54 protein-coding genes (2 of these 54 running past the window's edge) are annotated in these 57,671 nt (G+C 46.3%); all 54 read left to right on the forward strand.

From position 1 onward, the window contains the following. On the forward strand, positions 1-133 hold the end of the coding sequence (gene fliQ, locus BW952_RS08200; RefSeq protein ID WP_045850026.1) for a flagellar biosynthesis protein FliQ. It extends 137 nt beyond the left edge of the window; only the last 133 of its 270 coding nucleotides appear in the window; the start codon falls outside the window, past its left edge; its stop codon occupies positions 131-133. Positions 134-139: 6 nt separating this feature from the next. Beyond that, a complete protein-coding gene (gene fliR / locus BW952_RS08205; RefSeq protein ID WP_045850025.1) occupies positions 140-916 on the forward strand; it encodes a flagellar biosynthetic protein FliR in 777 nt (258 codons plus the stop codon). 4 nt (positions 917-920) lie between these two features. Next, positions 921-2,000: a flagellar biosynthesis protein FlhB gene (gene flhB / locus BW952_RS08210; protein WP_045850024.1), complete on the forward strand. Its 1,080-nt coding sequence runs from the start codon at positions 921-923 to the stop codon at positions 1,998-2,000. Between the two features lie 23 nt (positions 2,001-2,023). Further along, a complete protein-coding gene (flhA, locus tag BW952_RS08215) occupies positions 2,024-4,060 on the forward strand; it encodes a flagellar biosynthesis protein FlhA (RefSeq protein WP_045850023.1) in 2,037 nt (678 codons plus the stop codon). Next, positions 4,057-5,166, forward strand: coding sequence for a flagellar biosynthesis GTPase FlhF (gene flhF, locus BW952_RS08220; protein WP_045850022.1), 1,110 nt, complete (start codon positions 4,057-4,059; stop codon positions 5,164-5,166). The genes flhA and flhF overlap by 4 nt, the downstream gene beginning before the upstream one ends. Beyond that, positions 5,163-6,050, forward strand: coding sequence for a MinD/ParA family protein (locus BW952_RS08225; protein ID WP_045850021.1), 888 nt, complete (start codon positions 5,163-5,165; stop codon positions 6,048-6,050). The genes flhF and BW952_RS08225 overlap by 4 nt, the downstream gene beginning before the upstream one ends. After that, positions 6,050-7,138 carry a protein-glutamate methylesterase/protein-glutamine glutaminase gene (locus BW952_RS08230; protein ID WP_045850020.1) on the forward strand — a complete coding sequence of 363 codons (1,089 nt, stop codon included), beginning with the start codon at positions 6,050-6,052 and terminating at the stop codon, positions 7,136-7,138. The genes BW952_RS08225 and BW952_RS08230 overlap by 1 nt, the downstream gene beginning before the upstream one ends. Positions 7,139-7,144: 6 nt before the next feature. Continuing rightward, positions 7,145-9,169 carry a chemotaxis protein CheA gene (locus BW952_RS08235; RefSeq protein WP_045850019.1) on the forward strand — a complete coding sequence of 675 codons (2,025 nt, stop codon included), beginning with the start codon at positions 7,145-7,147 and terminating at the stop codon, positions 9,167-9,169. A 13-nt stretch (positions 9,170-9,182) separates the two neighbouring features. Beyond that, positions 9,183-9,617, forward strand: a complete 435-nt coding sequence (locus tag BW952_RS08240; RefSeq protein WP_045850018.1) for a chemotaxis protein CheW — start codon at positions 9,183-9,185, stop codon at positions 9,615-9,617. A gap of 12 nt (positions 9,618-9,629) precedes the next feature. Then, positions 9,630-10,271: a chemotaxis protein CheC gene (locus tag BW952_RS08245; protein ID WP_045850017.1), complete on the forward strand. Its 642-nt coding sequence runs from the start codon at positions 9,630-9,632 to the stop codon at positions 10,269-10,271. After that, positions 10,264-10,761, forward strand: a complete 498-nt coding sequence (locus BW952_RS08250) for a chemotaxis protein CheD (RefSeq protein ID WP_045850016.1) — start codon at positions 10,264-10,266, stop codon at positions 10,759-10,761. Before BW952_RS08245 ends, BW952_RS08250 begins: the two co-directional genes overlap by 8 nt. A gap of 126 nt (positions 10,762-10,887) precedes the next feature. Next, positions 10,888-11,649: a FliA/WhiG family RNA polymerase sigma factor gene (locus BW952_RS08255; protein WP_045850015.1), complete on the forward strand. Its 762-nt coding sequence runs from the start codon at positions 10,888-10,890 to the stop codon at positions 11,647-11,649. A 39-nt stretch (positions 11,650-11,688) separates the two neighbouring features. Beyond that, positions 11,689-11,982 carry a hypothetical protein gene (locus tag BW952_RS08260; RefSeq protein WP_045850014.1) on the forward strand — a complete coding sequence of 98 codons (294 nt, stop codon included), beginning with the start codon at positions 11,689-11,691 and terminating at the stop codon, positions 11,980-11,982. A gap of 9 nt (positions 11,983-11,991) precedes the next feature. Further along, entirely contained in the window at positions 11,992-12,474 is a 483-nt protein-coding gene (locus tag BW952_RS08265; RefSeq protein ID WP_045850013.1) for a DUF6115 domain-containing protein, read from the forward strand. Positions 12,475-12,625: 151 nt separating this feature from the next. Next, the gene (gene rpsB / locus BW952_RS08270; protein ID WP_045850012.1) at positions 12,626-13,378 is read left to right on the forward strand and encodes a 30S ribosomal protein S2; all 753 of its coding nucleotides are present in this window, start codon (positions 12,626-12,628) and stop codon (positions 13,376-13,378) included. Positions 13,379-13,484: 106 nt separating this feature from the next. Further along, positions 13,485-14,366: a translation elongation factor Ts gene (gene tsf / locus BW952_RS08275; RefSeq protein ID WP_045850011.1), complete on the forward strand. Its 882-nt coding sequence runs from the start codon at positions 13,485-13,487 to the stop codon at positions 14,364-14,366. 91 nt (positions 14,367-14,457) lie between these two features. After that, the gene (gene pyrH, locus BW952_RS08280) at positions 14,458-15,180 is read left to right on the forward strand and encodes a UMP kinase (protein ID WP_045850010.1); all 723 of its coding nucleotides are present in this window, start codon (positions 14,458-14,460) and stop codon (positions 15,178-15,180) included. Positions 15,181-15,197: 17 nt separating this feature from the next. Next, the gene (gene frr, locus BW952_RS08285) at positions 15,198-15,740 is read left to right on the forward strand and encodes a ribosome recycling factor (protein WP_414735786.1); all 543 of its coding nucleotides are present in this window, start codon (positions 15,198-15,200) and stop codon (positions 15,738-15,740) included. A gap of 118 nt (positions 15,741-15,858) precedes the next feature. Next, the gene (locus tag BW952_RS08290) at positions 15,859-16,623 is read left to right on the forward strand and encodes an undecaprenyl pyrophosphate synthase (RefSeq protein WP_045850008.1); all 765 of its coding nucleotides are present in this window, start codon (positions 15,859-15,861) and stop codon (positions 16,621-16,623) included. A gap of 22 nt (positions 16,624-16,645) precedes the next feature. Further along, on the forward strand, positions 16,646-17,434 hold the full coding sequence (locus BW952_RS08295; protein WP_045850007.1) for a phosphatidate cytidylyltransferase: 789 nt from the start codon (positions 16,646-16,648) through the stop codon (positions 17,432-17,434). Positions 17,435-17,446: 12 nt separating this feature from the next. Further along, positions 17,447-18,592 carry a 1-deoxy-D-xylulose-5-phosphate reductoisomerase gene (locus tag BW952_RS08300; protein WP_045850006.1) on the forward strand — a complete coding sequence of 382 codons (1,146 nt, stop codon included), beginning with the start codon at positions 17,447-17,449 and terminating at the stop codon, positions 18,590-18,592. Between the two features lie 17 nt (positions 18,593-18,609). Beyond that, positions 18,610-19,869 (forward strand): RIP metalloprotease RseP, encoded by a 1,260-nt coding sequence (rseP, locus tag BW952_RS08305; RefSeq protein WP_045850005.1) that lies wholly within the window; start codon positions 18,610-18,612, stop codon positions 19,867-19,869. A gap of 32 nt (positions 19,870-19,901) precedes the next feature. Beyond that, positions 19,902-21,608 (forward strand): proline--tRNA ligase, encoded by a 1,707-nt coding sequence (locus tag BW952_RS08310; RefSeq protein WP_045850004.1) that lies wholly within the window; start codon positions 19,902-19,904, stop codon positions 21,606-21,608. Positions 21,609-21,667: 59 nt separating this feature from the next. Next, positions 21,668-25,981: a PolC-type DNA polymerase III gene (locus tag BW952_RS08315; protein ID WP_045850003.1), complete on the forward strand. Its 4,314-nt coding sequence runs from the start codon at positions 21,668-21,670 to the stop codon at positions 25,979-25,981. A 147-nt stretch (positions 25,982-26,128) separates the two neighbouring features. Continuing rightward, entirely contained in the window at positions 26,129-26,602 is a 474-nt protein-coding gene (gene rimP / locus BW952_RS08320) for a ribosome maturation factor RimP (protein ID WP_045850002.1), read from the forward strand. A 42-nt stretch (positions 26,603-26,644) separates the two neighbouring features. Next, positions 26,645-27,781, forward strand: a complete 1,137-nt coding sequence (nusA, locus tag BW952_RS08325; protein ID WP_045850001.1) for a transcription termination factor NusA — start codon at positions 26,645-26,647, stop codon at positions 27,779-27,781. 14 nt (positions 27,782-27,795) lie between these two features. Continuing rightward, a complete protein-coding gene (gene rnpM / locus BW952_RS08330) occupies positions 27,796-28,071 on the forward strand; it encodes an RNase P modulator RnpM (protein ID WP_045850000.1) in 276 nt (91 codons plus the stop codon). Between the two features lies 1 nt (position 28,072). Further along, entirely contained in the window at positions 28,073-28,381 is a 309-nt protein-coding gene (locus BW952_RS08335; protein WP_045849999.1) for a YlxQ family RNA-binding protein, read from the forward strand. Positions 28,382-28,419: 38 nt separating this feature from the next. Beyond that, positions 28,420-30,414, forward strand: coding sequence for a translation initiation factor IF-2 (gene infB / locus BW952_RS08340; RefSeq protein ID WP_045849998.1), 1,995 nt, complete (start codon positions 28,420-28,422; stop codon positions 30,412-30,414). Between the two features lie 24 nt (positions 30,415-30,438). Beyond that, positions 30,439-30,789: a 30S ribosome-binding factor RbfA gene (rbfA, locus tag BW952_RS08345; RefSeq protein ID WP_045849997.1), complete on the forward strand. Its 351-nt coding sequence runs from the start codon at positions 30,439-30,441 to the stop codon at positions 30,787-30,789. A 90-nt stretch (positions 30,790-30,879) separates the two neighbouring features. Continuing rightward, positions 30,880-31,773, forward strand: coding sequence for a tRNA pseudouridine(55) synthase TruB (gene truB / locus BW952_RS08350; RefSeq protein WP_045849996.1), 894 nt, complete (start codon positions 30,880-30,882; stop codon positions 31,771-31,773). A 21-nt stretch (positions 31,774-31,794) separates the two neighbouring features. Beyond that, positions 31,795-32,757 carry a bifunctional riboflavin kinase/FAD synthetase gene (gene ribF / locus BW952_RS08355; RefSeq protein ID WP_045849995.1) on the forward strand — a complete coding sequence of 321 codons (963 nt, stop codon included), beginning with the start codon at positions 31,795-31,797 and terminating at the stop codon, positions 32,755-32,757. Between the two features lie 111 nt (positions 32,758-32,868). After that, positions 32,869-33,138 (forward strand): 30S ribosomal protein S15, encoded by a 270-nt coding sequence (gene rpsO, locus BW952_RS08360; protein ID WP_018392393.1) that lies wholly within the window; start codon positions 32,869-32,871, stop codon positions 33,136-33,138. Positions 33,139-33,227: 89 nt separating this feature from the next. Further along, entirely contained in the window at positions 33,228-35,348 is a 2,121-nt protein-coding gene (gene pnp, locus BW952_RS08365; protein ID WP_045849994.1) for a polyribonucleotide nucleotidyltransferase, read from the forward strand. Between the two features lie 195 nt (positions 35,349-35,543). After that, positions 35,544-36,788, forward strand: a complete 1,245-nt coding sequence (locus BW952_RS08370) for a M16 family metallopeptidase (RefSeq protein WP_045850071.1) — start codon at positions 35,544-35,546, stop codon at positions 36,786-36,788. Between the two features lie 115 nt (positions 36,789-36,903). Further along, positions 36,904-37,776 (forward strand): dipicolinate synthase subunit DpsA, encoded by an 873-nt coding sequence (gene dpsA / locus BW952_RS08375; RefSeq protein WP_045849993.1) that lies wholly within the window; start codon positions 36,904-36,906, stop codon positions 37,774-37,776. A gap of 15 nt (positions 37,777-37,791) precedes the next feature. Continuing rightward, positions 37,792-38,385 carry a dipicolinate synthase subunit B gene (locus tag BW952_RS08380; protein ID WP_045850070.1) on the forward strand — a complete coding sequence of 198 codons (594 nt, stop codon included), beginning with the start codon at positions 37,792-37,794 and terminating at the stop codon, positions 38,383-38,385. Between the two features lie 169 nt (positions 38,386-38,554). After that, positions 38,555-39,607, forward strand: coding sequence for an aspartate-semialdehyde dehydrogenase (gene asd / locus BW952_RS08385; protein WP_045849992.1), 1,053 nt, complete (start codon positions 38,555-38,557; stop codon positions 39,605-39,607). 39 nt (positions 39,608-39,646) lie between these two features. Then, entirely contained in the window at positions 39,647-40,855 is a 1,209-nt protein-coding gene (dapG, locus tag BW952_RS08390; protein WP_045849991.1) for an aspartate kinase, read from the forward strand. Between the two features lie 45 nt (positions 40,856-40,900). Further along, the gene (gene dapA / locus BW952_RS08395; RefSeq protein ID WP_045849990.1) at positions 40,901-41,767 is read left to right on the forward strand and encodes a 4-hydroxy-tetrahydrodipicolinate synthase; all 867 of its coding nucleotides are present in this window, start codon (positions 40,901-40,903) and stop codon (positions 41,765-41,767) included. A 142-nt stretch (positions 41,768-41,909) separates the two neighbouring features. Continuing rightward, positions 41,910-43,577, forward strand: a complete 1,668-nt coding sequence (locus BW952_RS08400; protein ID WP_045849989.1) for a ribonuclease J — start codon at positions 41,910-41,912, stop codon at positions 43,575-43,577. A gap of 103 nt (positions 43,578-43,680) precedes the next feature. Continuing rightward, positions 43,681-45,957, forward strand: coding sequence for an FtsK/SpoIIIE family DNA translocase (locus BW952_RS08405; protein ID WP_045849988.1), 2,277 nt, complete (start codon positions 43,681-43,683; stop codon positions 45,955-45,957). A gap of 353 nt (positions 45,958-46,310) precedes the next feature. After that, positions 46,311-47,036 (forward strand): GntR family transcriptional regulator, encoded by a 726-nt coding sequence (locus tag BW952_RS08410; protein ID WP_045849987.1) that lies wholly within the window; start codon positions 46,311-46,313, stop codon positions 47,034-47,036. 46 nt (positions 47,037-47,082) lie between these two features. After that, positions 47,083-48,174, forward strand: a complete 1,092-nt coding sequence (locus BW952_RS08415) for a BMP family lipoprotein (RefSeq protein ID WP_045849986.1) — start codon at positions 47,083-47,085, stop codon at positions 48,172-48,174. 160 nt (positions 48,175-48,334) lie between these two features. Then, positions 48,335-49,861, forward strand: a complete 1,527-nt coding sequence (locus BW952_RS08420; protein WP_045849985.1) for an ABC transporter ATP-binding protein — start codon at positions 48,335-48,337, stop codon at positions 49,859-49,861. Continuing rightward, positions 49,854-50,903: an ABC transporter permease gene (locus BW952_RS08425; protein WP_045849984.1), complete on the forward strand. Its 1,050-nt coding sequence runs from the start codon at positions 49,854-49,856 to the stop codon at positions 50,901-50,903. Before BW952_RS08420 ends, BW952_RS08425 begins: the two co-directional genes overlap by 8 nt. Beyond that, positions 50,904-51,863, forward strand: a complete 960-nt coding sequence (locus BW952_RS08430) for an ABC transporter permease (RefSeq protein WP_045849983.1) — start codon at positions 50,904-50,906, stop codon at positions 51,861-51,863. Positions 51,864-51,978: 115 nt separating this feature from the next. After that, positions 51,979-53,256: an EF-P 5-aminopentanol modification-associated protein YfmF gene (gene yfmF / locus BW952_RS08435; RefSeq protein ID WP_045849982.1), complete on the forward strand. Its 1,278-nt coding sequence runs from the start codon at positions 51,979-51,981 to the stop codon at positions 53,254-53,256. Next, on the forward strand, positions 53,256-54,551 hold the full coding sequence (gene yfmH, locus BW952_RS08440) for an EF-P 5-aminopentanol modification-associated protein YfmH (RefSeq protein ID WP_045849981.1): 1,296 nt from the start codon (positions 53,256-53,258) through the stop codon (positions 54,549-54,551). Before yfmF ends, yfmH begins: the two co-directional genes overlap by 1 nt. Before the next feature lies 1 nt (position 54,552). After that, positions 54,553-55,272: an elongation factor P 5-aminopentanone reductase gene (gene ymfI, locus BW952_RS08445; RefSeq protein WP_045849980.1), complete on the forward strand. Its 720-nt coding sequence runs from the start codon at positions 54,553-54,555 to the stop codon at positions 55,270-55,272. A gap of 58 nt (positions 55,273-55,330) precedes the next feature. Beyond that, positions 55,331-55,576 carry a DUF3243 domain-containing protein gene (locus BW952_RS08450; protein WP_045849979.1) on the forward strand — a complete coding sequence of 82 codons (246 nt, stop codon included), beginning with the start codon at positions 55,331-55,333 and terminating at the stop codon, positions 55,574-55,576. 136 nt (positions 55,577-55,712) lie between these two features. Next, a complete protein-coding gene (locus BW952_RS08455; RefSeq protein ID WP_045849978.1) occupies positions 55,713-56,504 on the forward strand; it encodes a DUF3388 domain-containing protein in 792 nt (263 codons plus the stop codon). Positions 56,505-56,522: 18 nt separating this feature from the next. Beyond that, a complete protein-coding gene (locus BW952_RS08460) occupies positions 56,523-57,407 on the forward strand; it encodes a helix-turn-helix domain-containing protein (RefSeq protein WP_045849977.1) in 885 nt (294 codons plus the stop codon). Between the two features lie 24 nt (positions 57,408-57,431). After that, a protein-coding gene (gene pgsA / locus BW952_RS08465; RefSeq protein WP_045849976.1) for a CDP-diacylglycerol--glycerol-3-phosphate 3-phosphatidyltransferase crosses the window boundary here: on the forward strand, positions 57,432-57,671 show its 5' portion. 339 nt of this gene lie beyond the right edge of the window; the window shows 240 of its 579 coding nt (coding positions 1-240); the start codon lies at positions 57,432-57,434; its stop codon lies beyond the right edge, outside the window.

Below are 57,671 nucleotides of genomic sequence, written 5' to 3' on the forward strand. Positions count from 1 at the left end.
GCAAACACTGGCGTTTGTGCCGAAAATCGTGGCTGTGTTAGTCGGGATGATTTTTTTCGGTCCATGGATGCTCGAGCGATTGATTTCGTACACACTTGATATTTTCACAAATTTAACGAGATTTGTCGGTTAAAAGAAGATGACGGAGCTTTTTCCCAATCTATCAATCTTTGCACTTATACTCGTTCGGGTTTCCGCTTTTTTTGTCACAATGCCGTTTTTCTCCTACCGGACGATTCCAGCACAGCATCGTATTGCTTTTTCTTTTGTTTTGGCCTGGACGATGTACTACACAGTGGACGCCGTTCCTTTGGAAATAAACGGAGAATACATTCTTCTTCTCTTGAAAGAAGCGATGACAGGCCTTCTGATCGGACTAGCGGCGTTTATTGTCCTGTCTGCTGTTCAGATTGCCGGTGGCTTTATCGATTTTCAAATGGGCTTTGCCATCGCAAATGTCATTGATCCGCAAACAGGTGCACAAAGTCCGCTGATGGGACAGTATTTATATATGTTTTCGCTGTTAATGCTGCTAGCCTTAAATGGCCACCACTTGATTTTAGATGGCATTTTTTACAGCTATGAGCTCATCCCAATTGACCAGCTTTACTTGAATTTCGGCAATGGCGAAGCAGCATATTATATGGCCAGAACATTTACGGCTGTTTTTTTAATCGCTTTTCAAATGTCGATGCCTGTTGTGGCTGTTCTTTTTTTAACAGATGTAATGCTTGGCATCGTGGCGCGCACCGTGCCGCAGCTGAATATTTTTGTCGTCGGCTTTCCACTTAAAATCGGTGTCGCGTTTATTGTTGTGTTCATCGTCATTGGTGTCATTTTTACACTGGTAAGAGATTTGTTCGGCATGATGCTCTACACCATGCGGGATTTAATGACCATTTTTGGAGGCGGGTAACGGCATGCTTCTTCAATTAAACCTGCAATTTTTTGCAGGAGAAAAAACAGAAAAAGCCACACCGAAAAAAAAGCAGGATTCACGTAAAAAAGGACAGGTAGCCAAAAGCCAGGATTTAAATACAGCAGTCAGCCTGCTCGTTTTGTTTGGGTTTCTGACGTTTTTCGCTACGTCCATGGGCACCAATATTTTTCATATGTTTCAGCATTCCATTCAATATTATATGCTGATGGACGTAACCGAGGCGAATTTAAAAACCATTGTATTTGAAGTGATGGAGCAATGCTTCTACATTCTCGCTCCCTTTATGCTCGCAGCTGTTGCGGCAGGGGTTATTGCCAATTACGCTCAGGTAGGCTGGCTTATTACAACAGAGCCGATTACGCCAAAGCTGGAAAAAATCGATCCAATCAAGGGATTTAAGCGGATTTTTTCCATGCGGGCGATTGTCGAGCTGTTGAAATCCATTTTGAAAATCGGCTTTGTGGGCACGGCGGCATTTATTGTGCTGTGGCTGAACATCGATGAAGTTTTGAAGATGGCTTTGAAGCCCATTGAAGATACATTGCCTCTCGTTGGGACGCTGACGGTGCAGATGGGCCTGGTTGCGGCGGCAGCCCTGCTCGTATTGGGCGTCCTCGATTACTTTTATCAGAAGTTTGATTTTGAAAAAAGCTTAAGAATGTCCAAGCAGGATATTAAAGATGAGCATAAAAATTCTGAAGGCGACCCGCTGATCAAATCAAGAATTCGCCAGACGCAGCGTGAAATGGCGATGAGGCGCATGATGCAGGAAGTGCCGAATGCCGATGTCGTTATTACCAACCCAACCCACTATGCGATTGCCTTAAAATATGATGAATCCAAACGAGATGCCCCGTACGTGGTGGCAAAAGGAACAGATTACATCGCGCAAAAAATAAAGCTTGTCGCAAAGGAACATGACATTATGACAGTGGAAAACCGTCCACTCGCCAGAGCCCTTCATGATCAAGCGGATATTGGCGACTCGGTTCCGGAAGAGTTTTTCAAAGCGATCGCGGAAATATTGGCGTACGTTTATCGAATTAAAAATAAAGTGTAACAATGTTGTTAGGAGAGAAAAAAATGAAAGCAAGAGACTTAGCTGTTTTACTTAGTGTGATCTTAATTGTCGCCATGCTTATTGTACCGCTCCCGACATGGCTGTTAAGTGTGCTTATCATCATGAATATTTCTCTTGCGCTTCTCGTTTTGCTCATCTCTATGAACATGAAGGAAGCATTGGAGTTTTCTGTTTTTCCATCGCTTCTGCTTCTGTTGACGCTATTTAGGCTCGGCCTGAATGTGTCGACAACGCGGTCCATTTTAAGCAATGGTGAAGCCGGGGGCGTTGTCGAGACGTTCGGGACATTTGTCGTCGGAGGCAATATTATCGTTGGGATGGTCGTTTTTGTCATCCTCGTCATTATTCAGTTCGTGGTCATTACAAAAGGAGCGGAGCGGGTATCAGAAGTCGCCGCCCGATTCACGCTTGATGCGATGCCCGGAAAACAAATGAGTATTGATGCCGATTTAAACGCCGGCATGATTTCTGAAGTGCAGGCGCGTGAACGGCGTGAAAAAGTCGGACGAGAAGCTGACTTTTACGGCGCGATGGACGGGGCAACCAAGTTTGTTAAAGGGGACGCGATTGCCGGGATCATTATGGTCATCATTAACCTGATTGTTGGAATCGTGATTGGCATGATGCAGCAGGACTTGTCATTTGGAGAGTCGGCTTCCCGCTTTTCTCTCTTGACAGTTGGAGATGGAATTGTCTCGCAAATTCCAGCGCTTCTCATCACAACGGCAACAGGGATTGTCGTTACCCGGGCAGCATCAAATGGAAATTTAGGAGAAGAAATTACCGGTCAGCTGCTCCGGTATCCCTCTATGCTGTACATTGCGGGAGGAACGATCCTTCTTCTCGGTCTTGCGACGCCCATTAACGATATTTTGACAATTCCGATTGCAGCGGGACTTGCCATTGGCGGATATATGATTTCACGTACGCCGAAAGAAGACATAGATGAATTAATTCCGTCAGAAGAAGAGACAGAAACAGAGGAATTAAAAAGCCCTGAATCGGTTGTGAATTTGTTGACGGTGGACCCGATTGAATTTGAATTTGGATACGGGCTCATCCCGCTTGCTGATACAAATCAAGGCGGGGATTTATTGGACCGAATTGTGATGATTCGCCGGCAGCTGGCACTTGAAATGGGACTGGTTATTCCGGTCGTCCGTATTCGGGACAATATTCAGCTTCAGCCAAATGAATATCGGATGAAAATTAAAGGAAGCGAAGTGGCAGGCGGTGAGCTGCTTTTGGATCACTACCTGGCGATGAGCCCTGGAGAAGAAGACGATATGGTCGAGGGCATCGATACGATCGAGCCGTCATTCGGGCTCCCGGCAAAATGGATTACAGAAGAAGCGAAAGAGCAAGCGGAAATATTCGGCTATACGGTCGTAGACCCACCGAGTGTCGTCTCCACCCATTTAACCGAAACCATTAAAAAGCATGCAAATGAACTGCTCGGCAGACAGGAAACCCAACAACTGATCGACCATTTAAAAGAGTCATATCCGATTTTAGTAGACGAAGTAACACCAAACCCACTGTCGGTCGGAGAGGTGCAAAAAGTACTGGCGAAATTGCTGAAGGAAAACCTGTCGATTCGAAACTTGCCAGTCATTTTTGAAACGCTTGCTGATTTTGGGAAAATGACATCCGATACAGATTTGCTGACAGAGTACGTCCGTCAGGCACTGGCACGTCAAATTACGATGCAATTCGCGGATGACAGCGGCTCATTAAATGTCATTACGCTTTCTGGCCGAATTGAGAAGATCATAGCAGACGGTGTACAACAAACGGAACATGGAAATTATTTGTCCATCGATCCGAATGATTCTCAGCGGATTTTAGAAGCGACTGCACAGCAGGTCGAGCAGGCTTCGTTTATGCAGCAGTCACCGGTTATTCTTTGTTCACCGGCCATTCGTATGTATGTCAGACAGCTGTTGGAACGCTATTTTCCGCAAATACCTGTTTTATCTTATAATGAGCTTGAACCAAGTGTTGAAGTACAAAGTACCGGGGTGGTGACCGTCGAATGAAAATGAAAAAATACCGGGCAGCATCGATGCCGGAAGTGATGAAAAAAGTGCGGGCGGAGCTGGGCGCACAAGCTGTAATCCTGCAATCGAAAACCGTTTATTCCGGCGGCATGCTCGGCTTGTTTAAAAAAAAGCAAATTGAAGTGGTCGCTGCTGTGGACCCAAACGCTGGCCAGGCAGAGCTGCCAGAACGCGAAACGGTGAGCAGCCGTCAAGCAGCGGTTACACCCGTCCCGGTTGACTGGAAAGATGACATGACTGAAATGAAAAAAATGATTCAAAAACTGCAGCTCGCAGCGTCGGCTCATCCTGTTTATCCGGAAGCGATGCAGCCGGTTATGAATCAGTTAAAACGCCAGGGAATCTGCAATGAATTGCTTGACCGGACCGCTGAACACCTGCTTGAGAAATGGAACAGCGAAAAAGGAGACGTAACGGAACGGAGCATGCGGGAATGGGCACGAGCATTTGTGAAAAGCTGCCTTTCATTTGCTGAAGCACCCCGGCCAGCCGCTTCGCTTTTTTATTTGCTTGGACCTACAGGGGTTGGCAAAACGACAACACTTGCGAAGCTGGCTTCTAAAGAAGTGTTGGAGAAAAATAAAAAAGTCGCTTTCGTTACAACGGATACGTATCGAATTGCGGCCATCGAACAGTTGAAAACATATGCTGGCCTGCTGAACGCGCCGATGAAGGTAGCGTATTCAGAAGCAGACATGCAAGCAGCTCTGCAGGCATTTCATTCGTATGATGTTGTATATATTGATACAGCAGGCAGAAATTATCGGGATCAACAGTATGTGCAGGATTTAAAGCCATTTTTACAAGGTCAAAAGGAACAGGCTGTGTACCATCTCGTCCTGAGTGCTGCAGCAAAAGAAGAAGACTTGCATGAAATTGTTGAAAACTTTTCTGGTGTTCCATTAAATGGCTTTATCTTCACAAAAATAGATGAAACAAAAACAAAAGGATTACTGATCAATTTGATGTATACTTATAAAATAGGTACATCGTATGTAACGAATGGACAAAATGTGCCGGATGATCTTATCGAAGCATCTGTCGATCGGCTCGTTGATACCTTGTTTGAGGATGAAGTGAAATGAACGATCAAGCAGCTCTCCTGCGTCAGAAAATGATGGAAAAACAATCATGGGTACCGGCAGAAAACGACATACAAGCGAAAACAATGGCCATTGTCAGTGGAAAAGGCGGAGTTGGCAAAACCAACATATCGGTGAATCTAGCCATTGGATTGTCAAAATTAAATAAAAAAGTTTTGTTATTTGATATGGACATTGGCATGGGTAATATTTATCATTTAATTAATGGAACAGCTTCTGCCTCTATTGCCGACTTTTTCGAGAAAGATGTGGAGATTAGCCAATTAATCCAGCAGGGGCCTGAGCAGATGTCCTACATTAACGGCGGCTCTGCTTTTTCCAGAATTTTCGAATGGAAAGAATCTTATCAGGACAAATGGATTGCAGCGCTAGAAAAGCTATCTCGGGAATATGATTACTTGCTGTTTGATATGGGGGCGGGTGCCACAAAGGAAAGCTTGAATATTTTAGAAGCGGCTGATGAAGTGCTTGTCGTGTCCACGCCTGAACCAACCGCGATGACAGATGCGTACTCCATGATCAAGTTTATTCATATGCGCGATGATCAAAAGGTTTTTCACTTAGTCTGCAACCGCGCCGAGTCTCGGCAAGAGGGAGAGATCACGCTCAGCCGCCTGAAAAATGCCATGGAAACATTTTTGCATTCAGCTCCTCGTATTTTAGCCACTCTCCCTGAAGATGAATGTGTGCGAAAAGCCGTGAAAATGGGAAGTCCGTTTCTGCTTTCGTATCCGAAAGCAAAGGCAGCGGCTTCGTTGCAAAACGTTATACACGAGTACGCAGGAGCAGAAGCAAGTGCACCTGTACAAAAATCTCATTTTATCACAAAGCTGCGCCGCTTTTTTACAGAAAGAGGGGATCGCTGATGACATCAAAAAAAGTGCTGGTAGTGGATGATTCCGCTTTTATGCGAAAGCTCATTTCCGAATTTTTATCAGAACACCCTCAATTAGAGGTGGTCGCATTCGGGCGAAATGGGCGGGATGCCGTTCAAAAAGCGCTTGAGTTAAAGCCAGATGTGATTACGCTCGATATTGAAATGCCTGAAATGGACGGACTTGAAGCGTTAAAAATCATTATGGAAAAACAGCCATGTCCCGTAGTGATGCTGTCGAGTTTAACGAAGGAAGGCTCGGAAACAACGTTAAAAGCCATTGAACGGGGGGCGGTCGATTTCATTGCCAAACCTTCGGGGACCATTTCACTGGATTTGCATAAAATTAAAGATGTGCTCGTCGAAAAAGTTCTCGCAGCGGCAAAAGCAAATATTAGCATGAAACCGGCGCTTGCAGAAAAACCGACCGCTATTCAGCCGCCCGTTTCTGTCACTAAGCCAGCATCGATGACCACCGGGCAGACGCGATATAGAAAAATGGACAAGCTTGTTTTGATTGCGACCTCAACAGGTGGTCCAAGAGCCCTGCAGCATGTCATTACAAAGCTGCCTGCTTCGCTGCCTGCTCCGGTCATCGTCGTTCAGCACATGCCGCCTGGATTTACAAAATCTCTCGCTGAACGCCTGGACTCTTTGTCAGCTATTCATGTGAAGGAAGCAGAGGACGGGGAAATCGCAAAAAACAGTACTGTTTACATTGCCCCGGGAGGCAAGCATCTGCGTCTTATTAAAACGGGCACCTCTATTGCCATTTCGCTTGACGAAATGCCGCCGGAAGGAGGACACCGACCGGCAGCAAATGCAACCTTCCGATCGGCTGCCGATATACCGAATGTAGAGAAGGTAGTAGCGATCATGACAGGGATGGGATCCGACGGTGCTGAAGGGCTTGTCAAGCTAAAAGAAAAAGGGACCGTAAAGGCGATTGCAGAAGCAAAAGAAACGTGTGTAGTGTATGGAATGCCAAAAGCGGCTGTTGCTACCCATCTCATCGATGATGTAGTGCCCGTTGACGAAATTGCAGCAGTGATTGTAAAGCACGTATACGATAAGAGGTGAAGACGGATGGACACGAGTCAATATTTAGAAATTTTTATCGATGAAAGCAAAGAACATCTTCAAGCGATGAATGAACACTTGCTTCAATTAGAAAAAGACCCGGAAAACCTTTCGATTGTTAATGAAGTGTTTCGTTCCGCCCATACGTTAAAAGGGATGTCCGCTACAATGGGCTATGAGGATTTAGCCAATCTGACCCATAAGCTTGAAAACGTGCTGGATGCTATCCGCAATCAGCAAATATCGGTCACACTGGATATTATGGATACCGTTTTTTCTTCAGTGGATGACCTCGAAGCAATGGTTGAAGATATTTCTGCAGGTGGTGAGGGAAAAAGAAATGTAGAAGCGATTGTGCAGAAGCTTCTTGTCATTGAACAGGGAGAAGCGGCAGCTGCGCTGGATGTCCTCGATAAACCGGCTGGAGAAACAATTCTTCATTATGATGAGTTTGAACGAACAGTGATTGACCAGTCAAAAGAGCAAGGTTTTTCATGTGTGGAAATAAATGTTTCTCTACGTGCAGACTGTGTATTAAAAGCAGCTCGTGTCTTTATGGTCTTTGAAGTGTTGGAAAAGTGCGGAGAAGTGATTAAAACGGTCCCTTCCTCGGAACAGCTTGAAGAAGAGAAATTCGATGAAACCTTTACCGTTACGCTGATTACAAAAGAAACTGCTGCCGATTTACAAGAAAAAGTGAAAAAAGTGTCGGAAGTAGAGCAGGTGAACGTAACAGAAGTTGGGTCACTGGACGAGCCTGAGCAGCATCAGCCGGCCACAGAAGCAGTCGTTCAAGCGGCTGAGGTTTCGGTTCCCGCAGCCATTGAACAACCAAAGCAGCCTGAAGCCAAAAAAGAGGAAGACAAGCCGAAAAACGCTGTGTCCAATAAAACCATCCGTGTAAATATTGAACGCCTCGATATTTTAATGAATTTGTTTGAAGAGCTTGTCATTGACAGAGGCCGTCTTGAATCGATTTCATCTGAGCTGAACCATACGGAACTAAATGAAACGGTGGAACGCATGTCCCGTATTTCCGGCGATCTGCAAAATATTATTCTGAATATGCGCATGGTGCCGGTCGAAACGGTCTTTAACCGTTTTCCAAAGCTTGTGCGTCAGCTTTCAAGAGATTTAAATAAGCAGATCCATTTAGACATTATTGGTGCTGAAACAGAGCTTGACCGCACTGTCATTGATGAAATTGGCGATCCGCTTGTTCATTTGATCCGCAATGCTGGCGATCATGGCATTGAAATGCCGGAAGACCGTTTAGCGAAAGGAAAGCCGGCTGAAGGAACGATTAAATTAAAAGCGTATCATAGCGGCAACCACGTATTTATTGAGATTGAAGACGACGGGGCTGGCATTAATAAAGACCGGGTGCTGAAAAAAGCACTCGATAAAGGAATCGTGACGCAAGAGCAGTCTTTAGGGATGACGGACCGTCAAATCTTTGAACTGATCATGGCATCCGGTTTTTCGACGGCGGAAGTGATATCTGACCTATCAGGCCGCGGCGTCGGGCTTGATGTCGTGAAGACGACGATCGAATCCCTTGGCGGTTCCATTACAATCGATTCAGTGGAAGGGTCCGGCTCTATTTTCTCCATTCAGCTGCCGCTCACCCTGTCGATTATTTCCGTTATGCTCGTTGAAGTGGAAAAAGAAAAATATGCCGTTCCGCTTTCATCTATTATTGAAACCGCGATTGTGAAAAAAGAAGAAGTGCTGAACGCGCATAACCAGCAGGTAATTGATTTCCGGGGAAAAGTGGTTCCGCTGCTGTTTTTAAAAGATATTTTTTCCGTTCCACACCAGGAAGAAGATGACCGTTTTTATTCAATTGTGATCGTCCGAAAAGGAGACAAAATGGCCGGGCTTGTCGTTGACTCCTTTATCGGGCAGCAGGAAGTGGTTCTGAAGTCGCTTGGCAACTATCTGTCCAGCGTGTTTGCCATCTCCGGTGCAACGATTTTAGGTGACGGTCAAGTTGCACTAATTGTAGACTGCAACGCATTAATCAAATAAGGGAGTGCATAACATGAGTGAAGTAACTGCTTCTGCAGTAAAAGTCATTGCTTTTCAATTAGTTGACAAAGAATATGCACTGCCCGTCGAACAAGTGTATTCCATTGAAAAATTAATGCACATTACGCGAGTGCCGGGCACAGTTCCTTTCGTTAAAGGCGTCATTAATTTACGCGGTGTCGTCACACCCATCATTGATCTTCGCAGCCGGTTCGGGCTTTCTGATGAACGGGTGGATGACTCGACACGCATTATTATCGCCGCTCTTGACGACATGGAGGTTGGATTGATCGTGGATGGAGCGAACGACGTACTGGATATTCCAACGGACGCGATTGAGCCACAGCCTGAGGTCGTCGGTTCCCTTGGAGATGAATATATTACCGGCGTGGCAAAGCTGGATAAAAGGCTGCTGATTATGCTCAGTCTTCAAAAGATTTTTAATTAAAGGCGGACGAAGATGAACTATATTGATCACATTCAGCCGATTCACCTTGATATTTTAAAGGAAGTAGGGAATATAGGTGCAGGCCACGCGGCAACTTCGCTTTCCACTCTTTTAAACCGGAAAATTGACATGAAGGTGCCCAGTGTCCGAATTGTTCCTTTTACAGATATGATGGAGCTGACGGGCGGTTCGGAAAAAGAAGTCGTCAGTGTCAGTCTCCGGATTGAAGGTGAAGCCGGGGGCAATATGTTTTTTATGCTGACGGTGGAAGAAGCCGACCGTTTTATTCAGAAATTAATGGCGGACGAAGCCTTTTCGTTTCATGATGAACATTCACAGGCGATCGGCTTTTCCGCGATGCAGGAAATGGGCAACATTTTATCCGGTTCTTATTTATCAGCTCTCGGTGATTTTACACAATTAAAGCTGCAGCCATCCGTTCCAGAGCTTGCCGTGGACATGTTCGGTGCGATTATCAGCTATGGGCTTCTTGAAATCTCACAGTACAGTGATTATGCCATCGTGATCGATACGGTGTTAACCGAATTAAACGAAGGAAATGAGGAAATTGTGAAAGGGCATTTTTTCCTGCTGCTTTCCCCGGATTCTTTTCCTGTTTTATTCGAAGCGCTTGGAGCCGGATACAATGAATAGAACAGGCCAGGTGGTGAAAGTAGGGATTGCTGATTTAAACGTCGTTAAACCTCCATCTGTGATTCGAACATCGGGTCTTGGTTCATGCGTGGGCGTTATTCTTTATGATGAATCGGCAAAAGTAGCGGGCCTGGTTCATATTATGCTTCCTGACTCAAGTCTGGCAAAAGCAGACATACGAAATGATGCCAAATTTGCTGACACGGGTATCCCGGCCCTGATCCATGCGCTTCAAAACCATGGAGCGAGGCCCGTCCGGCTAAAAGCCAAAATAGCGGGCGGTGCGCAAATGTTTCAATTCAAATCCGGTTCCGACTTAATGAAAATCGGTCCGCGAAATGTGACAGCTGTAAAAGAACAGTTGAAAAAAGCGCGCATTCCAGTGATAGCAGAGGATACGGGCGGCAGCAGCGGCAGGACGATTGAATTTGATCCTTCCACGATCGAGCTGCATATTCGAACCGTAAACAAAGGCGAGCAAATTATGTGAGCGCAGCAGTGGAATTTATTCCGCTGCTTTTTTGTGTATATTGTTGGCAAAAACGAAGCTTTTCTTTAGAATAAAAGAAAGACTTGAAACGTACTGTCATTCATTTGGGCCGGGAGGAGAGATTTAATGGCAAAACGAATACCGGAGGATGAACAACAATTATGGGAACGATGGAAAAAAGATCAAAATCCCGAAGACGGTGATGCGCTGGTTGCACGCTACATGCCGCTTGTTACGTTTCATTGCCGGCGGATTGGCGCTTCCCTGCCAAAATCGGTTAGAAGAGAAGAAGTAGCCAGCTTCGGCATGGCAGGTTTATATGACGCCCTTTTGAAATTTGAGCCATCACGCGATTTGAAATTTGATACATATGCTTCTTTTCGTATTCGCGGGGCTATATTAGACGGCTTAAGAAAAGAAGACTGGCTGCCAAGAGCAGCGCGGGAAAAATCAAAAAAAATCGAAGCCGCCGCATCAAAGCTGGAACAAAAATATTTGCGTTCGGTCACACCGGAAGAGGTGGCTGCTGAACTAGGCGTGAAAGTGGAAGAAGTTCAGGATACGATGGCAGAATACTTTTTTTCACATATTTTGTCGGTCGATGAACAGGTGCACGATCAAGATCAACAGGAAACAACCGGGTTTGTTTTAAAGGATCAGCGAACGAAAACACCGGAAGAAGAACTGGTAAAGCAGGAGCAGATTGAAGAGCTGGCTTCGCAAATTAAAAAGCTGACTGAAAAAGAACAGCTTGTCGTAGACTTGTTTTACAAAGAGGAATTGACACTGACTGAGATTGGCGAGGTGCTGGGGCTTTCTACATCGCGCATCTCACAAATTCATTCCAAAGCGCTGTTTAAGCTGAGACAGCAGCTGACCAAAGCATGATGTCACTTCTCAGCAATCACGTATGGATCGAGGTGCAATATGGACTTTAAAGCGGTTGAAATGCAAGTGGCGCTCCCACGCACTTACGAAGCGTCGAAAAGTCTCCAGGACCAGCAGCAAACAGCTCTGTCCGGCCAGCATCACGCACAAACGGAAATGGAAAAAAAGGCGGAATGGAAACGGGCCTCGGTTACGGAAGGGGAAGAAGCGAATAAAACAGGAGAAGGCACTCATCAAAACCACCAGCCCGATCAGCAAAGAAAACAAAAGAAACAGCAGTCGAAGCAATCTGTTCATCCGTACAAAGGAAAGCAGATTGACTTCAGCGGATAAGAGGGGCGTATGACTACATTTTTACTCGTCATTTCTTTTTTGATTCATGCGTTGAGCCTGTTTGCGCTCATTTTATTGTTTCAACGGCAAAACAGCGGCAGGAATGCAGAAAATAAAATGAAGCAAGCGGCAAATGAAACAGAAGAAATGCTGACAGCTTTTTTAATGGAAATGAAAGAAGAAAACGAAAAGCTCATTGAAGACCTGAAAAAAGCTCAAGTTTTAGAGAAGCCTGCCCAAACGAAACAAAGAGAGCCGATGCCAGACCCCGTTTTGCCGCCGGTCACACCGAGAAAAGCGGCAGCGCAGGCGTATAAGCAAACAACGAAACACTCGGCGGCAGGCCTGCAGGAGCAAAATACTGAAAAATCTTTAATAGACCAAATGGTCGACCTGCAAAAAAGCGGCCTGTCAAAAGAAGAAATCGCTAAAAAATTGAATGTTGGACGAACAGAAGTTGAACTCGCGTTTAAGTTCAATAAAAAAGAATGAAAATAGTTGCGGGCAATGACGATCTATGGTATATTAGCTAACGGTGTTAATACACACGTCTTTTGATTCGTCAGCCGGTGCCGTTCATAACGGAAGCTGATTGAAAAGGATAAAGGCGGAGGAAATACAACCAAACAGGAGGAAACAAAACATGTCAGTAATTTCTATGAAGCAATTGCTTGAAGCAGGTGTTCACTTCGGTCACCAGACTCGTCGCTGGAACCCAAAAATGAAAAAGTACATTTTCCAGGAGCGTAACGGGATCTACATTATCGATCTTCAAAAAACGGTTCGCAAAGTGGAAGAAGCGTACAAATTTGTAAGAGAAGTTGCCGGTGACGGTGGGAAAGTATTGTTTGTTGGAACGAAAAAACAAGCACAGGATTCTGTGAAAGAAGAAGCAGAACGTTCAGGTATGTACTATGTAAACCAACGCTGGTTGGGTGGTACACTTACTAACTTCTCAACAATTCAAAAACGTGTACAACGTTTGAAAAACATCGAAAAAATGCAAGAAGACGGTACATTTGACGTTCTTCCTAAGAAAGAAGTTGTTCAGCTTAAAAAAGAGCATGAGCGTCTTGTGAAATTCTTGGGCGGTATTCGTGATATGAAAGGTCTTCCTGATGCTTTATTCATCATCGACCCGCGTAAAGAGCGCATCGCTGTTGCAGAAGCGCGTAAATTGAACATTCCGATCGTTGGTATCGTTGATACAAACTGTGATCCGGATGAAATCGACTACGTAATCCCTGCAAATGATGACGCCATCCGTGCGGTTAAACTATTAACAGGCAAAATGGCTGATGCTGTTCTTGAAGCAAAACAAGGCGAAGAAATCGCTGAAGAAGCTGCTCAAGAAGAAGCACAGCAAGCTGAAACTGCAGAAGCTGCAGCTGAGTAATCAAACAGATAAAGGTGATAAGAGGGATACCCTTATCACCTTTTTTTAAAGAAATGACATGATAAAACCGCATAAGCGGCCTTACATATTTAAAGGAGGAACTAAAATGGCTATTACTGCACAAATGGTAAAAGAACTTCGTGAAAAAACAGGCGCAGGCATGATGGACTGCAAAAAAGCACTTGTTGAAACAGATGGTAACCTTGATCAGGCGATCGACTATCTTCGTGAAAAAGGAATCGCTAAAGCAGCGAAAAAATCAGACCGTATTGCGGCTGAAGGAACAACGTATATCGCCAGCGAAGGCAATACAGCTGTTCTTCTTGAAGTAAACGCAGAAACAGATTTCGTTGCGAAAAACGAAAACTTCCAGGTGCTTGTAAAAGAAATTGCGGCGCAACTTTTGGCAAACAAACCAGCTTCTGTTGAAGAAGCATTAACACAAACGATGGAAAACGGCAAAACAGTTGATACGTATATCAACGAAGCGATTTCAAAAATCGGTGAGAAGCTAACACTTCGTCGTTTTGAAATCCGTACAAAGGGAGACAACGATGCATTCGGCGAATACCTTCACATGGGCGGACGCATCGGCGTTTTAGCAATTGTTGAAGGCACAACAGACGCAGCAGCAGCGAAAGATGTTGCTATGCATGCAGCTGCCCTAAACCCTAAATATGTATCACGTGACCAAGTTTCTGAAGACGAAGTAGAGCGTGAGCGTAAAGTATTGACAGAGCAGGCGCTTAACGAAGGCAAGCCTGAAAATATCGTAGCAAAAATGGTTGAAGGCCGCCTTGGCAAATTCTTTGAAGAAGTATGTATTTTGGATCAAAGCTTTGTAAAAGATCCAGATCAAAAAGTGCGTCAATTCCTAGAGTCTAAAGGTGCTACATTAACGGAGTTTGTTCGTTATGAAGTGGGCGAAGGCTTGGAGAAACGCCAGGATAACTTTGCAGAAGAAGTTATGAGCCAAGTGAAAAAATAATGATTCCGTATCCGCCAGCCGGAAAGGAATAAGTGGAATCCCTTACCGCTTCTGGTGAGGGATTTCATGTACATTACAGATGGAGGTCTACATGAGCCAGCCAAAGTATAAACGTGTCGTATTAAAATTAAGTGGTGAAGCATTAGCGGGCGAAGCCGGATTTGGAATCAACCCAACGGTTATTCAATCAGTCGCCGAGCAGGTGAAAGAAGTAAGCGAGCTAGGTGTGGAAGTAGCTGTTGTTGTGGGCGGCGGCAATATTTGGCGCGGGAAAATCGGAAGTGAAATGGGCATGGACCGTGCAACAGCTGATTACATGGGCATGCTCGCAACGGTCATGAACTCTATGGCCCTGCAGGACAGCCTCGAGCAGGTTGGCATTGAAACACGTGTGCAGACTTCGATTGAAATGCGGCAAATTGCGGAGCCGTACATCCGCCGTCGTGCCATTCGTCACTTAGAAAAAGGCCGTGTGGTCATTTTTGCAGCAGGTACTGGGAATCCGTACTTTTCTACAGATACAACGGCGGCCCTGCGTGCTGCTGAAATTGAAGCAGAAGTCATTTTAATGGCGAAAAACAATGTAGACGGTGTTTACAGTGCAGATCCGAAGTTAGATAAAGAGGCAGTGAAGTACGCAGAGCTTTCCTACTTGGATGTGATTAAAGAAGGATTGGCTGTAATGGATTCAACCGCTTCTTCCTTATGTATGGACAACGACATTCCTTTAGTGGTGTTTTCTGTCACAGAAAAAGGAAACATTAAGCGTGTTGTATTAGGTGAAAATATCGGAACAACCGTAAGGGGGAAATAATCGTGTCTCAAGAAATTATGAACCAGTCCAAAGAGAGAATGGAGAAAGCAATCGGAGCGTTTAACCGGGAACTGGCATCCATTCGTGCCGGACGCGCAAACGCCAGTGTTCTAGACCGTATTACGATCGACTATTACGGCGCACCAACACCGGTTAACCAGCTTGCTTCTATCAATATTCCAGAAGCTCGTCTCCTTGTGATCACACCTTATGACAAATCATCTATGAGCGATATTGAAAAAGCGCTGCTGAAATCGGATTTAGGCTTAACGCCGTCCAATGATGGATCCGTTATTCGCTTAAACTTCCCTGCTTTAACAGAAGAGCGACGCAAAGAACTGGCAAAGCTCGTTAAAAAAGAAGCAGAAGATGCGAAAGTGGCCATTCGCAATATTCGCCGTGATACAAATGACGATTTGAAAAAAAGCGAGAAAAATGGCGATCTGACTGAAGACGATCTTCGCGGCTACACAGAAGATGTTCAAAAACAGACGGACGACTATATCCGAAAAGTGGACGAGATTGCCAAGGAAAAAGAACAAGAGATTATGGAAGTGTAAAAAAGAAACCCTCTTGCCCGCAGGAGGGTTTCTTTTTTTGGATATTATCGCTCCGGTTACGACGCATAGCTGCATGTATGGTAAAATAAGTTGGAAGAAGCGATATGGGGGATTTTGCATGGCACAAAAACAGTGGTTCTGGCAGTCGAAAGGGACAGGAGAAGTGGTCATCTCAGACGAATGTATTCCTGTACATATTGCCATCATAATGGATGGAAACGGACGCTGGGCAAAAAAAAGAGCGTTGCCCCGAATCGCCGGGCACAACGAGGGCATGAAAAAGGTTCGTGAAATTACCAGAACAGCCAACCGTCTTGGCGTGAAGGTATTAACCCTTTATGCTTTTTCGACAGAAAATTGGAAGCGTCCAAAAATAGAAGTCGATTTCTTAATGAAATTGCCGGAAGAATTTTTATCTACATTTTTACCGGAACTAATGGAAGAAAACGTGCGGGTCGAAATGATTGGTGACATGGAGCAGCTGCCTGGCCACACAAAACGGGCCGTTCAAAACGCCATCGATCAAACGGCTTCAAATGACGGACTTATTTTAAATTTCGCCTTAAATTATGGAAGCAGAAACGAGCTCGTACAAGCTGTGCGTTCGATGGCAGCCGACGTAAAGGCAGGCCGTTTGAGTGATCAGGATATAACAGATGAAACGGTGTCACAATATTTAATGACCAGCCATCTACCTGAGCCGGATCTGCTCATTCGAACAAGCGGTGAACACCGCCTGAGTAACTTTATGCTCTGGCAGCTTGCTTATACAGAGTTTTTCTTTACGGATGTCCTGTGGCCGGATTTCTCTGAGAAGCATCTTTTAGAAGCAGTGGCTTCTTATCAAAAAAGATCAAGGCGGTTTGGCGGTTTATCGCAATGAAAACGGTGGAGGATTATTTATCATGAAGCAAAGAATCATCACAGGAATGATTGCGGCAGCCGCATTTTTGCCAATCGTTTTAATCGGCGGTTTGCCTTTTCTCATTCTTGTTTATTTGATGAGCGCAGTTGCTGTAATAGAAGCGCTAAAAATGAAAGGCATATCGGCTCTATCGTTTCCCGGCATGCTATCGGTTTTGCTCTCATTTGTTGTTGCGGCTCCTCAGCGCAACGGGGTAGACTGGCAGCTTTTCGGCATGGAAAAAGTGGATCTCCTTGTGTTATTTATTCTTCTTTTTCTCGTTAATACAGTAATGACAAAAAATCATTTTACATTTGATGATGCGGCCTATTGTATTTTACTTCCTTTATATATTGGATTTGGCTTTCATTATTTACTTGAAACAAGAGAAGCCGGCGTCATGTTTGTCTTTTTTGCGCTTATTTTAACGTGGGCAACGGATTCGGGCGCTTACTTCATCGGCCGTTCATTTGGGAAAAAAAAGCTCTGGCCGGAGATCAGCCCGAATAAAACAACAGCGGGCTTTTACGGAGGTATTGGTTCAGCTGTCGCTACGGCGCTGATCTTTTTATTTATTCTTGACTTCGGGGCGCCAGCCTGGTGGGTACTGTTATCAGCGGCCGTGCTTTCCGTTGCAGGACAGATTGGTGATTTAGCTGAATCAGCACTAAAGCGCCATTACAATGTAAAAGACTCAGGCAAATTATTGCCGGGCCACGGCGGCATTTTAGACCGGACAGACAGCTGGCTGTTTGTCTTCCCGCTGCTTCACGTGCTTCAACTATTGTAAGGGGATGATGTATTGAAAACGATCAATTTGTTAGGGGCCACTGGATCGATCGGGCTGCAGACACTGGATATTATCCGCAATCATCCAGCGTCTTTCCGGTTATCTTCTTTTTCCGCTGGGCGACAGGAAAAAGCCGCTGAAGCGATTATTCGCGAATTTAAGCCGAAGCTTGTATCCGTTGTGGAAAAAGAAACAGCTGAGCGACTGCAGCTGTCGTATCCCGATGTAAAAGTCCTGTATGGGAAAGACGGGCTTGAAGCGGTTGCGGTGGACGGAGCGGCAGATACGCTTGTGAACGCCGTGATTGGAAGCGTTGGGCTTGAACCGACGCTTAAAGCCATCGAAGCGGGAAAAAACATCGCCATTGCGAACAAGGAAACACTCGTAACAGCGGGCCATATTGTGACAGAAGCGGCCCAAAAAGCCGGTGTTGAATTGCTGCCGGTCGACAGTGAGCATTCGGCAATCTTTCAAAGCCTGCAAGGTGAAAAGGCCAAAAACATCAGCCGTCTCATTTTAACGGCTTCAGGCGGCAGCTTTCGCGACAGAAAAAGAGAAGAGCTGCAGGACGTCACAGTGGAAGAAACATTAAATCATCCAAACTGGTCAATGGGAGCGAAAATTACGGTTGATTCTGCTACAATGATGAATAAGGGGCTTGAGGTGATTGAAGCTCACTGGCTGTTTAACTTGCCTTATGAACAAATCGATGTCTTGCTTCATCGCGAAAGCATTATTCATTCAATGGTCGAGTTTCATGACCGGTCTGTTATGGCACAGCTTGGGTCGCCAGATATGCGTGTTCCCATTCAATACGCCTTGACGTGGCCGGACCGGCTGCCGCTTCAGGGTACGAAGCAGCTGGACCTGGCAGAGATCGGCCAGCTTCATTTTCAAAAAATGGACTTCGGCCGTTATCGAATGCTTCATCTTGCATATGAAGCAGGAAAAACAGGCGGCACAATGCCGGCTGTGATGAATGCGGCAAACGAAGAAGCCGTTGCCGCTTTTCTCGACCGGAAGTTATCATTTCTTCAAATTGAAGAAGCGGTTGAACGGGCAATGGAAAACCATACGTCTATTGCAGCGCCAGACCTCGGAGCAATTTTAGAAGCAGATTTACAGGCAAGAGCAACAGTACGCTCACTTTTACGATAAAAGGTGGTTAGACTTACTTGAATACAGTGATAGCGTTTATCGTTATATTTGGATCGCTTGTGTTTTTTCATGAATTGGGCCACTACCTTTTTGCCAAGCGCGCGGGCATTTTATGCCGGGAATTTGCGATTGGCATGGGACCGAAAGTGTTTGCACATAAAAAAGGGGAAACAGTGTGGACATTCCGGCTGCTTCCAATTGGCGGCTACGTGAGAATGGCCGGAGAAGACCCTGAAATGACCGAACTAAAAGCCGGTCAGCGAATTGGCGTTGTGTTCAACGAACAAGGAGAAGCGGTTAATCTTATCGTGAATGGAAGAGATCGCTTTAAGGATGCCAGAGTCATTGAAATTGAACGTGCGGATCTAGAGCATGAGTTGTCGATTACAGGATATGAAGAAGGCGAAGAAAACGCAACAACATTTCGGGTCCATCGCGAAGCTTTAATGACTGAAAACCAGCTGAGCACACAGATCGCGCCGTACGATAGACAATTCAACTCCAAAACACTTCCGCAGCGGGCGATGGCTATTTTTGCAGGCCCATTGTTTAACTTTATTTTGGCACTGATCATTTTCGTCGTTCTGGCGATGATACAAGGAATTCCAACGAATGAACCGAGCCTCGGTGAAGTGATCAACGAAGGGGCTGCCGTGGAAGCCGGTTTGAAGGAAGGGGACCGTGTCGTTTCGATTAATGGGAACAGCATGAACTCCTGGGAAGAAATTGTCACGGTTATTCAACAAAGCCCCGGCGAAGAATTGACGTTTGAGATTGACCGGGATGGAGAACAGCTGACAGTTCCAGTGACGCCGACCACTGAAGAAGCAGAAGGCAAAGCATTTGGGCGGATCGGTGTGTACAGCCCATTTGAACATTCTATTTTAGGCGCATTCACGTATGGAGCGAAGGAAGTTTACAATTGGACAAAGCTTATTTTTGAAGTGCTGGGCACGATTTTGACTGGCCAGTTCTCCATAGATGATTTGTCCGGACCGGTCGGGATTTATGTATCAACGGACACTGTTGCACAATCAGGTATTTTAAATCTGGCAAAATGGGCAGGGGTATTGAGTATTAATCTCGGCATTATGAACTTGCTTCCGCTTCCTGCGCTGGATGGCGGGCGCCTTATGTTCTTTCTTTACGAAGCGGTCCGTGGCAAGCCTGTGGACCGGCAAATGGAAGGCATGGTTCATTTTGTTGGATTTGCTCTTTTAATGCTGCTGATGATTGTCGTTACATGGAATGATATTCAGCGATTCTTTTTACAATAACTTTCATATTATTTTAGTCGAGGTGCGATTGAATGAAACAAAGCAGAACGTTAATTCCAACAATGCGGGAAGTGCCATCTGATGCAGAAGTAAAAAGCCATCAGCTGCTTCTCCGCGCCGGCTTTATCCGGCAAAATGCAAGCGGTGTGTACAGCTATTTGCCGCTTGGAAAGAAAATGCTCCGCTTAGTAGAAGAAATTGTGCGTGAAGAAATGGACGACGCGGGCGCCGTAGAACTTCTGATGCCAGCATTGCAGCAGGCAGAGCTCTGGCAGGAATCAGGTCGCTGGCAAACGTACGGACCGGAATTGATGCGCTTAAAAGATCGTCATTCACGCGAGTTTGCACTCGGCGCTACGCACGAAGAAGTCATTACAGCGCTTGTTCGCGATGAGGTTAAATCGTATAAGCGACTGCCGCTGACACTGTATCAAATTCAAACAAAGTTCCGCGACGAAAAGCGGCCGCGTTTTGGTTTGCTTCGCGGCCGGGAGTTTGTGATGAAGGATGCGTACTCTTTTCATTCCTCGCAGGAAAGCCTGGATGAAGTGTATAACCGTCTGTATACGGCCTACTCGAATATCTTCCGCCGCTGTGGGTTAAACTTCCGTGCCGTTATTGCCGATTCAGGCGCCATGGGCGGAAAAGATACTCACGAGTTTATGGTGCTATCTGAAATTGGGGAAGACACCATTGCGTATTCCGATACGTCCGATTATGCGGCCAATGTAGAAATGGCGCCGGTCGTTACGGTGTATGAAAAAAGCAGTGAAGCGGAAAAACCGCTTGAGAAAGTGGAAACACCGGATTCAAAAACCATTCAAGCGGTCGGTGAGTTGTTACATGTACCGGATACACAGTGCATCAAAACACTCGTCTTTAAAGTGGATGAAGAACTGGTCGTTGTGCTTGCGCGTGGTGATCATGAGATTAACGATATTAAATTAAAAAATGCATTGAATGCTAAAACAGTCGAAATGGCTGGCGAAGAAGAAGCAGCCAACTTATTCGGCGCTTCATTTGGCTCACTCGGACCGGTTGGACTGCCGGAGGGCGTTAAAATCATTGCCGACCAGGCGGTGGCGTCTATGGTGAACATCGTTTGCGGTGCGAATGAAGACGGTTGGCATTATATAAATGCCAATCTGGCACGTGATTTTTCAGTTACACAATATGAAGACCTCCGCTTTATTTTAGAGGGAGATCCGTCTCCAGATGGCGAAGGGCAAATTCAATTTGCAAAAGGCATTGAAGTCGGTCACATTTTTAAGCTGGGCACACGCTACAGCGAGGCGATGAACGCTGTGTATTTAGATGAAAATGGACGCACGCAGCCAATGATTATGGGCTGCTACGGAATCGGTGTTTCACGGATCATCGCCGCGATGGCGGAAGAATTTAATGATGAAAAAGGGTTTGTGTGGCCTGTTGATTTGGCACCATTTGATGCGCACGTGATTCCGGTAAACGTAAAAGACGAGGCACAGGTAAAAGCGGCAGACGAGATTTATGCTGCTCTGCGCTCGGCCGGGATGACGGCACTTCTTGATGACCGCGCTGAGCGGGCTGGCGTTAAGTTTACAGACAGTGATTTAATCGGGCTGCCAATCCGGATTACAGCCGGCAAAAAAGCGGCGGACGGCATTGTGGAAGTGAAGGTCCGCAAAACGGGTGACGTGATCGAAGCTTCTGTCAATGATATTGTACAGGTAGTGCGTGATCTGCAGGCGGCACGTTAAAATGAAAAAGGATGACCGGCTACGGCCGCTCATCCTTTTCTGTGTAAGGAGGAATTCAAATGAAGGAAGAAGGATCAAGCGGGCGCAGCCGTTTTTTGATATTGCTTGACCAGCTTCGGCTGAAAGAAGATGCCGTTGTTCGCCATTTTGATCAAACGGAAATAAAGAAACTGACCGTATTAAAGCAGGAGAAAAAGTGGCATTTTGTTTTTTCCGCGCCAGCGCTTATTCCGTGCAGCGTCATTGTGAGGTTTGCTGATGCGTTAACGAGCACCTTTTCTCCATTTGCGTCTGTGACGTTTTCAATCGAAATAGAAGACCGGACGTGTACGCCGGATTATATTACAGACTACTGGTCTTATTGTGTCCGCCAGCTTGATGGAATTGCACCTCCGCTCTTAGCTGCGCTGAATAATCAAAAACCGGAGGTGTCAGGAACAAAGTTTGTCATTCGGACACAAAATGAAATGGAAGGCATGGCGCTGAAAAACAAATATGGCCGCCGCATTTGTGATGTATATGAGAGCCTGGGCTTTCCGCCGCTCACATTTGATATTCAGCTTTCTGAAAAAGAACAAAACGATGACTACGAAAAGTTTTTAGAAGAAAAGCGTCAGGAAGATGCAGAGCGAGCACGGCAAGCTGTGATTGATATGCAAAACCGGGCGAAGGACCAGGACACGGCTTCAGAAGATTCCGGCCCTGTCACAATCGGCTACACGATTAAGCCGGATGCCGAATTTAAAAAGCTGGAAGAAATTATGGATGAAGAGCGCCGCATTGCGTCTGAAGGCTTTATATTCGATGCAGAAACGAAAGAGCTGCGCAGCGGACGAACGCTATTAACATTCAAAATCACTGATTATACGGATTCATTAATGGTGAAGATGTTTTCGCGGGATAAAGAAGACGCCGCGACATTTAACCGGGTGAAAAAAGGCATGTGGGTTCGCGTTCGCGGCTCTGTGCAAAATGATACATTCGTGCGTGATCTTGTGATGATCGCCAATGATATTAATGAAATTCGGTCGCCTATGCGTGAAGACACAGCGGAGAAAAAACGGGTAGAGCTTCACCTGCACTCCCCGATGAGCCAGATGGACGCCGTTTCCTCCGTTAGTGCACTTGTCAGCCAGGCGAAAAAATGGGGTCATTCGGCGATTGCGATTACCGATCATGCGGTTGCGCAATCCTTTCCTGAAGCATACAGTGCCGGTAAGAAAAATGGCGTGAAAATTTTATATGGAATGGAAGCCAACCTTGTGGATGACGGCGTGCCGATTGCGTACGAAGATGCGGACCGGGAGCTTGCGACTGAAACATACGTTGTGTTTGACGTTGAAACGACCGGCCTTTCTGCTGTGTATGACACGATCATTGAGCTCGCGGCAGTGAAAATAAAAGATGGCGATATTATTGACCGGTTTGAACGGTTTGCCAATCCGCATCATCCTCTTTCTGCGACAACGATTGAATTAACGGGCATCACAGACGAAATGGTCCGGGATGCGCCAGATGTAGATGAAGCGCTTCGGGATTTCAAGGAATGGGCGGGGGATGACATTCTTGTTGCCCATAATGCTTCGTTTGATATGGGCTTTATTCAAACAGGCTATGAAAAATACGGAATTGGCCGAACCGCAAGTCCCGTTATTGATACGCTTGAATTAGCCCGGCTGCTTTACCCGGATATGAAAAACCACCGCTTGAATACGCTCGCGAAAAAATTCGATGTAGAATTAACGCAGCATCACCGTGCGATCTATGATGCAGAAGCAACGGGCTATATTTTATTGAAGCTGCTAAAGGACGCTGAGGAAAAAGGCATTAAAAAGCATAATGAGTTCAACAATTATATGGGTGAAGGCGGAGCATACAAACGGGCCCGGCCTTACCATTGCACGATTCTGGCTCAAAATGCAGAAGGACTGAAAAACTTATTTAAGCTTGTATCGCTTTCGCATATCAATTATTTTTACCGCGTGCCGCGCATTCCGCGATCGGTTTTGCAAAAGCACCGTACGGGTCTTTTGATCGGCTCCGGCTGCAATAAAGGGGAAGTATTCGAAGCGATGATGCAAAAAGGAATGGACGAAGCGCGCAGAGCGGCAGAATTTTATGATTATCTGGAAGTGCAGCCGAAAGCGGTGTACGCTCCGTTAATTGATATGGAGCTTGTCCGCGATGAAGCTGGAATGGAAGACATTATCGGGAACATTCTTAAAGTGGGAGACGAGCAGAAGAAGCTCGTTGTCGCAACCGGAAATGTTCACTATTTAAACGAAGAAGATAAAATTTACCGTCACATTTTAATTTCATCTATGGGCGGCGCGAACCCATTAAACCGGCAGACGCTTCCGGATGTGCATTTCCGCTCAACAGATGAAATGCTGGATGCTTTCGCGTTTTTAGGAAAAGAAAAAGCGCATGAGATTGTGGTCGAGAACACGAACAAAATCGCTGATATGATTGAAGACGTGAAGCCGATCAAGGATGATTTGTATACGCCGAAAATCGAAGGCGCCGACGAAGAAATGCGGGAAATGAGCTATGGCATGGCGAGAAGAATTTACGGCGATGAGCTGCCGGAAATCGTCGAAGCACGGCTGGAAAAAGAATTAAAAAGCATCATCGGCCACGGGTTTGCGGTTATTTACTTGATTTCGCACAAGCTCGTGAAAAAATCGCTCGATGATGGCTACCTCGTCGGTTCACGGGGGTCGGTCGGTTCTTCCTTTGTCGCTACGATGACTGAAATTACGGAAGTGAATCCACTGCCGCCGCATTACGTTTGTCCGGAATGCAAAAAATCAGAGTTCTTCGATGACGGGTCGGTCGGCTCAGGATTTGATCTGCCGGATAAAGACTGTCCGGACTGTGACATTCCGTTTAGAAAAGACGGGCACGATATACCATTTGAAACGTTTCTTGGCTTTAAAGGAGACAAAGTGCCGGATATTGATTTGAACTTCTCCGGTGAATATCAGCCGCGTGCGCACAACTACACGAAGGAATTGTTCGGGGAAGAGTATGTATTCCGTGCGGGAACAATTGGCACGGTGGCAGAAAAAACAGCCTATGGCTACGTGAAAAAGTATGCGGAAGAATACACGAAGCAATACCGGAGCGCGGAGGTAGACCGACTCGTGTCAGGCTGCACCGGGGTCAAGCGAACAACAGGCCAGCATCCGGGCGGCATCATCGTTGTGCCTGACTATATGGACATTTTTGATTTTTCACCGATTCAATACCCGGCCGATTCGGATAAATCGGAGTGGAAAACCACTCATTTTGATTTTCATTCCATTCACGATAACCTGCTGAAGCTTGATATTCTCGGACACGACGACCCGACGGTAATCCGGATGCTGCAGGACCTATCAGGGATTGATCCGAAAACGATCCCGACCGATGATCCGGAAGTAATGAAAATTTTCAGCGGCACCGAATCACTCGGTGTCACGCAAGAGCAAATTATGTGTAAGACCGGCACGCTCGGCATTCCCGAATTCGGCACGCGGTTCGTCCGCCAGATGCTAGAAGAAACAAAGCCGACGACGTTTTCAGAGCTCGTGCAGATTTCAGGTTTGTCACACGGCACAGATGTATGGCTTGGCAATGCGCAGGAGCTTATTCAAAAAGGCATTTGCCAGCTGTCCGATGTGATCGGCTGCCGGGATGATATTATGGTGTACTTGATTTATCAGGGGCTTGATCCCGCGTTTGCCTTTAAAATTATGGAGTCGGTCCGTAAAGGAAAAGGACTGTCAGACGAGATGGAAGATGAAATGCGCAAAAATGAAGTGCCGGAATGGTACATTGATTCCTGCAAAAAAATCAAGTACATGTTTCCAAAGGCACACGCCGCTGCCTACGTGCTGATGGCGGTGCGGATTGCTTATTTTAAAGTTCATCTGCCGCTGCTTTATTATGCGGCGTACTTCACCGTACGGGCGGAGGATTTTGACATTGACGTCATGTCGAAGGGGTCCTCGGCGATTAAAGCGCTGCTACAGGAAATTAATGCGAAAGGGCTTGACGCATCGCCGAAGGAAAAGAACCTCATGACTGTGCTCGAACTGGCATTAGAAATGGTAGAACGAGGCTTTACGTTTAAAAAGGTCGATTTATACCGCTCCAGTGCCGATGAGTTTGTCATTGATGGCGACTCTCTTATTCCGCCTTTTAATGCGCTGCCGGGACTTGGCACAAATGCCGCTAAAAATATTGTGGCTTCCCGGGCGAATGGTGAATTCCTTTCAAAAGAGGATTTGCAGCAGCGCGGCAAGGTGTCCAAAACAATCATGGAGTATTTGGACAAAATGGGCTGTTTAAACGAGCTGCCTGACCAAAATCAGCTTTCATTATTTTGATGAGCGTTTGCACAAAGCCTTTGTTTATGGTATCCTTGAAGATGGAAATTGCATGATAACTCTCTTCGAAAGAGTGGGCCGCCCCCACTCTTTCGTGTTTGTTGCGGGGATGTTCCGAAACAAATTCTTTCATGCGGGAGGATAAACATGAGTAAAATTATTGAAACGGTCGAGCACATTGCCGCACCTATTATTGAAGACTTGAATCTCGAATTGGTTGAAGTAGAGTACGTAAAAGAAGGTAAAAATTGGTTTTTGAGGGTGTATATCGACAAAGAAGGCGGCATTGATATTGAAGAATGTGCCGTTGTGAGTGAAAAGGTCAGCGAGCAGCTTGATGCACTTGATCCCGACCCGATTCCACATAACTACTTTCTGGAAGTTTCATCGCCTGGTGCGGAACGTCCATTAAAAAAGCAGGAAGATTTCGAACGCGCCGTCGGCAAGCACGTGAATGTAAAGCTGTATGAGCCGCTCGAAGGCGAAAAAATGTATGAAGGCACTCTTCTTTCCTTTGAGGAGGATGAACTGACAGTCGAATACATGATCAAAACACGAAAAAAACAAATCTCCATTCCGCTAGAAAAAGTGGCAAAAGCGCGTCTCGCTGTCACATTTTAAAAAAATTTAATAAGATATGAATGTAAGGAGGCTTTTCAGCCAATGAGCTCAGAATTATACGATGCCCTTCTTTATCTTGAAAAAGAAAAGGGTATTGAACGCAACCTACTAATTGAAGCAATCGAAGCGGCTCTTGTATCTGCTTATAAACGCAACTTTAACCAGGCACAAAATGTCCGTGTTGACTTGAACCTTGAAGGCGGCTCGATGCGTGTATTTGCGCGCAAGGAAGTGGTGGATGAAGTATTTGATTCCCGGCTTGAGCTTGCCCTTGCGGATGCGGTGCAGGTGAATCCGGCGTATGAAATCGGTGATGTTGTGGAAATGGAAGTCACACCGAAGGACTTCGGCCGCATCGCTGCTCAGGCAGCCAAGCAGGTTGTGACGCAGCGTGTACGTGAAGCTGAGCGCGGTATTATTTATTCCGAGTTTATCGACCGTGAAGAAGATATTATGACCGGTATCGTCCAGCGCCAGGATTCCCGCTTTATATACGTCAGCCTTGGGAAAATCGAGGCATTGCTGCCGCAGGCGGAACAAATGGCGAATGAAACCTACAAGCCCCATGACCGCATTAAAGTCTTTATTACCAAGGTCGAACGGACAACAAAGGGCCCGCAAATTTACGTATCCCGCACACATCCAGGTTTGCTGAAGCGTTTATTTGAGATCGAAGTGCCTGAAATCTTCGACGGCACAGTGGAAATCCGCTCCGTTTCACGTGAAGCAGGCGACCGTTCAAAAATTTCCGTTCATGCTGAAAATCCTGAAGTAGATCCGATTGGCGCATGTGTTGGACCAAAAGGAAACCGGGTGCAGGCGATTGTCAACGAATTAAAAGGCGAAAAAATTGATATCGTTGAATGGTCCGAAGACCCAGTGGTTTTTGTCGCGAATGCATTAAGCCCGGCGAAGGTGCTGGAAGTAAACGTAGATGAAGAAAACAAAGCAACAACCGTCATTGTGCCTGATTATCAATTATCACTCGCAATCGGAAAACGCGGTCAAAATGCGCGTCTGGCTGCCAAGCTGACCGGCTGGAAAATTGACATTAAAAGCGAAACGGATGCCCGGGAAGCCGGTTTGTATCCAGGAGCAAACACAGTGCAGGATGATGAGATCGAATCATCGGATGCCAGCGATAACCTTGAAGATTTCTTTTCGGAAGAAATTGAATAAGGAGGCCCTTCACAATGCCGATACCTAAAAAGATTCCGCTTCGAAAATGTGCGGCAACCGGTGAAATGAAGCCGAAAAAAGAAATGATCCGCATCGTCCGTTCAAAAGAAGGCGACGTTTCTGTTGATCCAACAGGCAAAAAAGCTGGACGCGGGACGTATGTTTCCAAAACGAAGGAAGCAGTCGAAGCAGCAAAAAAGAAAAATGTTCTGGCAAGGCAGCTGAGTGCGGAAGTACCGGCATCGATTTACGATGAACTGCTGGAAATCGTGTTGAAAGGCGAAAGCTAATATGACGGTTTATCCATGGGCATCGTTTCTGGGGCTGGCCAACCGTGCCGGAAAGCTGATTACCGGAGAAGAAATGACAGTAAAAGAAATACAGCGCGGAAATGCAAAGCTTATTCTTTTATCAGAAGATGCATCACGCAATACGGAAAAGAAAATAACGGATAAAGCATCTTTTTACAAGGTGCCGGTGTGCCGCGTGGAAAATCGCGAAATACTCGGACAGGCAATTGGCAAGGAATCACGTGTCGTTGTCGCTGTGGTAGACACCGGATTTGCTAAAAAGTTAAAAACGCTTATCGACGGGGAATGACAGAAACCAATCTGTCATGACAAGGAGGCTGTTTACATTTGAATAATAAACCAACAAATCAACAATCAAGCACAAATAAACCAGCAGGAAACCGCGGACCGGCAAAGCCAAAGCCAACCGGTTCAAAACCAGGCCAGCAAAAGCAGGGTCAGGGCGGTGCACGTGGCGGTTCAAGACCAGGCTCACGCGGCATCAATGGCGGCCCGCGCGGCAAAGGCCGTTCAGGTCAGCGTAAAGGCGCACCAAAGCAGCCGATTCCAGTGAAAAAGAAAGAAATTCCAGAAAAAATCGTTTTTTCTGGCTCGTTAACGGTTGCTGAACTAGCGAAGAAAATGAACGTTGAGCCATCTGATGTGATTAAAAAGCTCTTTATGCTTGGCGTCATGGCCACAATCAATCAAGAGCTTGACAAAGATGCGATTGAACTCGTAGCCAGCGAGTTTAATGTAGAAGTTGAAGAAGAGATCTTAATTGATAAAGCGGACCTGGAAACGTATTTTGAAGAAGAAGACACGGATGGCAATGTAATTGAACGTCCGGCTGTTGTGACGATTATGGGTCACGTCGATCACGGGAAAACAACATTGCTTGATTCGGTCCGTAACACGAAGGTCACTGAAGGAGAAGCCGGCGGTATCACACAGCATATCGGTGCATACCAGGCAGAAACAAACGGAAAGAAAATCACCTTCCTTGATACACCAGGACATGCTGCGTTTACAACAATGCGTGCCCGTGGAGCAAAAGTGACGGATATTACGATTCTTGTTGTCGCTGCAGATGATGGTGTTATGCCGCAGACAGTTGAAGCGATCAACCACGCCAAAGCTGCAGAAGTGCCAATTATCGTAGCGGTGAATAAAATTGACAAGCCGGGCGCCAATCCGGATCGTGTGATGCAGGAACTGACGGAACATGGACTTGTACCTGAAGCATGGGGCGGCGAAACCATTTTCGTGCCAATGTCTGCAAAGCATGGCGAAGGAATTGACACACTGCTTGAAATGATTCTTCTTGTAGCAGAAGTAGAAGAATTAAAAGCAGATCCGAAGCGTAAAGCAATGGGGACGGTTATTGAAGCCGAGCTTGATAAAGGCCGCGGTTCTGTTGCGACATTGCTCGTGCAAAATGGAACATTAAATGTGGGCGATCCAATTGTAGTTGGGAACACATTTGGCCGCGTACGTGCCATGGTCAACGACATTGGCCGCCGTGTAAAAACAGCAGGTCCATCAACACCGGTTGAAATTACAGGCTTAAGCGATGTGCCACTCGCCGGCGACCGTTTTGTTGTATTCGAAGATGAGAAAACAGCTCGTCAAATCGGGGAATCCCGTGCACAGGATGCCCTTCAGGCGCAGCGCAGCGAGAAAACAAAGGTAAGCCTTGATAACTTGTTTGAACACATGAAGCAAGGGGAAATGAAAGACTTAAACATCGTCTTAAAAGCAGACGTACAAGGGTCTGTTGAAGCTGTTGCTGCAGCTCTTCAGAAAATTGAAGTCGAAGGCGTAAATGTCAAGATTATTCATACAGGCGCTGGAGCGATCACGGAGTCCGATATTATTTTGGCATCCGCTTCTAATGCGATTGTCATCGGCTTTAACGTTCGTCCTGATGTGAATGCAAAACGCACAGCGGAAGCAGAAGAAGTTGAAGTACGTCTGCACCGTATTATTTACAAGGTCATTGAAGAGATTGAAGCGGCGATGAAAGGAATGCTTGATCCGGAATTTGAAGAAAAAATTATCGGACAGGCTGAAGTGCGCCAAACATTTAAAGTGTCTAAAATCGGCACCATTGCGGGAAGCTATGTAACAGAAGGCAAAATCACGCGTGATTCAGGCGTTCGATTGATTCGTGACGGCATCGTGATCTTCGAAGGTGAAGTAGATGCACTGAAACGCTTTAAAGATGATGCAAAAGAAGTTGCGCAAGGGTACGAGTGCGGAATTACAGTTCGCGGCTTTAACGATGTAAAAGAAGGCGACATCATTGAAGCGTTCATCGAACAGGAAATCGAGCGCAAGTAACCTTCGCCCCAAGGAGTGAAAAGGATGTCAATGCGTTCGAATCGTGTTGCAGAGCAAATGAAAAAAGAATTAACGGAGATCTTAAGCCGTAAAGTAAAAGATCCCCGTATCGGGTTTTTGACCGTGACGGATGTAGAGGTGACGGGCGACTTACAGCAGGCGACTGTGTACATTACAGTGCTTGGCGGTGAAGAAGAACGGGAAGGGACATTAAAGGCCCTCGCGAAAGCAAAAGGGTTTATCCGTTCAGAGCTCGGTACGCGAATCCGTCTCCGTAAAACACCGGAGCTGATGTTTGAATTCGACGAGTCGGTTGCCTATGGCAATAAAATCGACACGCTCTTAAGAGAACTGAAAGATTCAGATCCATCATAATGAAAAAGCGCCTTACAAAGCGGCGGAGCGATTCCGCTGCTTGAAAAGGCGCTTTTTTCTTTACGACGACATGGACAGGAGGAAAACGGCATGAATGGCATTTTGCCGCTTTGGAAAGAAAAAGGCATGACCTCGCATGATTGTGTATTTAAAGCGAGAAAAATATTACGAACAAAAAAAGTCGGGCACACGGGGACTCTTGATCCCGATGTAGAAGGCGTACTGCCCTTATGCATTGGACATGCAACGAGGCTGGCAGAATACATTACAGACAGCGGAAAGACGTACGTGGCAGAGGTGGCGATTGGGACGTCGACAGAAACCGAGGATGCCTCTGGAGCGGTCCTTGATCAAAAAAAGGTGGAGAAACCTATTTCTGAGACTAGCTTGCAGGACGTGCTGAACAGCTTAATAGGTGACATCGAACAAACACCGCCCATGTATTCGGCGGTGAAAGTGAACGGCCGCCGTTTGTACGAATACGCCCGGGCCGGCGAAACAGTCGAACGCCCATCCAGAATAGTCTCGATTTATCAACTCGAACAAATCAGCGAGATGGAATACAAAAACGGTGAAGTGCGCTTTTCTATTCGGGTCGTATGCGGAAAAGGAACGTATATCCGAACGCTTGCTGTGATGATCGGCGAAAAACTCGGCTATCCTGCTCACATGTCCAAGCTTGTGCGGACAGAATCGGGCGGCTTTACACAAAAGGACTGCGTGACACTTGGTGAAATGGCCGACTTACTGCCGGAATCCATGTTGAAGCCAGTAGAGACGGCGATTTCTCATTTGCCGAAGTGGCATGTCCATGATAAAGTAGCTGTAATGATTCAAAATGGAGCTGTACTTGAGATGCCGGCTGATTGGCCCTTACAGGCGCAGGAGGCTGCTGTGTTTTTAAACGGGTCTTTTTTAGCTATTTACCGGATTCATCCTGAGAAGGAAGGGAAAATCAAGCCGGTTAAAGTCATGCCACAATGATAGAAGGACAGGTGTGAACATATGGAAGTGATGATGCTTCGCCATCCGCACAATTATAAAAAAGAAGAATTCGAGCCAATGGCCCTTGCACTTGGTTTTTTTGACGGTGTGCACAAAGGCCATCAGCAGGTGATGCTGTCAGCGAAAAAAACAGCAGAAGAAAAGGGATGGAAAAGTGCGGTGATGACATTTGACCCGCACCCATCGGTTGTTCTTGGCCGGAAGCACCGGCACATCCGTCATATCACACCGCTTGAAGAAAAAAAGCGGCTGATTCAGGAGATGGGAATCGACTATTTGTTTATCGTCCGGTTTACATCTGACTTTGCTGCGCTTGAGCCGCAGCAATTTGTTGATCAGTTCATCATCGGCTTAAATGCCCGGCATGTGACAGCCGGCTTTGATTATACATACGGCCGTCTCGGCAAAGGAACAATGGACACACTTATGTTTCATTCCCGCGGTGAGTTCACCTATACAGCTGTTCAAAAGCTTGCGATTGATCAGGAAAAGGTCAGCTCAACCAAAATAAGAGAGCTGCTGTCAGAAGGTCTTGTCCGTGATGCATCGGATCTGTTAGGCCGTCCATACCGCCTGCATGGAACGATTATTCACGGAGATAAGCGCGGACGGAAAATCGGCTTTCCGACGGCTAACATCGAACCGGCGGATGATTACTTTTTGCCGATGACAGGTGTATACGCTGTGAAAATCCGTGTGCAGGATGAATGGCACGAAGGTGTGTGCAATGTAGGGTATCGTCCCACGTTTAAAAGCCCGGACGAGCCGGTTTTATCCATCGAGGTGCATATTTTTCACTACTCAGGAGATATTTATGGGGAAGAGGTCGAAGTGGACTGGTTTATCCGGCTGCGCGGCGAGCAAAAGTTTAACGGAATAGAAGAATTAACCGCGCAGATTGAACGAGACAAACAAGCAGCTGTCCAATTCTTCGACAGCAAACGTCTTGACGGAAAGAGCTAAGTTTCGTATAATAAACAGTGCTTGACATTTTGAACCGCTGCTCGGCATTGCGATTCTCCAACGCATGCTCGGCCGTCGGGGATGAAACACATTTAAAGGAGGAAATACAAAATGGCATTATCACAAGAACGCAAAAACGAACTAATTCAGGAGTACAGAACACACGAAAGCGACACTGGTTCTCCAGAAGTGCAAATCGCTGTATTAACTGAACAAATCAACACGCTGAATGACCACTTACGTACGCATAAAAAAGATCACCATTCACGTCGTGGTCTATTGAAAATGGTCGGCCGCCGTCGTAACTTGCTTTCATACCTTCGTAACAAGGATGTAGCTCGTTACCGCGAGTTGATCCAAAAACTTGGCTTACGCCGGTAATTCACGATAAAGCGGGATTTTTCCCGCTTTTTTGTTAGGAAAAAAACGTATATGTAAATAACTTTTGAAATAAAGAGAGGTGCAACTAAATGGAACAAGGAAAGCAAACATTTTCCATTGACTGGGCAGGACGCGAACTTACAGTAGAAGTTGGCCAAATCGCCAAACAAGCAAACGGTTCAGCTCTTATCCGCTATGGCGATACGGTTGTTCTAAGCGCTGCAACGGCGTCAAAGGAACCGAAAGCCGTGGATTTTTTCCCGTTAACGGTGAACTACGAAGAGCGTTTGTACGCTGCAGGTAAAATCCCAGGCGGATTCATCAAGCGTGAAGGCCGCCCGAGTGAAAAAGCAACGCTTGCAAGCCGGTTAATTGACCGCCCTATTCGTCCGCTTTTCCCAGATGGCTTCCGCAACGAAATTCAAGTGATCAGCATGGTCATGAGTGTCGATCAAAATTGTTCTTCTGAAATGGCTGCCATGTTCGGTTCATCACTTGCACTATCCGTATCTGATATTCCATTTGACGGACCGATTGCCGGTGTAAACGTTGGCCGTATCAATGGAGAATTTGTCATCAATCCAAATGTTGATCAAATCGAGCAAAGTGATATTGATTTAACGGTTGCCGGTACAAAAGAAGCCATTAACATGGTGGAAGCGGCAGCAAACGAAGTACCGGAAGACATCATGCTTGAAGCGATCATGTTCGGTCATGAAGAAATCAAGCGCTTGATTGCCTTCCAGGAAGAAATTGTTGCAGCAATGGGCAAAGAAAAACGTGAAGTGGCTCTTTACGAAAACGACAAAGTGCTGGAAGCGAAAATCCGTGCGATGTGCGAGGCGGACATGAAGCAAGCGATTCAAACTGCTGAAAAACATGCGCGTGAAGAAGCCATCACCGAAGTGAAAAACGCGGTGAAAGAAGCACTCGTGTCGGAAGGCGAAGAAGAATCACTTGGTGAAGCATCCGCCATTCTAGATAAAATGGTGAAAGAAGAAGTTCGCCGTTTAATTACAGTAGAAAAAATCCGTCCGGACGGCCGTAAAATCGACGAAATCCGTCCGTTGGCGTCTGAAACAACACTCCTTCCGCGTACGCACGGATCTGCGATGTTTACACGCGGACAAACACAAGTGTTGAGCATTGCAACGCTTGGTGCGCTGGGCGACGTTCAAATTTTGGACGGACTCGGTACAGAAGAATCAAAACGGTTTATGCACCATTACAATTTCCCTTCATTCAGTGTAGGAGAAACACGCCCTCTGCGGGCACCGGGACGCCGCGAAATCGGACACGGGGCACTTGGAGAACGGGCGCTTTATCCAATCATTCCAGATGAGAAGGATTTCCCGTATACAATTCGTCTTGTATCAGAAGTGCTGGAATCTAACGGTTCCTCTTCTCAGGCAAGCATTTGTGCGAGCACAATGGCAATGATGGACGCAGGTGTGCCGATTAAAGCGCCAGTAGCGGGCATCGCAATGGGCCTTGTGAAAACAGGCGAGCACTACACTGTTTTATCTGACATTCAAGGCATGGAAGACCACCTGGGCGACATGGACTTTAAAGTGGCGGGTACGGCAAAAGGTGTAACAGCCCTGCAAATGGATATTAAAATCGATGGCTTAAGCCGCCAGATTTTAGAAGAAGCGCTTCAGCAGGCGAAAGAAGGCAGAATGCATATTCTTGAGCACATGCTGTCAGTGATTGATACGCCACGGACAGAACTATCTGCGTATGCGCCGAAAATTATGACAATGACGATTAATCCGGATAAAATCCGTGATGTCATCGGACCGAGTGGCAAACAAATCAATAAAATTATTGAAGAAACGAACGTTAAAATCGACATTGAACAGGATGGAACGGTCTTTATTTCATCTATTCATCAAGAAGACAACGAACGTGCCAAGAAAATTATTGAAGACATCGTCCGCGAGGTTCAAGTAGGAGAGCTGTACATGGGCAAAGTGAAACGGATTGAAAAATTCGGTGCCTTTGTTGAATTGTTCAAAGGAAAAGACGGACTTGTCCATATTTCTGAACTGGCGGAAGAGCGGGTTGGAAAAGTGGAAGACGTCTTGAAAATGGGCGATGAGTTCCTGGTGAAAGTCATCGCGATCGACAACCAGGGCCGTGTGAACGTATCAAGAAAAGCGGTCTTAAAAGAACAGCGTGAAAAAGAAGAAGCAGCAAAACAACAGTAAGAAGCTTGAAACAAAAGGTTTTGAATAGAAGAGGAAGCCGAACGTTCATGCGAAATATCGCAGGCGTTCGGCTTTCTTTTTTTGATCTTGAATTTTTTTAACAGGTAGCAATGCGTGCGGAAGTGTGGTATTGTTATTCATTGATATTATCATATGACAACGAGACGAAACAGAAATTAGGGGGATATGATTACGTTGATAAAACGATTTACTTGTAAGAATGGTGTGACGATTGTAACGGAGGAAATGTCGACTGTACGTTCAGCGGCCATCGGAATATGGATTGCCACAGGCTCACGCGACGAATCTCCAGCGTTAAACGGTGTGTCACACTTTCTTGAGCATATGTTTTTTAAAGGAACCGATACATTAAGTGCAAAAGAAATTGCAGAAAGCTTTGACAGCATTGGCGGTCAGGTTAATGCGTTTACGTCTAAAGAATATACGTGCTATTATGCCAAAGTGCTCGATAACCATGCAGATCATGCATTAAATGTCCTCGCCGATATGTTTTTTCATTCTAAATTTGATACAGACGAGCTTGAAAAAGAGCGTAACGTCATTTTAGAAGAAATTAAAATGTATGAGGACGCGCCGGACGATATTGTCCACGATCTATTGAGCAGTGCTGCCTACGGCAATCATCCGCTCGGGTTGCCTATTTTAGGGACAGAAAAAACACTGGCCGGTTTTACCCGTGATACATTAAAAGAATATATGTACAACATGTATACACCGGACCGGGTCGTCATTTCTATCGCCGGCAATATTACAGAGGATATTGTGAAAAAAGCGGAAGCGCTGTTCGGTGAATACGAAGGCGGCAAAGCACCGGTAATGGAGCCTGTTTCTGATTTCCGATATGAAAAAAAATCACGGTCAAAAGAAACAGAGCAGGCTCACCTGTGCCTTGGCTATGAAGGCATTTCGATTGGCGATAAAGATATTTACAATTTGATTGTGATGAATAATATAATCGGCGGAAGCATGTCGAGCCGGTTGTTCCAGGAAGTGCGTGAGGAGCGCGGGCTAGCCTACTCCGTTTATTCTTATCACTCCTCGTATAAGGACACAGGCCTCATTACGTTTTACGGAGGAACGGGCGCGGAGCAGCTGGATGAATTGTACGCAACGATCATTGAATCCATCGAGCTTGTGAAAAAAGAAGGACTGACCCAAAAAGAGCTGCACAACAGCAAAGAGCAGCTAAAGGGCAGCTTAATGCTCAGCCTGGAAAGTACGAACAGCCGGATGAGCCGAAACGGCAAAAATGAGCTTCTTCTGAAGCGCCACCGCACACTGGATGAAGTCGTTTCATTAATCGATGGAGTGACAAAAGAACGCGTGGACGAGCTGGCAGTGGAGCTGTTCGACAAACCATTCTCAGCCTCACTCATCAGCCCTGACGGCAAATGGCCTCAATCTGCAGGTTTGAATTAATCATGAAAGGAATTCGCTTAAAGCGGATTCCTTTTTTCACGAAATCAAAACGCACAGCGGACTGACGAATTCCATACTATAAAAAGAATACGCCGCAATTGGAGGAGATGAGTTCATGAATGCATTCATTTTTGGCGGGGATGCCAGACAGATCGAAGTAAGCCGCCAATTGATGGAACGCGGCTTCCATGTGTTTATGGCAGGATTTGACCAAAAAGCGAACGATCTTGCCGGAGCGAAAATGATTCAATTGGAGGATGTATCGATCTCAGCCATGAATTTGTTTATTTTGCCCGTATCGGGTGTGAAAAATGGCGGGCTGGTGGATGCCACTTTCTCATCGGAACCGCTTTTTTTAACAAAAGAGCTGGTGGACTCACTCAGTGACGACTGCATCGTCATTAGCGGGATTGCCACACCGGCACTGAAAAAGCTCGTTAAGCGAGAAGTATTGTACTTGTTTGACCGGGAAGACGCAGCTGTTTTAAATTCCATACCGACCGCGGAAGGAACGCTTATGCTTGCTATGCAGAAAACGGATCATACGATTCATGGCTCCAATGTGATCGTCATTGGCCTGGGCAGAGTGGGGGTAACGACCGCCCGCTTGTTTCACCAAACAGGCGCCACTGTACAAGTGGCTGTTAGAGAAACCGGAAAGTACGCTCGAGCAAAAGAAATGGGCTTGAAGCCGATTTATATGGATCAGCTGCCGAAAGCGGTAAAGGAAGCCGATGTTGTGATTAATACGGTGCCCGCTCCGGTTTTAACAAAAGAAGTGCTCATTCCGATGAAGTCAGAGGCTCTCATCATTGACCTTGCCTCAGAGCCGGGTGGAACGGATTTTCACATGGCAAAACAATTGAATATTCAAACGGTTCATGCACTCGGGCTGCCGGGGAAAATTGCCCCGAAGACAGCTGGCGAGATTATTGCCCATGTGTTGGTGGATGCAGTAGAGGAATGGAGAAAAGAAAGGGGATTGTAAGGAGTGGAGCAATTTTTGGCAGGACGGCGGATTGGATTAGGCTTAACCGGTTCCCATTGTACATTTGAAGAGGTCGTGCCCATTGTCGAACGCATGAAAAAACTAGGAGCAGATGTCGTGCCCGTTGCTACGCAAACTGTGCAAAAGGAAGCCAGTCGTTTTGGTGCGGCAGGTGAGTGGCTGAAAAAAGTAGAAGAAGCAGCTGGGAGAAAAGCGATTTCAACGATTCAGGATGCCGAGCCGCTAGGGCCTAAAATTCCAGTGGACTGCATGGTCATCGCGCCGATGACAGGCAATTCCATCAGCAAGCTGGCAAACGCCGCAACGGATTCTCCTGTTTTAATGGCAGCAAAAGCCACGCTCCGCAATGGCTGCCCAGTGGTTCTCGCGATCTCGACAAACGATGCGCTCGGACTAAACAGTCATAATGTCACAAAATTGTTGAATACGAAAAATATTTACTTTGTTCCATTTGGCCAGGATGATCCGGTCAAAAAGCCTAATTCACTCGTTGCATTCATGGAGTTAATCCCTGAAACCGTCGCACAGGCCCTTTTGCATAAGCAGATTCAGCCACTGCTGCGGGAATATCCATCCGTTCATGGATAAATAACTGCTTTTTTCAGCCGCAGCTGATTTTCTTCTTTTCATCGCCCTTTATTGTGTTAAAATAATGCTATTATGAGTATAGAGATACTTTTTTCAACATTCACCTTTATTCGACAATGTATCTTTATGCAAAAAGATGAACTTTTTATTCTGGAAGGGGAAGATTTACATGAGTAACAAAGGTTTTCGCGTGGCCGTCGTTGGTGCGACGGGAGCGGTCGGGCAGCAAATGTTAAAAACGCTGGAAGAGCGCAATTTCCCGATAAAGGCATTGTCGCTTCTTTCATCCGCCCGTTCAGCGGGAAAAACCGTTTCTTTTAGAGGCGAGAACGTAACGATTCAAGAAGCGAAGCCGGAAAGCTTTGAAGGGATTGACATTGCACTGTTTTCAGCAGGAGGCAGTGTGTCAGAAGCACTTGCGCCTGAAGCAGCAAAACGCGGGGCCATTGTCATTGACAACACAAGTGCATTCCGTATGCATCCGGACGTGCCGCTCGTCGTTCCAGAAGTGAACAAAGAAGATTTGCGCACGCACAGCGGCATCATCGCCAATCCGAACTGCTCAACGATTCAGATGCTTGTGGCGCTAGAGCCGATCCGTAAAGCGTACGGCTTGAAAAAAGTCATTGTATCCACCTATCAGGCGGTTTCAGGTGCGGGTGCCAAAGCGGTGGAAGAGCTGTATGAGCAAACAAAAGCGATCGTGAACAACGAACCGTTTGAACCGAAAATTTTGCCGGTCGGCGGCGATAAAAAACATTATCAAATCGCCTTTAACGCGATTCCGCAAATTGATAAATTTCAAGACAACGGCTTCACATACGAAGAAATGAAAATGATTAACGAAACAAAGAAAATTATGCATATGGAAGACCTGCCAGTGGCAGCGACATGTGTCCGTCTTCCGGTTGCAACAGGACACTCCGAATCACTGTATATCGAAACGGAAAAAGGCGGCTTAACAGCAGCAGATATTCAAGCGCTGCTGAAAGACGCGCCAGGTGTTGTTCTTCAGGATAATCCATCTGAACAACTTTATCCGATGCCGGCTGATTGTGTCGGTAAAAATGATACATTTGTCGGACGGATTCGCAAAGATCTTGATACAGATAACGGTTTCCATATGTGGGTTGTTTCTGATAACCTGTTAAAAGGAGCAGCCTGGAATTCTGTGCAGATTGCTGAAACGTTAATCGAGATGGGAATTGTCACAGAAAAATAAACCGGCTGCAACGTTAATCGAGAAAGCCAGGTGTATAGAGTGAAGATCATCGTTCAGAAATTTGGCGGTACATCCGTCCGGGATGAACAGTCAAGACTGAGTGCGCTCGTTCATGTTCAGCGCGCAGTACGTGAAGGATATAAAGTCGTCGTTGTCGTATCCGCAATGGGGCGAAAGGGCGATCCGTATGCAACGGATACGCTTCTTTCGCTTGCCGGAAGCGGGGGCGGCGCGTTAACAAAGCGTGAAACCGATTTGCTTTTGTCCACAGGGGAGCTTATTTCAACGCTCGTTTTTTCAGCCATGCTGAAGGAAAATGGCTTAAAGGCGGTGGCTCTGACAGGCGGGCAAGCTGGTTTTATGACCGATCACGACCATATGAATGCGAAAATTATCGAAATGAAGCCGGCCAGACTGCTAAACGAGCTTGAAACAAGTGACGTAGCAGTGGTTGCCGGCTTTCAAGGCATGTCGAAATCGGGTGAAGTGACGACATTGGGCCGTGGAGGCAGTGATACATCGGCTGCAGCACTTGGAGCCGCTCTTCAAGCCGAATTCATCGATATTTTTACCGATGTAAACGGCATTATGACGGCTGATCCAAGAATTGCACAAAATGCCCGTCCTTTGTCGGTGGTGACGTATACAGAAGTGTGCAATATGGCGTATCAGGGGGCAAAAGTGATTCATCCCCGTGCTGTTGAAATTGCGATGCAGTCAAAAGTGCCTTTGCGCATCCGTTCGACGTATACGGATGAAACAGGTACCCTTGTTACCTCTTCACCAGATGACAACCGCGGTTCAGATGCCCGTGACCGGCTTGTGACCGGAATTGCTCATGTAACCGGCATTACACGGATTCGCGTTCAAACAAATGAACAGGCTCACATTTTTCAATTAATGGCTGGTGAAGGCATCAGCGTTGATTTTATCAATATTTCAGAAGACCGTGTAACGTATACGGTCCGTGATGGCGATGCGGACAAAGCAAAAAAGCGTTTAGAAGAAAGCGGCTATACGCCGATCCTGGAGCCTGACTGTGCAAAGGTGTCGGTTGTCGGCGCGGGCATGACAGGTGTACCGGGTGTCACGTCTAAAATTGTGTCGGCGCTCGCAGCATGCGGCATAAACATCATGCAGTCGGCAGACAGCCATACGACGATCTGGGTCCTCGTAAAGGAAGAACAGATGCCGGCTGCTGTCAACGCTTTGCACGATGCATTTTTACTACCACAAATCAATGAATAACAGGCTGAATAGATTTAGGAAGCCGGAATTAGGAGGCGATTGCATATGATTTCTTTCGGCCGGTTGTCGACGGCAATGGTCACGCCGTTTGACTCAAAAGGAAATATTGATTTCAATAAAACCACACAGCTGATCGAACATTTAATTCAAACGGGAACGGATTCTCTCGTTATTGCAGGTACAACAGGCGAATCACCAACGCTTACATCAGAAGAGAAAGTTGCCCTTTTTCGTCATACAGTGAAGGTTGTAGGCGGACGTATTCCGGTTATCGCGGGAACAGGCAGCAATGACACACGCGCGTCCATTGAGCTGACTAAAAAAGCAGAGGCTGAAGGCGTCGACGCTATTATGCTGGTGGCTCCGTATTACAATAAGCCAAGTCAGGAAGGATTGTTTCAGCATTTTAAAGCCATTGCTGAAGCCACTAAGCTGCCGGTGATGATTTACAATATCCCGGGGCGGACGTCTATCTTGATTGATCCAAAAACAACGATTCGGCTGGCCAATGAAGTGCCGAATATAATGTCTACAAAAGAAGCAAGCGGAAGCATTGATATTATTACTGAAATCGTCGCCAATACGGAAGATGATTTTCTCGTATACAGCGGTGATGACGGACTGACACTGCCCATTTTGTCAGTAGGCGGCACAGGCATTATTTCTGTCGCTTCGCACGTGGCAGGGAATGAAATGAAGGAAATGGTCAACGCCTTTTTGAATGGAGATGTTCAAAAAGCAGCGGCTATTCATCAGGAGCTTCTTCCGCTGTTCCGCGGCTTGTTTGCAGCGCCGAACCCGGTGCCGGTAAAAACAGCTCTGCAGATGAAAGGACTCGATGTCGGCGGTGTCCGTCTCCCTCTCATTCCGTTAACAGAAGAAGAACGAACGACTCTTTCAACCCTTCTTTAATCAAATAGATCAAGCCGTTTTTTTGCAGCTGTTTTTGCAAAAAAACGGCTTTTTTTAGATAGTATTGGCTTTCATTTTCTCCATCGCTTATAATAGACGTAATGTGTGGAACGGGCTTTTTAAATGTTTAGGAGGAAATAATGTGAGCAAGAGAACAAACGAGTTAATTAAAATCATTCCGCTCGGTGGAGTTGGAGAGATCGGGAAAAACATGACCGTCGTGGAAGTGGATCAGGATATTTTTGTGATCGATTCAGGCCTCATGTTTCCAGAAAACGAAATGCTGGGCATCGATATCGTTATTCCAGATGTTACGTATTTGGAGGAAAATAAAGAACGAGTGAAAGGCATTTTTCTTACACACGGTCATGAAGACGCACTTGGATCGCTCGGATATGTACTGAAAAAAGTGCAGGCACCTGTGTATGGAACAAAATTAACGCTGGCGCTGGCTAAAATGCGCCTGCGGGAAGAAAATGTAAAAGAAGATGTGAAGTTTTACAACGTTCATTCAGAGTCAAAGCTTCGTTTTGATCATGCGGATGTCACGTTTTTCCGGACAACCCACAGCATTCCGGATTCGGTTGGCGTTGCGATTCATACGTCAGAAGGCGCGATTGTGCATACGGGCGAATTTAAATTTGACCAGAGTGCAAAAGGTCATTATGCGCCGGATATCGGCAAAATGGCTGCCCTTGGCAAGAACGGGGTATTTGCTCTGTTATCCGATTCAACTGAAGCGGAGCGTCCGGGTCATACAACATCTGAATCGGTCATTGCGACGCAGTTATCAGATGCCTTTCATTCCGCAAACGGCCGGATCATCGTGTCCTTGTTTGCGTCAAACTTAATTCGCATGCAGCAGGTTTTTGACGCCGCTTTTGAAAATGGCCGGAAAGTAGCCGTTAGCGGGAAAAGCATTCAGCGTGTGAACGACATTGCCATTCGTCTCGGCTACCTGCATGTAGAAGACGATATTTTAATCAACTTAAATGAAATCAGCAAGCATGCTGATCACGAAGTCGTTATTTTGGCGACAGGTGTTCAAGGAGAGCCGATCGAAGCGCTGCAAAAAATGGCCAAGGGCACGAATCGCCATGTGAAAATTAAAGAAGGCGACACTGTGCTCATTACAGCAACACCGTCTGCCGGTCTTGAGCTGTTAATGGCGAAAACCGTCAATCTTCTTTACCGCGCCGGTGCGAATGTATTGACGGGAAGCCGCCGTGTACATGTGTCCGGGCACGGGTCGCAGGAAGACTTGAAATTCATGCTGAACTTAATGAAGCCGAAATACTTCATTCCGATCCAAGGTGAATACCGTATGTTAAAAGCGCATGCCAAGCTTGCTCAAATGACCGGCATTCCACCGGAAAACACATACATTCCGGAAAAAGGCGATGTCATTGAATTCAAAAACGGACAAATGCGTCCAGCGGGCCGTGTCACAGCAGGGAACGTTTTGATTGACGGCATTGGTGTCGGCGATGTGGGCAATATTGTTCTTCGCGACCGCAAATTGCTGTCACAGGACGGTATTTTCACCGTTGTCATTACGCTGAGCAAAAAACAAAAACGGATTGTAGCAGGACCTGAAATTATTTCACGTGGATTTGTGTATGTACGTGAATCTGAAAAGCTAATTGAAGATTCCGTGAAGCTTGTCACCAGCATTGTTGAGAAAAATCTGGCTGGGGAAACATTCGAGTGGTCAGGCATCAAGCAGGACATTCGTGACCAGCTGAATTCATTCCTTCACGAAAAAACAAAACGCCGTCCGATGATTTTGCCGATTATCATGGAAGTATAATCGCTCATATGTTCTCGTTCCTTTATATGTGATATAATGTGAAAGCAGCCGGTATCGGCTGCTTTCAATTGTTTAAAGAACGAAAAGGTTAAGGTGGACAATAATGGCACAAAAAAATCGAAAAAAACCGGTGCGACGCCGGACGAATAAAGAAAAAAAACGGGTCGATTCACTGAAGATACAAGGAGCTGGTGTCCTGCTGCTGGCTGTCACGGCGATCGGTCTTCTTGGAACAGGGGCTGCCGGGGAAATCATTAAAGGAGCCGCTTCTTTTTTCTTCGGTGCTCTTTATGCGGTGGGGTTAATTGGTATCGCGGGAATGGCCACTTTCATGATCATTAAAAAAGAACGGCCGCCCATCTGGAAAAAGAAAATCACCGGACTGCTTTCTATTATCGCAAGTGTTCTTTTGCTGCTGCACATTCGATTGTTTGCCAATCCATCAGAAGGCGTGAACTACACAGCCCAAACCTGGCAGTTGTATAAACAAAATATCTCAGGCATAAGCAATGCGGACATCGGTGGAGGGATGGCTGGTGGAGCTCTGTTCCATTTCTTTTTCTTCCTGTTCGGCCGTCCGGGTACCTGGATTTTCATGGTGGTTTTGTTTGCACTGGGCGTTTTGCTGATTGGTGGAAAGCCGCTGATGGAAAAGCTGGTTCATGGATGTATAGGAGCAGGTGAAAAAGTTAAAGAAGTCTGGCACGAAAAAAAGGACCAGTGGGCAGAAAGAAAAAAAGAGCACAACCGGAAAAAGCCTGCTGCTGAGAAAACAGCGATTCCTGTATCTGAGCCGGAATTTCCAGAGGAAGTAACGGAACAGGCGCCTGTCATCTCAAGCTTTGCTGAAAAAGCATATGCAGATGAGCCAGTGCACAAGTCGCCCAAAGAAACACAAGTGGAGAAGCAGGAAACAGAGGAGCCGGCGGTTTTATCTTTTACAGAAGAAGAAAACACCGATTATCAGCTGCCGCCTTTTTCTATTTTGCAAAAGCCGCAGCAAGCCGATCAAAGCAATGAAAAAAAACACATTCAAAAAAATGCTCAAAAGCTTGAAAAAACCTTTCAAAGCTTTGGTGTCAAAGCAAAGGTCGTTCAAATCCATTTAGGTCCGGCCGTAACGAAGTATGAGGTACAGCCGGACACAGGTGTAAAAGTAAGCAAGATTGTCGGTTTAACAGACGACCTGGCTCTTGCTCTTGCCGCAAAGGATATTCGCATGGAAGCCCCTATTCCCGGAAAGTCGGCAATCGGCATTGAAGTGCCGAATGCAGAAGTGGCGATGGTCAGCTTTCGTGAGGTTATTGAAGCAAAGCAGCATGAAAAAAAGGAATCCAAGCTTATGGCTGCTCTGGGCCGTGATATTACCGGGGAAGCCATTGCAGCTGAGCTAAACAAAATGCCGCATTTATTAGTTGCCGGCGCGACGGGCAGCGGAAAAAGTGTGTGCATTAACGGCATCATTACCAGCATTTTAATGAGAGCGAAGCCACATGAAGTGAAAATGATGATGATTGACCCGAAAATGGTGGAATTAAATGTGTACAATGGCGTTCCTCATTTGCTCGCACCCGTCGTGACGGATGCCAAAAAAGCATCACAGGCGCTGAAAAAAGTCGTCGGTGAAATGGAACGGCGGTACGACCTGTTTTCTCATACAGGCACTCGTAATATTGAAGGCTATAACGGTCATGTAACGAAGCACAATAACGAAACAGGGGAGAAGCAGCCCCACTTGCCGTATATCGTTGTCATTGTGGACGAGCTCGCCGATTTAATGATGGTCGCGTCCAATGATGTGGAGGACTCGATCACGAGGCTTGCTCAAATGGCCCGCGCCGCAGGCATTCATTTAATTATTGCCACACAGCGTCCGTCGGTAGATGTCATCACCGGTGTCATCAAGGCGAATATTCCGTCCCGAATTGCCTTCTCTGTTTCGTCAGCGACAGATTCACGGACGATTCTGGATATGGGCGGAGCCGAAAAGCTGCTCGGACGCGGTGACATGCTGTTTTATCCGTCCGGAGCCGTCAAGCCAATCCGTGTACAAGGAGCATTTCTTTCAGATGAAGAAGTAGAAGATGTCGTGGATTTTGTGATTTCACAGCAAAAAGCACAGTATCAGGAAGAAATGATCCCGGAAGATATTCCAGAGACGACGGGCCAATCGGAGGACGAGCTTTATGACGAGGCTGTTCAGCTTATTTCAGAAATGCAAACCGCCTCCGTTTCGATGCTGCAAAGACGATTCCGGATCGGCTACAGCCGGGCTGCCCGGTTAATTGATGAAATGGAAATGAGAGGCGTCATTGGTCCGTACGAAGGCAGCAAGCCGCGGACCGTCCTTCTGCCAAAGCCGTCCGAGGATCAAGTGTAAATGAGTAGGTCAAAAATGGTCTGAAAGCGAAAGAAGCCGAACGATTATGCGCAGCGTCATATGGACGATTGCAGTCGTTCGGCTTTTTCCATGTAAACAGCATGGAAGGACTCACCCGCTGAAAATTTTTTTCACATATAATATTCACTTTTATGTAAGCGCTTGCTAATAGCTGATTGTTTTATCTGTATAATGATTCAGTTGTAAGAATATATAACAAGTTAACTGTTTATTCGCTGAAATAACATCTTTTCAATTATTTAAAAAAATGATATGTTAAATGAAATTAGCGTAAATGTTAAACCTCAGAGGTCTGATGTCTCATGCGAATGAAAAGAAAAGGTGGTGATTTCATGTCCATAAAACAGGATAACCGGCATTTGTACCTACAGGTGATTGACCGGTTGAAAAAAGACATCGAAGAAGGCATTTACAAAGAAAAAGAAAAGCTGCCTTCAGAATTTGAGCTGGCTAAACAGCTCGGCGTCAGCCGGGCAACGCTTCGAGAAGCACTTCGGATCTTAGAAGAAGAAAATGTCATTATCAGGCGGCATGGCGTGGGGACCTTTGTTCATTCAAAGCCGTTGTTTATGTCCGGGATTGAGCAGCTAATTAGCACGACGGACATGATTGTGAACGCAGGAATGGAACCAGGCACCATTTTTCTTTCGTCCGCTGTGATGCAGGCGACAGAGGAGGATGCCCGTCGACTAGCGTGTGACAAAGACGCGGAACTAATGGTCATTGAACGAGTGCGAACAGCAAATGGAGCACCGGTTGTGTACTGTATTGATAAAATACCGAAAGCACTATTTCCGGGACAGTTTGACGCAGGTCAGGAGTCATTATTTACTTTATTCGATGAACAGGCGGTTCATCCCATTTCCCATGCTGTAGCAGACATTAAACCATACGGCTGGCATGAGGTGGTGTCTCCGATTCTTGAATGCGAACCTGAAACAGCTCTGCTTGCGCTCAAACAGCTCCATTACACCGAAAAGGATGTACCCGTGCTTTACTCGGTGAACTACTTTCGTTCGGACAAGTTTAGCTTTCACGTTCTGCGCAGACGCATGTAGGCCAAGCATTCACGTTAATTAAACAATTTTTAGGGGGCGTAAACAAATGGAAAAACGTAAGTTTGGTTTTGCGATGTCCGTGGTTTTGGCAGCAGGCACGATTTTAGGCGCGTGTGGCGGCGGTGCAGAGGAAGAAACAACAGATAACGCAGGCGGCAGCGGCGAAGAAACGGACAAGTTTACAGTAGCCATGGTCACCGATGTTGGCGGTGTGGATGATAAATCATTTAACCAATCAGCATGGGAAGGCCTTCAAGCGTTCGGTGAAGAAAATGGACTTGAAAAAGGCACAGACGGTTTTGATTATATTCAATCAAAAAGTGATGCCGATTACAAAACCAACTTAAATACAGCAGTGCGTAACGAATTCGATTTAACATACGGAATTGGCTACAAGCTGAAGCCAGCAATTGAAGAAGTCGCGAAACAGCGTACAGAAAGCAAATTTGCGATTGTGGATGACGTTGTAGAAGGTCTTGATAACGTGACAAGCATTACGTTTAAAGAGCATGAAGGGTCATTCCTTGTCGGAGTGGTCGCAGGCCTTCAAACGACAACGAACAAAATCGGCTTTATCGGCGGGATTGAAAGTGATTTGATCAATAAATTCGCCGGCGGTTTTGAAGCAGGCGTGAAAGCAGTAAATCCGGATGCCGATGTCACAATCGAATTTGCCGGTGCGTTTGACAAAGCGGATAAAGGCCAGCAAATGGCATCTGCTATGTATTCTTCAGGCATTGATATTATCTATCATGCAGCTGGTGGTACAGGAAACGGTGTGTTTGCAGAAGCAAAAAGCTTGAAAGAAACAGATCCTGAAAAAGAAGTATGGGTGATCGGTGTTGACCGTGACCAAGTCGAAGAAGGAAAAGTAACAGTAAACGGCGAAGAAATGAACGTAACGCTAACATCTATGGTGAAGCGTGTTGACCTTGCTGTACAGGACGTGGCAACAAAAGCGATGAACGATGAATTCCCAGGCGGCGAAGTGATCGAATACGGTCTTGAAGCAGACGGTGTAAGCATTGCGCCTTCACAGGATAATTTGTCAGAAGAATCAATCGCAGCAGTTGAAGAATGGACAGAAAAAATTAAAAATGGTGAAGTTGAAGTACCAACTGCACCAAGCGGCAACTAATTGTTAAATGCAGCAGTGCCGGTGTAAAAGCCGGCACGTCTTTAAAAATGACGGGAGTACAGAGAACCTGTACTGCCTTGATTTTTAAAAAAATTTTCGCGTGAAAGGTCAGACATCCTACAGGATCATCAAAACACCTTTAATAAAGGAGTGAGAACAAGTGGATTACGTTATTGAAATGCTCGGCATTCGAAAAGAATTTAACGGCTTTGTTGCCAATGATGATATTACGCTTCAGCTCGCCAAAGGAGAAATCCATGCATTGCTTGGTGAAAACGGGGCCGGTAAATCGACGCTCATGAATGTGCTGTTTGGCTTGTATCAGCCGGAAGCCGGTGTCATAAAGGTAAACGGGAAAGATGTGCACATTACCAACCCAAATATTGCAAACGATCTCGGCATCGGAATGGTTCATCAGCACTTTATGCTCGTCGATACATTCACGGTAACAGAAAATATTGTCCTCGGGAATGAACCGAAAAAATTCGGAACCGTAAATATGAAGCAAGCAGAGCAAAAGGTTCGTGAACTCTCTGAGCAGTACGGGCTTGCGGTTGACCCATCGGCGAAAATTGCCGATATTTCAGTCGGCATGCAGCAGCGTGTCGAAATTTTAAAAACGCTGTACCGCGGAGCAGAAATTCTGATTTTTGACGAACCGACCGCTGTGCTGACACCGCAGGAAATTAAAGAGCTGATTCAAATTATGCGTGCGCTAATTAAAGAAGGAAAGTCGATTATTCTCATTACGCATAAGCTAAAAGAAATTATGGAAGTGTGTGACCGTGTGACCGTTATACGTAAAGGAAAAGGGATTGGCACCGTCAATGTGACGGAAACGAATCCGAACCATTTAGCGAGTCTTATGGTCGGACGCGATGTCACGTTTACAACCGAAAAAAAAGAAGCGGTGCCCGCTGAAAATGTTCTTGAAATCCGGGGGTTATCTGTAAATGATTCACGCGGTGTCCAGGCTGTGCGTGAATTGAATCTGGACGTACGGGCAGGAGAAATTGTTGGGATTTGCGGCGTCGACGGCAATGGCCAGAGCGAACTAATTGAAGCGATTACAGGCTTGCGCAAGGTTTCGAATGGAACGGTTATGCTGAACGGGAAGAACATCACCTCGTTTAAGCCGAGAAAAGTAACAGAATCAGGTGTTGCCCACATTCCGCAGGATCGTCATAAGCATGGCCTTGTGCTTGATTATCCGATCGGCGTCAATATGGTTCTTCAAACCTATTACCAAAAGCCATTTTCGAAATCAGGCATTATGAATTATAAGGAAGTGTACAAAAAAGCAGCCTCCTTGATTAAAGAGTTTGACGTGCGCACGCCATCTGAAACGACGCTGGCACGGGCTCTTTCAGGCGGAAACCAGCAAAAAGCCATTATCGGCCGTGAAATTGACCGTGACCCGGATTTGCTGATTGCCGCACAGCCAACACGCGGACTGGACGTAGGGGCGATTGAATTTATTCATCGCCGCTTGATTGAGCAGCGCGACAACGGAAAAGCGGTGCTGCTTCTGTCGTTTGAGCTGGATGAAATTATGAATGTCTCTGACCGGATTGCCGTTATTTATGAAGGGCAAATTGTTGCGGTCGTCCAGCCGAAAGAAACAACGGAGCAAGAGCTTGGCCTCCTGATGGCGGGTTCTAAGAAAGGGGCGGGTGAGCGTGTCTAAAAAATGGACTGTATTAGCAGTTCCTGTGATTTCCGTTCTGCTTGGCTTATTAGCTGGTGCGGTCATTATGCTTGTGAGCGGGAACAATCCAGCCGCAGGGTATATGGCCCTTTGGAACGGTGCATTCGGTGACACCTTTTACACAGGGGAAACACTCCGCCAAATGACGCCATACATCTTTGCGGGTCTGGCGGTTGCCTTTGCGTTTCGTACAGGGCTCTTCAATATCGGAGTGGAAGGTCAGCTGTTAGTTGGGTGGCTCGCATCTGTGTGGGTCGGGGTGGCCTTCACCGATCTTCCGAAAGTCATTCATTTGCCAATGGCGATTGGAGCGGGTGCGTTAGCAGGTGCTTTGTGGGGATTCATTCCAGGATTTTTGAAAGCCAGGCTCCGTGTCCATGAAGTCATCGTGACCATTATGATGAACTACACAGCGCTCCACGTCACAAACCATTTTATCCGCAACGTCATTAGTGATGGCTCGGATGCGACGGATGTGGTAAATGAAACGGCGAGTTTGCGTTCACCGTTTCTTGAAAATATAACGGATTTCTCTTCGCTTCATAACGGGCTTTACCTGGCAGTCCTAGCTGCTATCATCATGTGGTTTTTGCTTGAAAAAACGACGCTGGGCTACGAATTGCGCGCAGTTGGCTACAACCAGCATGCATCTGAATATGCAGGAATGAATGTCAACCGGAATATCGTTCTGTCAATGGTCATTTCAGGTGCATTTGCCGGTATCGGCGGTTCGATGCAGGGGCTCGGAACGTTTGGCAATATGTTTATCAATTCCGGATTTTCAGGCATTGGATTTGATGGAATTGCTGTCGCTTTGCTTGGCGGCAATACAGCCATCGGTGTTGTGCTCGCAGCTCTTTTGTTTGGAGCGTTAAAGGTGGGATCGCTGAATATGCCGATTGAATCCGGCGTGCCAAATGAACTGGTTGAAATCGTCATTGCGCTCATTATTTTCTTTGTCGCTTCAAGCTATATGATTACCTGGCTTTTAAGCCGCTTTAAAAAGAAGGAGGCGAAATAAATGGATGCGTTAACGATTATCGCGTTAATTGTTTCTTCGTCCCTGTTCGCAGCAACCCCGCTTATTTTCACAGCGCTCGGCGGTGTTTTTTCGGAAAAGTCCGGCGTTGTTAATATCGGATTAGAAGGACTTATGATCATTGGAGCATTCACCGCGATCGTATTCAACTTAACGTTTGTCGATACGTTTGGCGATATGACACCGTGGGTTTCGCTTTTGGCAGCTATGCTGGCAGGCGGACTGCTGTCTCTTTTGCACGGCGTTGCGTCAATTGCATTTCGTGCTGACCAGGTTGTCAGCGGTGTCGCCATTAACTTTCTGGCGCTCGGTCTGTCTTTATTCCTAGTGAAACTCATTTACGATAAAGGCCAGACGGACATGATCGACAGCCGGTTTATCCGGAAGGACATCCCGTTTTTAAGTGACATTCCGGTGATTGGCGATATTTTCTTCAGCAATATTGCAAGACCGACCATCTGGGCGTTTGTCATTGCGTTTGTTTCCTGGTTTGTGCTGTACAAAACGCCATTTGGCCTTCGTCTCCGCTCTGTTGGTGAGCATCCGATGGCGGCAGATACAATGGGTGTCAATGTCGCGAAGATCCGCTATATTGCGGTTTTTCTTTCTGGTGTGCTCGGCGGTCTTGGCGGGGCGGTGTATGCTCAGTCGATTTCGCTTGATTTCAGCCATTCGACGATTACCGGACAGGGCTTTATGGCACTGGCCGCGATGATCTTCGGTAAATGGCATCCGCTTGGCGCGATGGGAGCCGCGATTTTCTTCGGCTTTGCACAAAGCTTAAGCATTGTCGGCACCAGCATTCCGTTTTTAGAGAATGTGCCGGCTGTTTACTTGCTCATTGCGCCATACGTTTTAACCATTTTAGCCCTTGCCGGATTTATTGGCCGGGCCGATGCACCAAAAGCATCAGGAACGCCGTATATTAAAGGCAGCCGGTAAAACAGGGATCCCGTGAAAGCGGGATTCTTTTTCTTTTTCATTTGATGAATGGTCCTGTATAGTGAAGATATACTAGAAAGAGATGCTTAGCAGCTGGATTTGAAGGAGGAGTACGATGGAAGCAACACGTGAACAGACGTTTCAGACATCGGGATGCAGCATCCATGTCCTAGAAACCGAAAAATACAAAACCAACACGATTATGATCAAAATGAGGGCGCCGCTTGATAAAGAAACGGTGACGATGCGGGCGATTCTCCCGCATGTTTTACAGTCCGGAACGGAAAATGCCCCGTCAGCGGCTGCTTTTCGTTCCGCTTTAGATGACCTGTATGGTGCTTTGTTTTTCGCTGATTCTGCTAAAAAAGGGAATGAGCATGTACTCACCTTTACAATGGAAGTGGCGAATGAAAAATATTTGCACGGTGAAAATGACTTGTTTGACAAAGCGCTGTCGCTTCTGGCGGATGTTTTATTCCGGCCAAAGCTGAAGGAAGGGGTATTCCCTGAAAAAACGATTCGACAGGAAAAGCGGAGCCTTCAGCAGCGAATCCGGTCTGTTTATGACGATAAAACCCGTTATGCTTCATTAAAGCTTGTGGAAGAAATGTACAAAGATGATCCGTACGCCATACCGCCGGGGGGGCTTTTGGAAAAAATTGAACCAATCGACAATGCTTCTTTGTATACGTATTATCAAAAGGCGCTCGCCGAGGATACGATTGACATTTTTGTGATCGGTGATGTGAAAGCGGATCAGGCTGTTCAAAAAATGAAGAAGCACCTGCCGTTTGAAGACCGCACGCCCAGCGAGATGATCACCGATACGGGCCACGCCGGAGAAGACGTTCGCGTGATCCGGGAAACGCAGGATTTAAACCAGGGCAAGCTGAATATCGGCTGCCGCACGTCCATTACGTATAAAGATCCTGAATTTGTAGCCATGCAGGTATGCAATGGAATATTAGGTGCTTTCGCCCATTCCAAGTTATTTATGAACGTCCGGGAAAAGGAAAGCCTGGCTTATTATGCAGCGAGCCGTTTTGACAGCCATAAAGGCTTTATCATGATGCTCGCGGGTATTGATCAGAAAAATTATGATAAAACCGTTCAAATCATGAACGAACAGCTGGATGAAATGAAGAAAGGGTCGATAACTGATCTTGAAATTGACCAAACAAAAGCATTGTTGAAAAACCAGCTTCAGGAATCAGCAGACACCGCACGGGGCATGGTAGAAGTGCTTTATCACAACATTGCATCTGGCACCAGCCGTCCCGTTGACCAATGGCTTCAGGACATTGACGCGGTCACAAAAGAACAAGCCGCACAGGCTGCCCGAACGATTACAGTTGACACCGTGTATTTCCTGGCAGGCAAGGAGGAAAAGTAATGGAGAAAAACGTTTTTGACCAGATGAAGGAAGAAGTATTTCATGAAAAGCTCGACAATGGATTAAATGTATTTATCCTGCCAAAGCAGGGCTTTAATAAAACGTACGTGACGTTTACGACGAATTACGGATCCATTGACAATGAATTTATTCCAAACGGTGAATCCGATTATATCCATGTACCGGACGGAATTGCTCATTTCCTTGAGCATAAAATGTTTGAAAAAGAAGATGGAGACGTGTTTCAGAAATTCAGCAGCCAGGGAGCTTCTGCCAATGCATTCACGTCGTTTACAAGAACGGCCTACTTGTTTTCAGCAACTTCGAATATTAAAGAAAATACCGAAACACTGATTGATTTTGTTCAAGCTCCATATTTTACTGAACAAACCGTTGAAAAAGAAAAAGGCATTATCGGCCAGGAAATCCGCATGTATGATGACAATCCTGACTGGCGCGTGTATTTCGGCTTAATTGAAAATTTATACGAGCAGCATCCTGTGAAAATCGATATCGCCGGAACGGTTGAATCGATAACGGATATTACAAAGGATCATTTATATACGTGCTATAACACGTTTTATCATCCGGTGAACATGACGCTGTTTATTGTCGGCCCGGTGGACCCGGCGGACATGATGCAGCTTGTACGTGACAATCAGGCGAAAAAATCATTTCCGGAGCCGGTTCCCGTGCAAAGACGATTCCCGGAGGAGCCGGAGAAAGCAGCAAAAGCCCATCATGAAATTCGGATGAACGTCAACTCGTCAAAATGTGAAGTCGGCTTTAAAATGCCTGCCTCGGCCGTTACAGGAAGGGAGAAGCTGCGTGAGGAACTGGCAGCGAGCCTGCTTCTTGAAATGCTGTTTGGCAAAACATCCCGCTTTTACGAAAAAGCATACAGCGCGGGGTTAATTGATGATACATTCGGCTTCGATTACACCGGCGAGCGCGGCTTTAGCTTTGCACTCGTTGGAGGCGATACCGATCAGCCGGAAACATTAGAAAAACGCATCCAAAAGCAGCTGCTTGATGCGAAAGAAGGCATTCATTTATCAGCGGAAGCGTTTGACCGTGCCCGCAAGAAAAAAATCGGCTCTACTTTACGAGCGTTTAATTCTCCTGAATTTATCGCCAACCAGTTCACACGCTATCAATTCAATGGCTTGAACTTGTTTGAAACGGTGCCGGTTTTAGAAGAAATGACGCTGGAGGATGTAACGGCATTCGCCCGGAAGATGATTGAAGAAGAGCGTTTTTCCTCCTGCTTTGTTCTGCCAAAAGAGACGGCATAAGATGAAAACGGCATTCATCACCGGGGCTTCCGGAGGCATTGGCCGGGAGATTGCGCTAAAAATGGCCTCAGCAGGCTGGGACCTTGTTCTTCATTACAGCCAAAACCAGGCAAGCGTCGAGGACATAGCCGATCGAATTCGTCAAAACGGCCGTTGTGCTAAGCTTATCCAGGCTGATTTAACCAATAAAGATGAGGTCATGCGGACGGCAGAAGCGGCGGTCTCTGCATCTGCCGTCATTTTTGCAGCCGGCATGAGTCAGTTCAGCATGATTCAGGATGTATCAGACGAAGAAATGGACACGCTCTGGCACGTCCATGTGAAAGCGCCGATGATGCTGACGAGAGAGCTCGTCCCTTCGCTGTTAACAAAAAAAGGAGCCTCCATTACCTTTATTTCCTCGATCTGGGGAGAAACAGGCGCTTCCTGTGAAACGGTTTATTCGGCGGTCAAGGGCGCCCAGATCGCTTTTTCAAAAGCACTGGCAAAAGAACTTGGCCCATCAGGCATCCGCGTAAATGCCATAGCCCCTGGAGCCGTTCAAACCTCGATGAACAGTCATTTGACAGAAGAGGAGCAGCGAGCTATTGCAGAGGACATTCCACTCGGCCGATTTGCCGACCCGAGTGAAATAGCCGCTGTGGCTTCCTTTTTATCGTTTGATGAAGCGGGCTATATTACCGGGCAGACGTTGTCGGTTAATGGCGGCTGGTATGCATAATATTCGGCCGCTCGTACACACTAAGGGTGATTCTTATTCGAAAAGGAGGATGCCTGATATGTCTGTACTTGATAACTGGCAGGATTGGAAACGATTTTTAGGAAACAAAATGGATAATGCGCTTGAGCGGGGAATGCCGGATGAAGCCATTAATAAGCTCGCTTTTGAAATTGGCGATTACCTTCATGCCAATGTCGATCCGAAAAATGAGCAGGAGCGTGTGCTGTCAGATTTATGGTCTGTGGCAAGCGAGACTGAGCAAAAAGCACTTGCATCATGCATGATGAAGCTTGTTCATAAGTAATGCGGCTCATGCCCTCTCCGTTTTCCCATGCGGAGGGGGTTTTCTTTTCACTTCCGCTTTTAAAAATACATAATATCCTTTATGATAGTAAAAGGATCAAAGACCTGAAGAGGACATGGCACAATGGGGGAAGACGATGGTGAAAAAAGAATACTATCTTGAATATAAAATTAAAAAAAACCGCCCCGGCCTGCTCGGAGATATTTCATCGCTGCTTGGCATGCTGTCCATTAACATTGTGACGATTAACGGCGTAGATGATAAAAGCAGGGGTCTTTTGATGAGAGCGGAAACAGAAGATCAGATTAAGCGGCTGGAATCGATCTTAAGGACGATTGATACGATTGATGTGGTAAAGCTGCGTGAGCCGAAGCTTCGCGATAAAATGGCGGTCCGTCATGGCCGGTACATTGAACGGGACGAGGATGACCGGAAAACATTTCGTTTTGTGCGAAGTGAGCTTGGACTTCTCGTTGATTTTATGGCAGAATTGTACAAAATGGATGGGCACCGGTTGATTGGCATCCGTGGCATGCCGCGAGTTGGGAAAACAGAGTCGATTGTGGCGGCGAGTGTGTGTGCGAACAAAAAGTGGCTGTTTATGTCTTCCACGATGATCAAACAGACGGTCCGTGAACAGCTGCTGCGGGATGAATACAGCCCGAAAAATATTTTCATCCTCGATGGAGTGATTTCAACGAACCGTGCCGGAGAAAAGCACTGGCAGCTCATTCGGGAAGTGATGCAGCTCCCGGCAGTTAAAGTCGTTGAACACCCGGATGTGTTTGTGGAAAACAGTCATTATTCCATTAATGATTTTGATTATATTATTGAGCTTCGCAATGAGCATGATGAAGAAATTACGTACGAAGGCGTTGAAAAAAACAATCTGTTTCAAGACTCGGAGTTCGGCGGGTTTAATTTTTAATATTGGAAGGTGTTATGGGTGACAGAATTAGGGAGAAGATTGAAGGAAGCACGTGAAGCAAAAGGTATGTCGCTGTCGGACGTGCAAGAGTCCACGAAAATTCAAAAGCGGTATCTCGAAGGAATCGAAGAAGGCGCTTATGATATTATGCCGGGCAAATTTTACGTGCGCGCATTTATTAAGCAATATGCAGAAGCCGTCGGTTTGAACGCAGAAGAATTGTTTGAAGAATACAAAAGTGAAGTGCCTTCCTCAAAAGAAGACGAAGTGCCGCTTCGTCCGACCGGAGCCAGTGCTTCAGCAAACCAAAAAACGCGGGTGGACACCTCAAAGCCGGTGCGTGAGTCGTCCAAATGGCTGGATTATTTGCCAAAGCTGCTCGTCACCGCTTTTATTATCGGTGCACTTGTCCTTGTCTACGTGCTGATTCCGAAAAGCGGTTCTGAAAGTGAGCCGGCAGTAGAAGAGGAAGTGCAAGTAGAAGAAGAGCCTGTAACTGAAACGCCAGCTGAAACAGAAGAAGAGCCGGCAGAGGAAGAAGCACCAGCTGCAGAGCCGGAGCCGGAGCCAGAAGCGCCTGCACAAGCGTTGACAGCTGTTTCTTCAAGCGGCCGTCAGACGGTGTACGAGCTTTCCGGAGCTGAAACGTTTGAAGTTTCCGTCGCTTCTAAAGGCGAAACATGGATTGAAATTACGGACGGAAGCGGCAAAAGCTACTTTAGCGGCATGCTGGCAAACGGCCAAACACAATCGCACAACATGACTGGCCAGAAGGAAGCAAAAATCAAGGTTGGTTTTGCGCCGGCTACCGTCATCACGGTGAATGGCGAAACACTCGCTTATAAACTGCCAGCGGATGATCAAGTGCTGCAGGATATCATCATTCGTCCAAAAGCACAATAACGGTCATTTCTGGAGGGAACTGCATTGAATTTACCTAATAAAATTACCATTTCACGTATTTTAATGATTCCATTTTTCATTTTAATTATGGCCGTTGATTTTGGCTGGGGAACGATCAGCGTGTTTGGCACTCATATGCCGGTTGAACACCTGGTCGGAGCGCTTCTTTTCATTATCGCGTCGACAACAGACTGGATTGACGGCTACATTGCGAGAAAGTATAACCTTGTCACGAACTTCGGCAAATTCCTTGATCCACTGGCG

This window comes from Domibacillus enclensis (assembly GCF_900156125.1).
In the GTDB taxonomy this organism is placed as follows: Bacteria; Bacillota; Bacilli; order Bacillales; family Domibacillaceae; genus Domibacillus; species Domibacillus enclensis.

Coding starts and splice junctions, on each gene's coding strand:
- BW952_RS08450 (WP_045849979.1), top strand. CDS start 55,331: ATGTCTGTACTTGATAACTGGCAGGATTGGAAACGATTTTTAGGAAAC.
- flhA (WP_045850023.1), top strand. CDS start 2,024: ATGAAAGCAAGAGACTTAGCTGTTTTACTTAGTGTGATCTTAATTGTC.
- pnp (WP_045849994.1), top strand. CDS start 33,228: ATGGAACAAGGAAAGCAAACATTTTCCATTGACTGGGCAGGACGCGAA.
- BW952_RS08250 (WP_045850016.1), top strand. CDS start 10,264: ATGAATAGAACAGGCCAGGTGGTGAAAGTAGGGATTGCTGATTTAAAC.
- tsf (WP_045850011.1), top strand. CDS start 13,485: ATGGCTATTACTGCACAAATGGTAAAAGAACTTCGTGAAAAAACAGGC.
- ribF (WP_045849995.1), top strand. CDS start 31,795: ATGGAAGTGATGATGCTTCGCCATCCGCACAATTATAAAAAAGAAGAA.
- asd (WP_045849992.1), top strand. CDS start 38,555: ATGAGTAACAAAGGTTTTCGCGTGGCCGTCGTTGGTGCGACGGGAGCG.
- flhB (WP_045850024.1), top strand. CDS start 921: ATGCTTCTTCAATTAAACCTGCAATTTTTTGCAGGAGAAAAAACAGAA.
- BW952_RS08415 (WP_045849986.1), top strand. CDS start 47,083: ATGGAAAAACGTAAGTTTGGTTTTGCGATGTCCGTGGTTTTGGCAGCA.
- flhF (WP_045850022.1), top strand. CDS start 4,057: ATGAAAATGAAAAAATACCGGGCAGCATCGATGCCGGAAGTGATGAAA.
- BW952_RS08225 (WP_045850021.1), top strand. CDS start 5,163: ATGAACGATCAAGCAGCTCTCCTGCGTCAGAAAATGATGGAAAAACAA.
- BW952_RS08410 (WP_045849987.1), top strand. CDS start 46,311: ATGTCCATAAAACAGGATAACCGGCATTTGTACCTACAGGTGATTGAC.
- BW952_RS08240 (WP_045850018.1), top strand. CDS start 9,183: ATGAGTGAAGTAACTGCTTCTGCAGTAAAAGTCATTGCTTTTCAATTA.
- BW952_RS08260 (WP_045850014.1), top strand. CDS start 11,689: ATGGACTTTAAAGCGGTTGAAATGCAAGTGGCGCTCCCACGCACTTAC.
- rnpM (WP_045850000.1), top strand. CDS start 27,796: ATGCCGATACCTAAAAAGATTCCGCTTCGAAAATGTGCGGCAACCGGT.
- nusA (WP_045850001.1), top strand. CDS start 26,645: ATGAGCTCAGAATTATACGATGCCCTTCTTTATCTTGAAAAAGAAAAG.
- BW952_RS08430 (WP_045849983.1), top strand. CDS start 50,904: ATGGATGCGTTAACGATTATCGCGTTAATTGTTTCTTCGTCCCTGTTC.
- BW952_RS08295 (WP_045850007.1), top strand. CDS start 16,646: ATGAAGCAAAGAATCATCACAGGAATGATTGCGGCAGCCGCATTTTTG.
- BW952_RS08405 (WP_045849988.1), top strand. CDS start 43,681: ATGGCACAAAAAAATCGAAAAAAACCGGTGCGACGCCGGACGAATAAA.
- BW952_RS08230 (WP_045850020.1), top strand. CDS start 6,050: ATGACATCAAAAAAAGTGCTGGTAGTGGATGATTCCGCTTTTATGCGA.
- BW952_RS08265 (WP_045850013.1), top strand. CDS start 11,992: ATGACTACATTTTTACTCGTCATTTCTTTTTTGATTCATGCGTTGAGC.
- BW952_RS08310 (WP_045850004.1), top strand. CDS start 19,902: ATGAAACAAAGCAGAACGTTAATTCCAACAATGCGGGAAGTGCCATCT.
- frr (WP_414735786.1), top strand. CDS start 15,198: ATGAACCAGTCCAAAGAGAGAATGGAGAAAGCAATCGGAGCGTTTAAC.
- BW952_RS08315 (WP_045850003.1), top strand. CDS start 21,668: ATGAAGGAAGAAGGATCAAGCGGGCGCAGCCGTTTTTTGATATTGCTT.
- yfmH (WP_045849981.1), top strand. CDS start 53,256: ATGGAGAAAAACGTTTTTGACCAGATGAAGGAAGAAGTATTTCATGAA.
- truB (WP_045849996.1), top strand. CDS start 30,880: ATGAATGGCATTTTGCCGCTTTGGAAAGAAAAAGGCATGACCTCGCAT.
- BW952_RS08335 (WP_045849999.1), top strand. CDS start 28,073: ATGACGGTTTATCCATGGGCATCGTTTCTGGGGCTGGCCAACCGTGCC.
- dapA (WP_045849990.1), top strand. CDS start 40,901: ATGATTTCTTTCGGCCGGTTGTCGACGGCAATGGTCACGCCGTTTGAC.
- rimP (WP_045850002.1), top strand. CDS start 26,129: ATGAGTAAAATTATTGAAACGGTCGAGCACATTGCCGCACCTATTATT.
- dpsA (WP_045849993.1), top strand. CDS start 36,904: ATGAATGCATTCATTTTTGGCGGGGATGCCAGACAGATCGAAGTAAGC.
- BW952_RS08455 (WP_045849978.1), top strand. CDS start 55,713: ATGGTGAAAAAAGAATACTATCTTGAATATAAAATTAAAAAAAACCGC.
- BW952_RS08255 (WP_045850015.1), top strand. CDS start 10,888: ATGGCAAAACGAATACCGGAGGATGAACAACAATTATGGGAACGATGG.
- rpsB (WP_045850012.1), top strand. CDS start 12,626: ATGTCAGTAATTTCTATGAAGCAATTGCTTGAAGCAGGTGTTCACTTC.
- pyrH (WP_045850010.1), top strand. CDS start 14,458: ATGAGCCAGCCAAAGTATAAACGTGTCGTATTAAAATTAAGTGGTGAA.
- rpsO (WP_018392393.1), top strand. CDS start 32,869: ATGGCATTATCACAAGAACGCAAAAACGAACTAATTCAGGAGTACAGA.
- BW952_RS08245 (WP_045850017.1), top strand. CDS start 9,630: ATGAACTATATTGATCACATTCAGCCGATTCACCTTGATATTTTAAAG.
- BW952_RS08235 (WP_045850019.1), top strand. CDS start 7,145: ATGGACACGAGTCAATATTTAGAAATTTTTATCGATGAAAGCAAAGAA.
- rbfA (WP_045849997.1), top strand. CDS start 30,439: ATGTCAATGCGTTCGAATCGTGTTGCAGAGCAAATGAAAAAAGAATTA.
- BW952_RS08290 (WP_045850008.1), top strand. CDS start 15,859: ATGGCACAAAAACAGTGGTTCTGGCAGTCGAAAGGGACAGGAGAAGTG.
- yfmF (WP_045849982.1), top strand. CDS start 51,979: ATGGAAGCAACACGTGAACAGACGTTTCAGACATCGGGATGCAGCATC.
- ymfI (WP_045849980.1), top strand. CDS start 54,553: ATGAAAACGGCATTCATCACCGGGGCTTCCGGAGGCATTGGCCGGGAG.
- fliR (WP_045850025.1), top strand. CDS start 140: ATGACGGAGCTTTTTCCCAATCTATCAATCTTTGCACTTATACTCGTT.